Genomic DNA, 47,473 nt, shown 5'->3' with positions numbered 1-47,473 from the left:
CCGGACTCCTTGGCAAAGTACGCGGCGGCCTTTTTTAGGATGTCTCGCTCTTCGGTCACTCGCTTGAGCTCAGCACGCAGACGACGCAGTTCGGCCTGCTGATCGTCCTCTTGCTGCCGCTTTTCCTGCGGCTTGCTGTAGCGCTTGATCCAGGCATACAGGCTGTGCACCGACATACCTAACCGCGCTGCCACTTCGGCTACAGGAAGGCCACGCTCGGTCACTTGCTTGACCGCTTCGATTTTGAATTCTTCGGGGTAACGCTGGTTGCTCATGGCACCTCCTAGTGGGCCTCATTATGAGGCTTGGAGGTGTCTACGAAACTAGGGGCGATTCACTCAAAGTTTTTGACCACCCAATAGAGCTCATAAAATCTATTTCTAGCAGAGGCGCTTGCGAGATCCAGCATGGAAAATCTCTCGCCGGTATTATTATTCAACAACACCTTGCCCTCTAAATATTTCTGAAGAAACTCTGCTTTTTCACGAATACGCTCAACCGACACATCTGATGCATATATCTGCGCACTCTCGCCAATTCCGCCCACTACTCGATTACGAGCCTCAAAATCAAGTCTCGCAAGATCTGCGCGCTTTTCTAAGATTTTCCTCCAGTATTTTCGACATCCGGCCTTTGAAATTACTGAGCCAATGCTCTTTCCTAGAACCAAAATCCCATACACATTTGAATCTAGAAAAAACATAGACCCCTTGGCTTTAATCGAAGAAGGCCTTACATCTTGAAAGCAGCCAGAAATGCGCATGGAAAGCTCTAGCGTCTGCTTCACAGACAGCATGTGTAACGGGGGTAAGCGAGAGGGGTCGAACGAAAGGAAACCAAAGCTATAGTCCAGACTTTCGCCTGGGTGGGACTCTTGCGGAAAATCCATAAACAATCCTTATCGTATAAAGGCCCTCCCTGGATGGAACATAAGATTTACAGGCTGCACACGACACCATCATGGTGCAGACATGCCTGCTTAATTAATCACAATTAAAAGCTTTGCACTTATTTCTCACCACCTCCTTTATGGGAACACCATTAGAAATACAGACACATTTGACCAACCTATCTTTATGCCCAGAAATTCACGGGCAGCCATTCTCAGAAACCATGTAAACAATGTAAAGGGGAATATTTACGCTACAGCATCCAGAAAAGATACTCGTTAATGCGGAAAACCCAGCAAAAACTACCATTCAAAGGATTTAACCATTCGCAGAAATTTTCAATCAACGCAGCCCTCCCAGGCAAAAAAACAGAAATTAATGACCATTACTAGCCATAACAGACGCCCACAAAAAACAAAGAGCATCCTTTGAGAATACTCTTTATTGAAAATAATCTATTGACGGATTTGACGAAAAGCTTATAGGTTATATTTACACCCCAAAGCCACTGACGTGTACGGGATGTACAAAAAAGATGCTAACGCACAAAGGTCATGACGACCCGCGTCGGCTGAGCAAAATCAATGGAAAACGAAAGAAACGCGCTGGCAAAAACCCTGGGCCTTATGACCGAGAATGACCTAGCTCTTATTGCTGACGTATCTGTAGAAACTATTGATGACTGGCGAAGGCGCGGTAATGGGCCAACATACTCAACAATAGGCCGAGCGTACTACTATGACATAGCTGACGTTCGCGACTTTATCATTTCAAGAAAGAAAGAGAAAAGTCGCGAAGGAATGATTAGAGCTCTTTAAGCACCTTGGGTCTTTGTTGACTGTTTGCCTAACAGATCTTCAAAGGCCCTATGTACATCTTTTGCTTTGATATGTGTATACCGCTTTAACATCGCCCAATCTTTGTGGCCACTAATCAGTGCTACTTGCTCTATCTGCAAGCCAATGGCAAAGAAATTACCGATAGCGGTGTGTCGCAAGTCGTGAAAATGCAGGTCTACAATTTCAAGCTTCTTGCAAACACGCGTGAACGAAGAGCTGACCGACTTAGGATCGTAGTTAAACACCCTTCCCGACTTTCTGTTGCCAATATGTTTAATGGCAATATTCCATGCAGCCGGCATCAACGGTACAACCTGATCGTTGCTAATTTTTTCTTCCGGATGCTTTCGATTTCGGATGACAACAGTCTTGAGCTCAAAGTCTATGTCCTCAATCAAGATGCCACAGATTTCAGACTGCCGCATTGCCCCCGCAATGGCGAACTGGATCAAATCAACCATAGGTATTATTTGCCGGCCTGCCTTTCTGATGTACTCGGAATAAATGCTTTTCAGCTCTCTCTGAGTGGGTTCACGTTCCCTGCGCTTGCTCCGAGTGCTAACACCTCTTCGCCCTAGAGCCCCTCGAACCTCATTAGCCATACCAGCGTTAATGTTGTACATCTTTACATCTCTGGCCCAATGCAGAATGGTCGAGATGTAGGACAGATCTCCAGCAATCGTAACGCCCGAAAGAAATGTGCCTGCCTGGGTCTTAACCTTCAATCGCTTGGTAACGAACTCGTTCAATACCAGCACCGACATATCCGACATCAGAACATTAGCGAACTCGCGCTTCAGCCTCTGGAGTGACGCCCTCTTGTTCTTACCATGCGGTTTGATCGGGTCTGTTTCTTCGACGTACTTATCAACAAAGTCTGCAAAGGTAGACCCCTTGGGCGTGGAGGCACTGCCAGTTTTTCTGATGCTCTCGATTTTCAATTCAGTATCGGAAGCCCACCGTTTTGCATCAGCCAGCTTGGCGAAGGTCTCGCTTAGCTGCCTGTGCCCCTTCTTCCTGACAATCGCACGCCATCTGCCGCTATCCATTTTTACAAACGTGGCCATGGGAACACTTCCGGTACAATTGACGATACGCAGATCATACGCTGTTCATACGCTACCGGAACACTACCGGAACACTGAGATTCAAATCGTCCATTATTTGAGCGCCTAATGCATGACTAAAATTCATTTAAATCAACAACTTATATCTAGGCGTTTTAGCGTAGCACCCATGATGGATTGGACTGATCATCATTGCCGCTATTTCCTACGCCAGCTGTCACGGCACGCGCTCCTGTACACGGAGATGGTCACCACTGGCGCATTGCTGCATGGCGATACCCGGCGTTTTCTGCATTACGACGAGGCTGAGCACCCGCTTGCGCTGCAGCTGGGCGGCAGCAACCCGGCGGATCTGGCTGCCTGCGCGCGCCTTGCCGAGCAGGCCGGTTACGATGAGGTGAACCTGAATGTCGGCTGCCCGAGTGACCGGGTGCAGAACAATATGATCGGCGCCTGCCTGATGGCCCATCCGGCGCTGGTCGCCGAGTGCGTCAAGGCAATGCGTGATGCAGTGAGCATTCCCGTCACCGTCAAGCACCGCATCGGTATCGATGGGCGCGACAGCTACGAGCAACTCTGCGATTTCATCAGCCAGGTGCGCGACGCCGGCTGCCGCAGCTTCACGGTGCATGCGCGCATTGCCATCCTGTCCGGCCTGTCGCCTAAGGAAAACCGCGAAGTGCCGCCGCTGCGTTACGACATCGCCTCGCAATTGAAGCAGGACTTTCCCGATCTGGAACTGATCCTCAACGGCGGCATCAAGACACTCGAAGCGTGCAAACAACATCTGGAAACCTTCGATGGCGTAATGCTCGGCCGTGAGGCGTACCACAACCCGTACCTGCTGGCGGAGGTCGACGGGCAGCTGTTCGGCAGCGAACGTGCGCCAATGAGTCGGCACGAAGCCATGTTGGTCATGCGCCCGTATATCGAGCGGCACATGGCGGCTGGCGGCCTGATGCACCATGTCACGCGTCATATGCTCGGCCTCGCCCAGGGCTTCCCCGGAGCCCGCCGCTTTCGCCAGTTATTGTCTGCGGATATCCACAAGAGCGATCAGCTGCTGGCCATTTTCGATCAGGCAGCAGACCTGCTGCAGGGGCGTTAGCCGCTCACCACAAACCCGCTGTAGTGCCACCAGTTGAGCGGCAACCGAGGCTCAGGTAAGGTCGTGGCACCCGAATCGACAAGGCCGTGACATGACCTCCAAGCTGGATCAACTCAAGCAGTTCACCACTGTGGTTGCCGACACCGGCGACATCGACGCTATCGCCCGCCTCAAGCCGGTCGACGCCACCACCAACCCGTCTCTGCTGCTCAAGGCAGCCTCCCTGCCGCGTTATGCAGAGCTGCTCAAGCAGGCCGTCAGCCTCAGCAAAGGCGACGTCGACTTGGCCAGCGACCGTTTTGGCGTGACCGTCGGGCGGGAAATCTTGCAGGTGATCCCAGGGCGCATTTCCACCGAAGTGGATGCCCGCCTGTCCTTCGACACGCAGGCGACCCTGGGCCGCGCACGCCGCCTGGTCGAGCTGTATGAAGAAGCGGGCGTCAGCCGTGAGCGCATCCTGATCAAGATCGCCTCGACCTGGGAGGGCATCCGCGCCGCCGAGCAACTGGAAAAGGATGGCGTGCAAACTAACCTCACCCTGCTCTTCTCGTTCGCCCAGGCGCGCGCCTGTGCCGACGCCGGCGCCTTCCTGATCTCGCCGTTCGTGGGCCGCATCTACGACTGGTACAAGAAAGCCGAGGGCCGCGATTACGTTGGCGCCGAAGATCCAGGTGTGCAGTCGGTTGCGCGCATCTATGACTACTACAAGGCGCAAGGTCACAAGACCGTGGTCATGGGCGCAAGCTTCCGCAACATCAGCCAAATCGAGCAGTTGGCCGGCTGTGACCGCCTGACCATCAGCCCAGATCTGCTGCAGCAACTGGCCGATGACAACGGCACGCTGGAGCGCAAGCTCAACACCGAGGTTTCCGGACAGAGTGAAGCGCGCATCAGCGAAAGCCTGTTCCGCTGGGACATGAACGAAGATGCCATGGCCACCGAGAAACTGGCCGAGGGCATCCGTCAGTTCGCCCGCGACCAGGAGAAACTGGAAAAGCTGCTGGCTGCCAACAGCTAATCCGGCAGAAACGAAAAAGGGGCGCCGATTCTGTCGGCGCCCCTTTTTTATGACCGCAACAGGATCATGGATGCTGTTCGAGCGCGCTCACCAAGTCATGAAAAGCCGCACGATTCGACTCGTTCAGGCCCATCAGAATGCGATGCGCTTCCAGCACATGGGCGCGCACTACCTCTTCGGACTGATCCTGCGACGGCAGGTCGGCCAGGCAATTCGGGCACTCGTAGGGCTGGTCGATGATGTTGAACACCTGATCGAAGCCCATCGACTGCAATAGTCGCGTGATGTCGGCGTGCGTGGTCACCACAGTCGGCAACAGCCCCACCTTCTGCCGCGACAGAATCGACAGCTTGGCCAGCAGCCCCAGTGTGGTGCTGTCGATGCTGCGCGTTTCCGTCAGGTCGATGACGATGGCGGAAAAATTCAGCGCGGTGAAAATCTTCTCGATCGTGGAGTCCAGCGCCGAACACAAGGTCAGGCGCACTTCGCCGATGAACTTCAGGACAAAGGTGCCATCCTGTTCGGCAAACTGGATTCTACCGGGGCTTATCCCAGGATTCATGCAAGGTTCCTGCTTAACACCAGCAAGGCAATATCATCCGGCATCTCCGCCAGATCCGCCAGTCCAAACACGCTACGCAACCCATCCAGGGTTCCACCTGCCTCGCTCACCAACTTGGGCAGCAAGGCTTCTTTTTCCTGCAGGGTATCACCGGCCAGCAAATCAAGAATGCCATCAGACAACAAAGTCAGGCTGAACGACTCGGGTAGGTCGATTTCAAGGTTGTTGTACTCGGCCTCCTTGAACAGACCGACCGGCAAGCCGCGGCCTTCCAGATAATGCGCCTGGCCACCGGTATACATCACCGGCAACGGCAAATGACCGCCAATGCTGTAGGTCAGTCGATTGGTTTCTTCGTCGATCACGCCGCCGAGCATGGTCACATGCTTGCCTAGCTTGCAGTTGATCAGGCCACGGTTGATATGGCTGAGCACGTCGGAGGGCTTGAACTCAGGCAGCATGCCGTTGCGCCGCGACTCATAGAGCAGGCGCGTGGTCATGAACTTGAGCAGCACGGTGACGAAGGCCGACGAGGCACCATGGCCGGAAACGTCCGCTAGGTAGAAGGCCACGCGACGTTCATCAACACGGAAGTAGTCAACGAAGTCACCGGACAGGTAAAGCGATGGGATGATCTGGTGGGCGAACGACAGGCCCTCGTCTTCCCACGGGGTAACCGGCAGCATGTTCATCTGCACCTGGCGCCCGGCGTTCTGATCCTCCTGAAGCAGATGCAAGCTAGCCTGCAGCTCGCGGTTGGCGGTTTCCAGCTTCTCGCGATAGCGCTCGTTTTCCTGACGCAGCTGCACACGATCCAGTGCTCGATGCACCGAATGCTCGAGCACGGCAATATCTTCAAGTGGCTTGATCAGGTAATCGGCAGCACCGAGGCGCAAGGCTTCAACGACGTCAGTCATCACGCCGGCGCCGGAGACCACGATGATCGGCGCGGAAATTTCCAGCGCGTTGATACGGCGGATCAGCTCGAGACCATCGACTTGCGGCATGCGCAGGTCGCAAATGACCAGGTCTGGCCGTTCACGCTCGAACACTTCGAGACCTTGCAGGCCGTTGCTGGCGAGCAGGATGTTGAAGCCGCTGTCTTCCAAGTAGGCTGCAATGCTGGCGCGGACGACTTCGTCGTCATCGATCAGCAGCAACGTGGCACTGGTTTTGTGCATGGGGTGTCCAGGCAAACTGCGCCGGGGATGGTTAGCGTAAACGCAGCCAACAACCTGCGCGGGTACACGGTTCGCGTCAAGGCGCAGACGGTACTCCCATCCTCAACGCGATTCAACAGGCGCCGTTGCCGCCGAGCGGCTTTACACCTTAAATGGCCGAGGGTTATAAGAACTGCAACAAAGCCCCGACCTTCAATGAGGATAGCTTGATGAGCCAGAATGATCGTGATTACACGGAAAAGCGCGATTACATTCGCATGCGCCTGGAGACCCAGGTAACGCTTAATCACGGCGGCCAGTCGGTTCCAGCGCTGTGTCGGGACCTGTCGAGCACCGGTATGCAGATCGAAGCGCAATGCCAGGCGCAGGTCGGCGACAGAGTGAGCGTGCTGATCCCCTCGAGCCATGACTCGCTCAAGGGGCTGGAAACCGAAGCGGAAGTGGTCCGGGTAACTGACCTGGGTGATGGCCGGCAGGTTCTTGGCCTTGCCGTTACCTCGATGAGCTGAAACAAGCGGTAACGTGATGGAGCCAGGCTTCATCACGTGCGTGAACGGCTACTCGCTTGCGCTTGCAGGTAGCCGCCCTCCTCTGTGTTTAGAAATCGTCTTCGACGTTGCCATCGTTTACGCGGAACTCACGGTTCTGCAGGTAGGCGTTGCGGATGAAGATGTACTTATCACCGCTGATCATGCGCTCGGCGTCCAGCAGGCTGGCGCGGGTGTCGACGACGTTGATGCCGCGCACGACGTTGCGTGTCGGCACATGATCCATATAGGGATAAGGCGTCAGGTAGCTGTCCGGAATCTTGCTTGGCGCATCGCGCAGCGAGCTCGGCCCGAGCAATGGCAAGACCAGGTAAGGGCCAGCGCCAACGCCCCAGACGCCAAGGGTCTGCCCAAAATCTTCGTCACTGCGCTGCAGGCCCATGCGGGTGGCCACATCGAAGAAGCCCAGACCGCCCAGGGTGGTATTGAACAGGAACCGGCTGGTATCCACGCCCGCATCGTGCACCTTGCCCTGCAGCAGGTTGTTGGCCAGATTGCCGACCTCCCACATGTTGCGAAACACGTTATGCACGCCGGTTTCCACGAATTGCGGAGTCACCTTACGATATCCTTGAGCCAAGGGCTTGAGGGCGTAGGTGTCAACGGCATCGTTGAAACGAAAGATGGGACGGTTGAATGACTCCCACGGGTCTTCCGTTGCCGCCTGACCTGCAACCGGCAGGGCCATCAGGCCGGCACACGCCAGCACACGCCCAAGGCTTGCGATCCAACAGGGTCCAATCAAACGCATTGCAGTTCTCCTAAGCTCATCAGCGCGCTCTGTCCGGCGGCAGCGCCGTAGTATAGAGCCGTACGCGGCCAATAGGCAGCGCCTCGACGCCTGGCCGACGGTCAGTGTGAGCCAGCTCATGCAACCGGGCGTCTGAACGTCATGGAATCGTCACATTGGCTTGTCATGGTTGAAGCGATACTCGCCAAGGACTGACATAACATGCCTCAGCCAGCGTTTTACCCCGCCAGCGCCTCTTTCACCGCTGTGCTGTTCGGCCTTTCCGGATGCCTGGTGGACTTCGGTGCACGCAGCAGCTCGACAAGTGGCCCGCGCCACCTGGCACTGGTGCGCGAACACGGCAACGCTGCGCGCCAACCGGCCACGACTCAGGAGCTCGATAGTTTCGCTGAGCCCACGCCGGGTGCACTGAGCACGTTGCGCAGCCTGCACGACCAACGCGTGCCCTGCGCCTGGCTGGATGAACTGCCTGAAGCCGTATCGCACAAACTGGCCAGCCGCCTCCCCGACTGGCTGGCGGCCTCACCCGCCTGCACACAGCGCGCCTGGCCGGCACCGGATGCCTGCTGGCAAGCCCTGGCGGCACTGCAGATCGAACGACTGGAAGGCTGCGTGCTGGTCAGCGGTGAACCGCGCCTTATACAGGCGGGACTCAATGCAGGACTGTGGACCGTTGGCCTGGCTGCCTGCGGCTCACTGGCAGGCCATGCACTCGCTGACTGGCAGGTGCTCGACGAGGTGCAACGCGAGCGTTTGCGCGCCGATGCCACGCTCGCGCTCTATCGCATTGGCGCTCACTCGGTGATCGATCAGCTCACCGACCTACCCGCTTGCCTCGAGCACATGCACATCCGGCGCAGCAAAGGCGAGAAACCCTAACCCCTTTGCTGAGCTAGGCTAGATAAGACGTACTGACCTTTCGTCGCGCTGCACGGTCAATTGTCTTGCCTATTAAGAGAGAGGGAGAGCGCCATGCCTGCGAACCATCTGCAGCAGCAATTGGAAGAGCTGCGCAAGCAACTGGTCGAACATCCGCCGGAAAACGAAGAAGATCGCGAGTCGCTCGAGCTCATCGCACGCGACATTGAGCTACAACTGGCCGCGCAACCGGTAACAACGCCGGACGCCTCGCTGGTTGATGGGGTCAACCTGGCGGTGGAGCGCTTCGAGGTGAGCCATCCGACCCTTGCCGGAAGCTTGCGCAATATCATGCAGACGCTGGCCAATATGGGTATCTGACCCGGAAGCGACAAAAAAACCAGCCATTTCGGCTGGTTTTTTGTGTCTGCCCAATCTGTTGAGCTGCCGTAAGCCTACTGCCTGACCAAACGCAGATTCTGCGGCACCTCGGCCAAGGTGGTGCGATACGGATTGATGTCCAGGCCACCGCGGCGCACATAGCGCGCATACACCGTCAGGTACTCGGGCTGCAGCAGCTTCTGCAGATCCAGAAAGATGCGCTCCACGCACTGCTCATGGAAATCCGCGTGCTGGCGGAAGCTCACCAGGTAGGCCAGCAGGCTAGCTGGCTCAAGCGCGGCGCCCTTGTACTGAACGGCCACGCTACCCCAGTCCGGCTGACCGGTGACCGGGCAATTGGATTTGAGCAGATGGCTGTGCAGACTCCCCTCGACGATGATTGCCGGGTCACAACGCAACAACTCCGGCTGCGGCGCAGCGTAATTGCTGATGCTCACATCCAGCTCGTCGACACAAAGGCCAGGCAATGCGGCCATGCCCTCAACGGCCACTTCGTCCAGGCTGCGCACCCTGACGCCGACCGGTTTGCCGGCAGTGGCCGACAGGTCCTTCTCCAGCACGCTGATCAGCTCCTGCGCACTAGCAAACACCGACTGGTTCAGCGAGTTGAGGTACAGCTTGAACGACTTGGACTCGATGATGTGCGGCGAATCGGCAGGCACGGAGAACTCGCCAATCGCCACCACTGGCTTGCCGGACGGCAGCAACCAGGACAGCTCGAAGCAATTCCAGTAATCCACACCGCGGTACGGCAGCGTCTCAGCACTCAAACCCAATTCGGCCCATTTGGTGGCACGAGGGATGGGAAACAGCAATTCGGGCGAGTATGTGGCGATGTACTCGCTGCTCTTGCCCAGCGGCGAATGTTCCACGGAATTCATGAGGTTTTACCTGCAAAACAGCGAATGCAGCGGCTGAATTACCGCCGCATGAAAAACAATGGGCTAATCAGCCCAGCTCTGCGACCAGCTTTGCCAGCGCAGCAGCAGGATCGGCCGCTTGGCTGATCGGGCGGCCGATCACCAGATAATCGGAACCGGCGTCCAGCGCCTGGCGCGGGGTGAGAATCCGCCGCTGGTCGTCCTGCGCACTGCCTGCTGGACGAATGCCTGGGGTAACCAGCTGCAAACCCGGCTGCGCTGCTTTGAGCGCAGGTGCTTCGAGGGCCGAGCAGACCAGGCCGTCCATACCGGCCTTGTGAGCCAGCGCAGCCAGGCGCAGAACCTGCTCCTGCGGCTCGATATCCAGACCGATACCAGCCAGATCCTCGCGCTCCATACTAGTCAGAACGGTCACACCAATCAGCAGCGGCACCGGGCCATTGAAGCTATCGAGCACTTCACGGCACGCGCTCATCATGCGCAAGCCGCCGGAGCAATGCACGTTGACCATCCATACACCCATTTCCGCTGCAGCCTTGACGGCCATCGCGGTGGTGTTGGGAATGTCGTGGAATTTCAGATCGAGAAACACCTCGAAGCCGCGATCACGCAGGGTTGTAACGATGTCCGATGCGCAACTGGTGAACAGCTCTTTACCGACCTTGACCCGGCACAGTTTCGGGTCGAGCTGATCGGCCAGCGCAAGCGCGGCCTCTCGGGTCGGGAAATCCAGGGCGACGATAATCGGTGTCTGACAAACGGACATGAAGTAACTCTCGAGCGGGCCAAATTCGGCGCGCATTGTAGCGCAAGCCAGCCGCGGTTGGCGGCACTCCGGCTGCGGACATCAGGTCCGCAGGCCAAGCATCACTGCGCAGACCAGCAAGAAAACCGTGAACAACATCCGGAGCAGGCGCTCCGGCAACGCGTGAGCCAGGCGTACACCCCAGCTGATGCTGAGCAACCCGCCGATGGCCAGTGGAATCGCTAGCGCCCACTGCACGTGGCCATGCAATGCGTAGGTGACCAGGGTCACGCCGGTACTCGGCGCCGCGAGTGCCAATGAAAGCCCCTGTGCGATGACCTGAGAGGTGCCAAACACGCTGGTAAGAATAGGCGTGGCAATCACCGCCCCGCCCACGCCAAACAGGCCGCCCAAGAGCCCAGAGCCACTGCCAAGCACGGTCAGCCACGGCCAGGGATGGCGAAGCTGGCCCGAGGCCGCAGGCGGGCGCATGAACATACGCAACAGGTTATAGAACGCCAGCGCGACTAGAAAGCCGACGAAGGCGAGGCGCATGGCGTCGGGGTCAAGGTTGACCGCCCAACTTGCGCCAAACAGCGCGCACACAAAGCTGCTCAGGGCCAGTGCCAACGCGTGGCGTAGATCGATCCGGTTGCGCTGGTGATAGCGCCAAAGCGCCAGCAACACGTTCGGCACTACCATCACCAGCGCAGTACCTTGGGCAAGCTGCTGATCGAGGCCAAACAGCACACCAAGGGCCGGAATCGCGATCAGACCACCGCCGATGCCAAACAGCCCGCCAAGGGTGCCGAGCAGCAGGCCAAGCACGATATTCAAGGCAAACGCGAGCACATCCATGATTCATCTCATTCAACGGGATGCGCGCATGCTACCCAACAGTGCGATGGATGGGTAACGCACAGCCCGGCATAATGGCTGTGCGAACGACGCATAGCGAGATAGCCATGAATCCCGATGCCCTCACCGACCAGCTCAGCCTGTTTCTCGATGTACTGGAAAGCGGCAGCTTTTCCGCCGCGGCCCGTCTGCACCCGCTCACGCCCTCGGCGGTCTCACGGCGCATTGACGCGCTCGAGCGCTCGCTCGATTGCCACCTGTTCAGCCGCAGCACCCATGCGGTGCGCGCAACACCGGCTGGATTGGCATTTGCCGAGCGCGCCCGGCGGATTCTCGCCGAACTGCACCTGGCCCGCGCCGAAGCGGTGTCGCTGAGCAGCGCGCCGGAAGGTTTGATTCGCATCGATGCGCCGGCGCCGTTTGGCCGCCGCCATCTGGCACCAGCTATTGCCGATTTCCTCACCGCTTATCCGGGGCTGGACGTGCAGCTGCGCCTGATCGACAGCTTTATCGACCTGCATGGCGCCCACCTTGGCGAAGTTGACCTGGTACTGCGCATCGGTCCGCTGGCCGACACACGCCTGGTGGCGACGCCGCTGTCGCCGATGATTCGTGTGGTCTGCGCCAGCCCCGCCTACCTGGAGCGCCACGGTGTGCCGCGTACGCCGGCGGAGCTGCTGGAACACGACGGTTTGGACTGGGATGGCCTGGCACCGGCCTACGCATGGCGCTTCGAGAACGGGGGCAAGCTTGCGGTGTACCGCCCTCGCCGCCTGCGCATGACCGCCAATAACGCCGAAACCTTGGTATTCAGCGTACTGGCGGGCCTTGGCGTGGCTCACCTGCCGACCTGGCTGGTCAGCGAATACTTGGTGCGCGGCGAGCTGGTGGCGCTGTTCTGCGACAACGGCCTGCCGGAACCGGAGCCCAGCGGCATCTACGCACTGCGCCTGGAGCGCGATACCGATTCGCGCAGCCGCCTGCTTCTGGAGTTTCTGAAAAGCCGCTTCGGACCTGTGCCACCTTGGGATCTACCGCTGAAGAGCGCCCTGCAACGCGGCGCTAGAGGCTGAGCCACACAATAAAAAACGCGGCCGAAGCCGCGTTTTTTTATCGGATCGCACTACTCCTAGAAAAAGCCCAGCGGGTTGATGTCGTAGCTGATCAGCAGGTTTTTGGTCTGCTGATAGTGGTCGAGCATCATCTTGTGGGTTTCGCGCCCGACCCCGGACTTTTTGTAGCCGCCAAAGGCAGCGTGCGCCGGGTACAGGTGGTAGCAGTTGGTCCATACGCGCCCGGCCTTGATGCCGCGGCCCATGCGGTAGGCGCGGTTGATGTCGCGCGTCCACACGCCGGCGCCCAGGCCAAACTCGGTGTCGTTGGCGATCGCCAGGGCTTCGGCTTCGTCCTTGAAGGTGGTCACGCCGACCACCGGGCCAAAAATTTCCTCCTGGAACACGCGCATCTTGTTGGTGCCCTTGAGCAGGGTCGGCTGGATGTAATATCCGGTCGCCAGGTCGCCTTCGAGCTTCTCGGTGGCGCCGCCAGCGAGCACTTGAGCGCCTTCGTGCTGGGCAATCTCCAGGTAGCTGAGGATCTTGTCGTACTGCTGCTGGGAGGCCTGGGCGCCGACCATGGTCTCGGTGTCCAGCGGGTTGCCGCGCTTGATGGCCTTGATCTTCTTCATCACCTCGTTCATGAACGGCTCGAAGATCGACTCCTGCACCAGCGCCCGCGACGGGCAGGTGCACACCTCGCCCTGGTTGAAGAACGCCAGCACAAGGCCTTCTGCAGCCTTCTCGATGAAGGCCGGCTCGGCCTGCATGATGTCTTCGAAGAAGATGTTCGGCGATTTGCCGCCCAGCTCCACAGTACTGGGAATGATGTTGGCAGCCGCGCATTTCATGATGTGCGAGCCGACCGGCGTGGAGCCGGTAAAGGCGATCTTGGCGATGCGCGTGCTGGTGGCCAGCGCTTCGCCGGCTTCACGGCCGAAGCCCTGAACGATATTGAGCACGCCCGGCGGCAGCAGGTCGCCGATGATCTCGGCCAGCAGGGTGATCGACAGCGGCGTCTGCTCGGCAGGCTTCAATACCACGCAGTTGCCGGCAGCCAGGGCCGGGGCCAGCTTCCAGGCGGCCATCAGCAGCGGGAAATTCCAGGGAATGATCTGCCCGACCACGCCCAGCGGCTCGTGAAAGTGATAGGACGCGGTGTGCTCGTTGATCTCCGCCGAGGTGCCTTCCTGGGCGCGGATGCAGCCGGCGAAGTAACGGAAGTGATCGGCGGCCAGCGGCACGTCGGCGTTCAGGGTCTCGCGCACGGCCTTGCCGTTGTCCCAGGTTTCGGCGACGGCCAGCAGCTCGAGGTTGGCTTCGATGCGGTCAGCGATCTTCAGCAGGATTAGCGCGCGATCCTGCACTGAGGTCTTACCCCAGGCATCAGCCGCGGCATGGGCGGCGTCCAGGGCCCTGTCGATGTCCTTGGCGTCCGAGCGCGGGAACTCACCGATGGTCGAGGCATCGACCGGGCTAGTATTGGTGAAGTACTGACCACCCACCGGCGCGACGAACTCGCCACCGATGTAGTTGCCGTAGCGCGATTTCAGGGTGACGACGGCACCTGCGGTACCGGGTTTGGCATAAATCATGTCAACGACCTCTTTTATTGTTGGGCATGTCCTCTGAGGCGAGAGACAGGCCATGGTTCGATTCTGTCGCTTCGGCAGCACACTCACCGCTGAATTGCCGTCAACCGGCATGGCAGAGCCTGCGGCTGCCGAGCTGCTATCAGGGTAGACGCCTTCCTCGCTTTTCGCTGCTCGCCGCAGAACCGCTGCGATTGCCTGACTATGCGCCTCCTCCGGGAAGATTGCGTGAACATTGCCAGTACGCGGGCAGTCACCTGATCACACGGGATAATCAGGAGACCGACATGAACAAGATCACAGGATCCGCATTACTGCTTGCCGCCCTTTTCAGCGCTGGCGTCCAGGCGGATGACGATGGGATGTCTTTGCAGCAGCAACGCGACAAGATCGGCGACGAGATGGTTCGCGAGCGCACTGGCACTCCACCTGCTGACATGAATGGCACCGGCCAATCGACCACCGATCAACAGCAACAACCGCTGCAACAGACGCCGCGCAGTACACTCAACTCGCCTGCCCGGCAGAATGGCACCGGCAACGAGTCGGGCACAGACAACAGGCGCCAGCCGTCGAATAACGCGCCGGCAACCGGCAACCAGACCGCTCCGAGCACGCAAGGCAGCTCCACCGCACCCGCGACACCGGGAACCGGTGGCGGCAGTCAGGGTGTAGGCGGCGCCATAAGCCAGTAAGGCGAGAATCCGCCACTTAAACAGCCATTACAGCCTATGGGAGGCGAAAACTCGCCAATCGGCGAGTGAGATGGCGAGCCAGATATTGATCCAGAGCACTAGTTAGCTGACTAATAGTTACGTAGGCATGGATTTTGCCTTTTGAGGCAGCCTGCGACGAAAGCGCGCAGATGAAAGTAAATGCCGGTGCTTCAAAAAATCACCGGAACTGGCCGGTTTCGCAGAACGAAACCTGGCGACATGCAGCGTACGCGTTCGCTCCCTTATCGGCAGTGTTTTGCGCGTCGACCCTGTTGCCATGCAATCACATCACTGAAATGGTCTGTCTAAATGAAAAAACTCCTGCTGTCCTTACTGTGCTTGAGCGCGCTCGGCTGCGCCAAGCAGCCTGAACCGGAAAAATCCGTGGACGTCCTGCTGATCGGCGGGGGCATCATGAGTGCAAGCCTTGGCACCTACCTCAATGAACTGGAGCCAACCTGGAAGATCGATCTCTACGAGCGCCTGCCCGCGGTCGCCAGCGAGAGCTCGAATGCCTGGAACAACGCCGGTACCGGTCATTCGGCTCTCGCTGAGCTGAACTACACCCCGGAAAAAGACGACGGCACCATCGACATCAGCAAAGCTGTGACGATCAACGAGTCCTTCGAGATCTCCAAGCAGTTCTGGGCCTACCAGGTCGAGCAAGGCGTGCTGAAAAACCCGAAATCGTTCATCAACAACGTGCCGCACATGAGCTTCGTGTGGGGCGACAAGAACACCGAGTTCCTGAAGAAGCGCTATGAAGCGCTGCAGCACAGCTCGCTGTTCCGCGGCATGGAGTTCTCCGAAGACCCCGAGCAGATCAAGCAGTGGGTACCACTGGTGATGGAAGGCCGCGAGCCTGGCCAGAAGATCGCAGCCACACGTATGGAGATCGGTACCGACGTCAACTTCGGCGAGATCACCAACCAGTTGCTGAACAACCTGTCGCAGAAAAAGGACGTGTTCAACGTTCACGTGCAGCATGAAGTTCGCGATATCACCCGTGCTGACGATGGCACCTGGAATGTCGTCGTGGCCGACCTGGCAAACGACGAGAAGCTGAGCACCGTCAATGCCAAGTTCGTGTTCATCGGTGCCGGTGGTGGCGCGCTGAAGCTGCTGCAGAAGTCCGGCATTCCGGAAGCTGAAGGCTATGCAGGCTTCCCGGTTGGCGGCTCTTGGCTGGTCACTCGCAACCAGGACATCGTCCAGCAGCACCAGGCCAAGGTTTACGGTATGGCGTCGGTCGGCTCGCCGCCCATGTCGGTTCCGCACCTGGACACTCGCGTGATCGATGGCCAGAAAGCGCTGCTGTTCGGGCCATTCGCCACCTTCTCCACCAAATACCTGAAAAATGGTTCGCTGCTGGACATGTTCGGCACCATCACCACCCACAACATCTCGCCGATGGTCAATGCGGGTATCGACAACTTCTCGCTGAGCACCTACCTGATCGGCCAGCTGATGCTCAGCCAGGAAGACCGCATGCACTCGCTGCGTGAGTACTTCCCTGAAGCGCAGGACAAGGACTGGGAAATGCTGCAGGCCGGTCAGCGCGTGCAGATCATCAAGAAAGACGCTGAGAAAGGCGGCATCCTGCAGTTCGGTACCGAAGTGGTCAGTGCTGAAGATGGCTCCATCGCGGCTCTGCTGGGCGCCTCGCCTGGTGCCTCCACCGCTGCGCCGATCATGCTTCACCTTATGGAGCGCACCTTCAAGGACAAGATCAAGACGCCAGAGTGGCAGGCCAAGCTGAAGGAGATCATCCCCTCCTACGGCCAGAACCTGAACAACAACCTGGAACTGACCAACCAGACCCGCGCCTGGAGCAGCGAGCGTCTGCAGTTGAAGTTCGTCGAGGTCAAGCCGGAGCAGGCACAAGCCGAAGACGCCCCGCAGGCTGAAGCCGAAGCACTTTAAGACACTTCGCAGGCGCCTCCACGCAAGGCGCCCTGCCGAAACGAAAAACGGCCCTCACGGGCCGTTTTTTATGCGCAGTTTTTATAGGGCAATCAGGCGTGCTGAGCCGACTTGCCATTGGCCACGAAGCGCAGCATCCACTCACCCACCGTACGCCCGTGGTGATCTTCATGCAGGGTGCCGACCGCCGCACGGTATGTGGTTTCACCGATATGCTGCTGGCGGATGTCCAGCAACGCGCGGGAATACTCGGGCACGAACTCCGGGTGGCCCTGAAAGCACAGCACCTGATCACCGATGCGGTAGGCCGCATGGGCGCAGAACGGGCTGGTGGCCAGCAGCGTGGCATTTTCCGGCAACCGGGTAACCTGATCCTGATGGCTGATCAGCAGCGTCAGCTCATCCAATGCCGGCGTCATCCACTCTGGCTGCTCGGTCAACTGATAGCGATGGATGCCCACGCCCCAGCCGGCACTAGCGCGCTCGGCCTTGCCGCCAAGCAGCAGCGCGAGCAACTGATGACCAAAGCAGATGCCTAGCAACTTGTCACCAGCTCGATAACGCTCGAGCAGATAGGCCTTGAGCGTTTCGATCCAGGGGTCGTTGGCGAACGAATCAGCCTTGCTGCCCGTGACCAGGTAAGCATCGAAGCGTGAGTCGGCGGGCGGGTAATCGCCCTGCATCACGTTGTATACGTGGAAACTGGCAGGGATGGCCTGGCCGGCGAAGAGACGTTCGAACATCTTGCCGTAGCCCTGATACTGGTCGACCAGCTCGGGACGCAGGATGTCGGTTTCCAGAATGCAGATCTGCAGCGACATGGAGGTACCTAAGAAATAACGAAGCAGTCAAAGCCTGCCTGTGCTGGTGCATCAAGGCAAGAGGCATGCCGCGATCCGAGTCATCAGCAGATTCGATAGCCGCCATAACTGGCATTTACTTCCGCGTCTGAAGAGCTGGGCCGATGATTGCTCCATCGGCCAGCCGGCCTACTGACGAGCACAGCCCATGCACAGCCAAACCATTCGCTACGCACGCAACGGCGCACTGGGCGCCATCGCGCTTTACCTGACGATCGCCCTGCCCCTGCTGGCCGTGAGCATGAGGCACCCCACCCAACCTGTGCCAACGGTGAGCGCTACGGCAGCGGCTGCACCGAGCCAGGGCAGTTTTAGCTGAACCCGAAGCGAAACGCCGGACTCCAACAACTGGTGCCTGAAAACGGGCGCGATCTTCCTATTCAGTAAAGGAGTTCCACGATGCTCAAGAAGACCCTGACTGCCCTTACCGCCGCTGCCGCCATGAGTGCAGGCGTCGCCATGGCTGACCGCCCGGGCGCTGACTGGATCAGCATCGAGCAGGCGCTGAGTAGCGCCAAACAAGCTGGCTTTACCCAGATCCACAAGATCGAGGCAGACGATGCCGGTTACTGGGAAGGTGAAGGTACCAAGCAGGACAACCGTCTTTACGAATTCCGTGTCGACGGCAAGAGCGGCAAAGTCATCCGCGAGCAGCTTGACGACTGATTGAACCACTGTAGAAAGCCGGCCCAAGTGGCCGGTTTTTTGTGAGCGCCGTTAGCTCCGACGAACGGTCATCTACTGCTTTTCAGCCGCTACAGCTCCCGCAGCGTCTGGCTTCAGGGTTCTACAGAAATAGAGAAGGGTTCCATATCCTTGCCGCTGGCTTTGAACCCTTTTAGAAACAAACCGATCTATAAAATTTGATCACTCGCTCTACAGTCAATTTATAGCCGTCGGGATTTTGCCGAGGCACTGGGGACCAAGCGTTAATAACGGCCCACCACAACAATCAAAAAGGCAGACGGCCATGTTCAACAAACCGAAATTCCGCCAGGCGGGGCTGATTCTATTCGCTACCGCCGTATTGCTGATTCTCCCTAATCTGAACCGGATGATCGGTTGACCGCGGTCAGTTGACCCGCGGCATCCACCACGCCAGGATCAGCGGCAGCCAGCCAATCGCCAACAGCGTCGAGCACATCACCAGGCTCGCGACCTGCTCGGGCGAACGATTGGCACGTATCGCAAACAGATAATTGAATACTGCCACTGGCATAGCCGATTGCACCACCAGCACGGCGTGCGTCAACGGCTCCAATCCCATTGCCGCACCGATGCCCCAGCCGGCGGCAGCCCCCAGCATGATACGCAGCGCTCCCAACACCAGGCCTGAGCCCAAGTGATGCAGGCGAATGCTGGCCAGGGAAACGCCAAGGGTCAGCAGCATCAAGGGAATGGTCATGCCGCCCAGCAGGCCAACGGTATTGGCTACCCAGCGCGGCAACTGCAAATTCCAGAAGATCATCGGCAAAGCCACCACCAGGCTGATCATAATCGGGTTGCGCAGCAGGTTGCCTAGCAGCTCCCTGGTAGACGTGGCACGACCAGACAGCGCCACGCCAACGCTGAACTGCATGATCGATAGCGTCAGGAAGAACGCTACACCCAGCGCCAGGCCATGTTCGCCAAAGGCATACAGGCTGATGGGCAGGCCCATGTTGCCGGTGTTGGGAAACAGGAATGCCGGCACCAGTACCTTCCACTGCTGGCGGAACAGGCGACTGAACAGCACGCCGAACAACCCCATGCAGGCGGTAACCAGCACGCAGCCCAACGCCATGCTAGTGAAGGCTTCAGGATCGAGTTCGGTGCGGCTCAGGGTGGCCAGCACAAGGCTCGGCGTACCGATGGTCAAAACCAGACGAGCGATGAACTCGGTGGGATAAGCCTGGCCACTGCGGGCCCACGCATAGCCGATGCCCGAGACGATGATCACCGGCGCCAGAACCGCAAACAATTCGGCCAGCATGCCCTCTCCCTTCGAAAAAAGTGGCCATGCTAGAAGTGATCGTCACTGTACCGCAAGCGACGTTCGCACGAACGGGGGTCATGCTGCCCCGCACTTACTCTACGCGGCGAAACCTACCGGCACTGCCCTCTCCTGCTCACTGAGCCTGAACGCTGATCAGTGGCTCGACGTCTACCTGCGCCATCATCCGCTCGCAGCCACCGCCACGACGCATGCCGCGTACCGGGCAGGCATCCAGATAATCTAGGCCGATTGCCAGTTTCAGATGGCGCTCGGGTCTGGACAGGCAGTTGGTCACGTCAAAGCTGTACCAGGCGTCATCCAGCCAGGCCTCGGCCCAGGCATGGCTGGCCAGGTGATCCTGATTGTCGGTGACCAAGTACCCGGACACGTAACGCGCCGGTATACCCAAGCTACGCGTGCAGGCGATGAATGCGTGGGCGTGATCCTGACAAACGCCTTGGCGCCCGGCGAAGGCTTCAGCAGCACTGGTGTCCACCACAGTGATGCCGGGCTGGTAGCGAATGTGATCGTTGAGGCCATGCATCAGGTCGATCAGCGCAGTACGATCACGCCGCCTGGCGCATTGCTTCCAGGCGAAATCACGCAGCGCTGTGTCAGCCTCGGTCAGCCGGGTAAAGCGAAGGAATGGCAGCGCCGACAGACTGTCGTACTCGGCATCGCTGAATTCATCAATCTCGACCTGCCCCTGAGCGCCGATAATGATCGACTCATGGGGTTCGTCCAGCGTCAGCACATGCAGGATGTTGCCATAGGGATCGAGCTGCGCGCGCACCGGTCGAGGCAAGTCCAGCTGCCAGCTGAGGATCTGCTGGCGAGGGCTATCGTGCGGTGTGAGGCGCAAATACTGGATGCTGGCACGTACCTGATCATCATAGTGATAGGTGGTGTTGTGGCGGATGGACAGTCTCATGCGACCTCCAGATAGGACGTGTGGATGGCGCTGCCAAGTTGATGGATCTGTTCGATGAAATCGGTCAGCCAGGCGTGTAGCCCATCTTCCAGCACCTCATCGATACTGGTGTAGCGCAGCCGTGCATTGAGCTCGGCGGCCAGACGCTGGGCCGGGCGGCCACTGTCACCAGGCAGGCCGGCGAGCATCTGATAGAGCTCATCCATGCAGGCACTTAATGAACGTGGCACCTCGCGGCGCAGCAGCAGCAACTCGGAAACCTTACGGGCGCCAGGCGAGCCGCGGTAAACCTCGGCGAACGCCTCGAACGACGATAACGCGCGCAACAAGGCGCTCCACTGGTAATAGCTGTGGGCCGGTCGCCCATCGAGATCGTCGACGTCCTCGCCGAGCAACTCGTAACGTGAATCGAGCAGACGCAAGGTGTTGTCGGCACGCTCGATAAAGGTGCCCAGGCGAATGAAACGATAAGCCTCGCCACGCACGATGGTGCCGAAGGCCGCGCCACGAAACAGGTGCGAGCGCTCCTTAGCCCACTCACAGAACCGGCTGATGCCGTAGCGGCCAAGCCCCTGCTCGGCGATGCCGCGAATTTCCAGCCAAGTGGCGTTGATGTTTTCCCACATGTCCGCGGTGATGCGCCCACGCACCGCGTGCGCATTGCTGCGTGCAGCACTCAGGCAGCTGTAGATGCTCGCGGGGTTCTGCGCATCCAGCGCGAAAAAGTGCAGCATGCGTTCGGCGTGCAGCGCACCGTGGCGTTGCTGGTATTCCTCTAGCGTGCCGGTGATCAGCAGTGGCATAGCCAGTTCATCAAGGCCGTCGCGACGGCCGTCTTGGGGCATCAGTGACAGCGAGTAGCTGACGTCCAGCATACGCGCCAGATTTTCCGCACGCTCCAGATAGCGGGACATCCAGTAAAGGTCAGAGGCGGTTCTCGATAGCATGCTCAGTCCTCCACCACCCAGGTGTCCTTGGTACCGCCGCCCTGCGACGAATTGACCACCAGCGAGCCCTCACGCAATGCAACACGGGTCAACCCACCTGGCACGATGCGGGTCTCCTTGCCGGACAGCACGAAGGGTCGCAGGTCGATATGTCGTGGGGCGATGCCGTTCTCGACAAAGGTCGGGCAAGTCGACAGGCACAGCGTCGGCTGCGCGATGTAGGCATCGGGCTTGGCGATCAGCCGCAGCCGGAACGCCTCGATCTCGGCGTTGCTGGCAGCCGGCCCGACGAGCATGCCGTAGCCGCCCGAACCCTGGGTTTCCTTGACGACCAAATCCTTGAGGTTGGCCAGCACGTGGGACAGCTCGTTGGGCTTGCGGCATTGCCAGGTTGGCACGTTCTTGAGGATTGGCTCTTCATCGAGATAGAAGCGGATCATCTCGGTGACGTAAGGATAAATCGACTTGTCATCCGCCACGCCGGTGCCAATGGCGTTGGCCAGCACCACATTGCCGGAACGGTAAGTCGACAGCAGCCCGGGCACGCCAAGCATGGAGTCCGGATTGAACGCCAGCGGGTCGAGAAAGGCGTCGTCCAGACGGCGATACACGACATCGACCTGCTTGGCGCCTGCCGTGGTGCGCATAAACAGCTTGTCATCACGCACGAACAGATCGGCGCCCTCGACCAGCTCTACACCCATTTCCCGCGCCAGAAATGCATGTTCGAAATAGGCGCTGTTGAAGCGCCCGGGCGTCAGCACCACCACCGTCGGGTTATCCAGCGGGCTGGAGCCTTTCAGGGTGTCGAGCAACAGGCTCGGGTAATGATCGATGGGCGCGATGCGCTGGTTGGCGAACAACTCGGGGAACAAGCGCATCATCATCTTGCGGTCTTCGAGCATGTAGCTCACACCGCTGGGGGTGCGCAGGTTGTCCTCAAGTACGTAATAAGTGCCGTCGCCATCGCGCACAAGGTCGACGCCGGCGATGTGCGCATAGAGGTCGCGGTGCAGGTTCAATCCCTGCATCGCCATCTGGTAGCCCTCGTTGGTCAGCACCTGTTCGGCGGGAATCAACCCGGCCTTGATGATGCGCTGGTCGTGATACAGATCGGCGAGAAACATGTTTAGCGCCTGCACCCGCTGGATACAGCCCCGCTCGACGATGCGCCATTCACTGGCCGGAATGCTGCGCGGAATGATGTCGAAAGGAATCAGTCGCTCGGTACCCTGAGCATCGCCATACAGCGTAAAAGTGATGCCGGCACGATGAAATAGAAGATCCGCCTCGCGGCGACGCTGATCCAGCAGGTCTTTCGGGGTGTCCTGCAGCCAACGAGAAAAGGCCTGGTAATGCGGGCGACAGGCGCCATCCGGCAGGTGCATCTCATCATAAAAGGTGCGGGTCATGCTGTACTCCTTGCAACCCAGTTCAACCCGTACGCTGCAAGCGCCGAGCCATCGGTACTATTCCTTTGAATTCAATGACTTACTTTTATAACGACCCAGTAACGCACCATCATGAAGCACGATTACAGTGCACAGGCACGGCGTCTGCGCGATCTGCTGGCATTGCAATGCAACTTGCAGAGCGGCATGCCCGATAAAGCTCAGACAAACGAGGCGGCAAAGCATTGCACTTTTCTGTCAGCCTCCTTTCTCCAGAAATGTCGATACGGCAGCAACCTTGCCGGCGCGTTGCGTTCCCACTTGTAGGAGGTCAGGCATTGCCCTGGCCGACATGTATCCTCGAATAAGGAACGCACGATGAATAGCCTGATACCGCCCTACATTTTGGATCGCATCATCGGCCACGGCTCGGATCGTCAGCGCGACTGCGCGCGCAATACCCTGCAGCATGTCAGCTCGCTGCGGCGCAACCACGACAAGCCTCGCCTCAGCACTCTGCAAGCTCGTCAGGTTATGGACGCTGGGCAACCTGAGCGCAGCATTCATGACGCCGAGGAGCAGACCCAGCTGCCAGGGAAATTGGTACGCGCCGAGGGCCAGGCGGCTTCCGGTGATGAAGCTGTCGACGAAGCCTATGAGACACTCGGCGCGACCTACCGGTTTTTCTGGGAGGTGCTCGGCCGCCATTCCATCGACGGTAACGGCATCGCGCTGATCGGCACCGTGCATTACGGCCAGCGCTATGAGAACGCCTTCTGGAATGGCGAACAGATGGTCTTCGGCGACGGTGATGGCGAAATCTTCAATCGCTTCACCATCGCCCTGGACGTAGTCGCCCACGAGCTGACCCATGGTGTCATCGACAGTGAGGCTGCACTGGTTTATGCCAACCAGGCCGGCGCGCTGAACGAGTCGTTATCCGATGTTTTCGGCATTCTCACCAAGCAATACGCATTGCAGCAGTCTGCCGCCCAGGCGGACTGGATCATAGGTGCCGGTCTGTTGAGCGAGTACGTCAACGGCAAAGGCCTGCGCTCGATGTCCGAGCCCGGCAGCGCCTATGACGATCCGCTACTGGGCAAGGATCCGCAGCCAGGCCACATGCGCGACTTCGTTCAGACCCGCGAGGACAACGGCGGCGTGCACATCAATTCGGGCATTCCCAATCGTGCCTTCTATCTGGCCGCAGTGGCCTTGGGAGGCAACGCCTGGGAGAAAGCCGGGCTTATCTGGTATGACACCTTGTGCGATGAACGCCTGGCCAATGACGCCGAGTTCGTCGACTTTGCCCGCCTGTGTGTGGATCGCGCCGCACAGCGCTTCGGCCAGGGCTCGCCCGAGGTCGATGCGGTTACAAAGGCCTGGAGTGACGTGGGAATAGAGGATGTTCAGCCATGAACAAACTACCGCCGTTGAGTGATGAGGCACTGGTTCGCATATCCCGCCAGGGCGGCTTTGCAGCGATTGCGGCGCTCAGCCGGCCGCGCGAAATTGATTTCGCCCGCTGTGATCCGCAGCAGCGTGGCCAGGTCTGCTCGCTACTCGAAGCCTGCCTGCCGATAGCCAGTGATCAAGCCGGGCAAGGGGATCAGCGCTTCTACCGCATCGAGTTGCAGACATGCGCACTGCGTACGCAGGAGATGGTCTTGAACGTTCCCGAGGAGCAGGCTCCTCGGGATCTGGTGGTGCTTTGGGAGAAAGGACTGTAGCGAAGGTTGTGGCTAATCCTGGCGGCTGGCACGGCTCAGTTGCTGGGTAACACCCCAGCCGTCGAGTTCACCGCCAAGGGGAATCACCACCGACTCCATGTCCTGCGAGAAATCGCCAATGCCGGCTGGCGTGACGTGCATGACCTTGCTGACCTGCAGGTACCAGTCACCTTCATCACGCTCGGTAACCAGTGCGTGCAGGCTTTCACCGCGAAAGTTGTGCGTGGCCTTCAAGGCACACGCCTGATCGGGGAAAATCGCATAGAACTCGATGGGGTGAACGCTGGCGAAATCGAATCCGCCTTCCTTCATTCGACGCAAAATGCCGCTACCAACATCTTCGTGCAGAATCGTGCTCATAGTTGATCTCCATCGGACGAGGAAATTGATACGCCGCGCGAGCGGCTATCTGACTCAACATGCAACACACGGCGCACCGTGATGACTCTTGGGCCGGAGCCCTGGTACGAGCAACTGTGGCACCAGCATGAACTGGTATGAAGAAGCGTGCCCGACTCAAGCAGCACGCTCTCAGAGAATAGACCGCCGCACGCGCCAGGTCATCAAACTATCTTTACATTCGGCAACTCGTCGGCCTGCCACGCCACAGGTTGGTGGCGTGCTATACCCGAAGATGAAGCCACGCTCGGCTGGCGGCATGTTTCGACCAAGCATCATCGTGCTGCCTGCGCGGGCCATCCATACGAGGTATCAGCCATGAGCACCTTGCAATGCAACTACCGCGACCATCACATCAGCGCCGAAGTCATGGAGCATCCAGGCATTCCTACGCCCTGGGCAGGCGGCTGCCGCATTATCACGCCTGACGGCCGAACCACGCGGCGCCTGTCGCTGCCGTTCAACGGCGCCTTTCTCGCTGACCTGACCAAAGCCCAACAGGCCTCGATTGCCCACGGCAAATGGCTGGTCGATCAGTATCTGAATAAAAGCCGGGATCTTTTTCCCGAAAGTGTGGCCAAACGCCACGCAGCATGAGACTGCGACGAAAGGCCTGCATACGCAGCGGGCCTTTTTACTGATCCCCCGGCATGCAAATGCCCTGATTCAATCGGTCTCATGCCTCATAGATTCGGCCGCACTTTCGTGCGGCCGTTCCCATTCGAGACGAAGGTTGGATTTTCATGGCGAACCGCACGCTTTCAATTTCCGCTGTTGTGATGACCAATATTTTGGCGCTGAGCGCCTGCAGCGACGCCAGCAACACCCCCGCCAAAACCGCCTCCGCCGCCCAGAGCAGCCCGCCAAAGCTGCAGGAGAAGGAGGATCTCAGCCCGTTCACCGGGTTTGCCAGCGCCCGCTTCGGCAGCGACGAAGCAGCCGTGCGCGCGGCCTGGAAAGGCTCACTGCGTGATGGTGGAGGCTCGGAGGCTTGTCGCCAGCTGTTCCAGGACCCGCGCCCAGCGAACGGCTTCGGCACCTCGTTCATGCTCGAAAACGGCCAGTTCGTGCGTTACGACATCGACACGCGCGAGCGCAAGGCGCCCCGCGGCCTGCAGGTGGGCAGCAGCTCCCAGCAGATTCGCGCCACCTACCCTGGCCGTTTTGAGGAGCAGCCCAATAAGTATGTCGAAGGTGCGACTGACTTCATCGTCACGCCGTACATCGATAGCGACGCACGGCTGGTGTTCGAGACTGACCGCGACGGCGTGGTGACACGCTGGCGCATTGGCGTGCCTCCGGCGGTATTCTACGTCGAAGGCTGCAGCTAAATCGATCTCCCAATAAAAAACCGGCGCCAGGCGCCGGTTTTTTATTTGTGAATCAGGGCTGCGGTTTATCGGGCATGCCGTCCGCCACCCCTGCCGTGTTATCCAGCAGGCTCTTGGTAGCAGTTTGCAGGAAGCCTTCCAGACGCTTCTTCAACGTCTCGTCGACCGGACCTTCGATGCGCGTTGCCGTCGGTTTTGCACCCAGTTGATAGCGATACATCCGCGGCTCGAAATCCTTGGGCTGCACCAGTATCTGGTCGGCAGTGACGATGGCGACTGTCTGATCACCGCCCGAGGGTTTGATCACACCCACACCTGTATCGCCCTCGGGCAGATTGAGCAGATCGCGCCCCCAGCACTGATGGAGCACGTCACCACCCAGGCGGCCCATGATGGTCGGCACGATATCGATCTGGGTGCCAACCGTATGGCTGATCTTGCCAAACTTCTCCTGAATGCCGGGTGCGATAAGCAATAGCGGCACGTTGAAGCGCTGCAGGTCCATCTCCGTCACCTGATCGAAACCGCCAAACCCATGGTCGCCGACGACCACGAACAACGTCTGGTTGAAATACGGCTCCTTACGCGCCTTTTCGAAGAACTGCCCCAGCGCCCAGTCCGAATAGCGCATGGCGGTGCGATGCAAATCTTCCTTGCCGTTGATCATGACCGGCTGCACCGGCAAATCCTTCGGCAGCGCATACGGTGTGTGGTTGGAAAGGGTCTGCAGCAACGCATAGAACGGCTTCTGGCCGTAATTGGTTTTCAGCTCCAGGGCACCGCGGTCGAACATGTCCTGATCGGACACGCCCCAGGTCGGATCCATGAATACCGGGTCGACGAAATCTTCACGGCCAATGAAATTGGTCATGCCCTGGTTGCTGAAGAACCCGGACTGGTTGTCCCACTGGAAATTGCCGTTGTAGACGTACAGGTTGTCGTAGCCACGGGCGCCCAGCAGCTGCGGCAGCCCGGAGAACTTGTGCGCGCCTTCGGGCGTGCGCATTAGGTACTCGAAGCCCGGCAGGTTGGGAAAGCAAGCCATGGTGGCAAACATGCCCTGATGGGTGTGAGTGCCATTGGAGAAGAAGCGGTCGAACAGCAGGCCTTCCCTGCTCAGCTTGTCGAAGTTTGGAGTGATGTTGCCGGGCGCGCCGAGGGCTCCGACCGAATGGCCGGCGAAGCTCTCCATCAAGATCACCACCACGTTGCGGATCGGCAGGGTCTTGTCGCTCGGCGGCGTGTAGAGGCGGCGGATGGCGGCGCTGTCGGCATCGACCAGTTGGTCGTCCGGAGTCAGCAGCATGTCGCGGGTGATCTGCCGGGCCTGCTCGTCCGCCATGGTCGACTTCCAGGTGTTGTCACGGTGCGCGCCAAAGGTGGCCTGAGCTGCCGTAAACAGGGTCAGCGTGCTATTGAGGCCCAGCTGGTTGGCGAACATCGAGTCGGTGGTATAGGCATCACCCCAGCGCAGTGGCGGGCCTTGACGCAAATGACCACGGGCAGCAATGACGGCGATCAGCACGCATAGCAAGAACACCGAGACGCGCCAGTACCAGGCCACAACTGGCCTGGCGCTACGGGGATCGCCAGGCATCTTCGTGCGGCTGGCTCGATCGAAACGCGAGAATATCCACCACAGCAGGCCGGTAATGACGAACCAGGCGACCAGATAGCGCGCCACCGGGAAACCGTTCCAGAGCATGCTCATCACCGTGGCCTGATCTTCCTGCAGGTACTGGAACACCAGGCTGTTCAGGCGCTGGTGGAATTCCTTGTAGAAATCCAGCTCGGCCAGGCCGAGAAACAGCGTGATGCTGGCGAACATGGTCAACCAGATGCGCTGCCAGCTGCGCGCGAGCATGGCGCGAGTGCTGAGCAACGCGATCAGCAGCGGCGCGCAGGCATACACCACCACGCGCAGGTCGAAGCGCAAGCCGTTATAGAAGGCCTCGACGAAAGTGGCGCTCGGCGTATCGCCGATCAGCTCGCGGTTGTAGACCAGCAAGGCGACGCGCAGCAGCGTATACATCAACAACAGGGCCAGGGCGCTGTAGAGGGTGAAGAGCAACTGGCTACGTAAGGGGTTTGATGCTGTGTGAGGGGTGCCCTGAACTGCTGTAGGGGTCATTTTCGATCATCCGCAAAAACGTTTACTGCAGGCCCGCCCTGTCACGGCGAGCGGCGCCGCGGCAGTCTCTACTCTCTGATGTGAAAATTTTGTCGACAACCCTCGTGCCCAGGTTTGAAAGTCACTTTCCACGCTGACAAGGCTGGCCCCGGGGCGTTATCGTCAACGCCATGACCGATACAAACCTCCTCCAGCTGCTTTACCAGGCGCCCTGGGACTGGCAACAGTTCCACGCGCATTTCCGGCTGCGCGCCATCGCCGGGCAGGAATGCCTGGGCGAGCGTGATTACTGCCGCAACTTTCGCCTTGGCGATGTTACCGGCTGGTTTCGTGTCACCGCCCTGCCCGATCAGCATGCGCTGACGCTTGAGCACAGCACCTCGGCCATCGCCTGCCAGCCTGTGCTCGTACAGCGGGTACGGCGCATGTTCGATCTGGATGTCGACCCGGCGCTTATCGCGGCACATTTCGCGGCCGATCAGCATCTCGCGGCAATGCTTGCGCGCAATCCCGGTCTGCGTCTGCCGACTGCATTCGATGCCTTCGAGCAGGCCGTGCGCGCCATCGTTGGCCAGCAGGTCACGGTCAAGGCCGCGGTAACCATCACAGGACGTTTGGTCGACAGGCTCGGCGAACCGCTGGTCGACGCACCCGCAGGCATCGACCGTCTGTTCCCGACACCCGAGGCCATCGCGGCTGCCAATCTCGATGGCATCGGCATGCCCGGCAAGCGCGTGCAAACCCTGCAGCATTTCGCTGCGCAGATTGCCAGTGGCGCACTGCACCTGGATATCAGCGCGGGCGCGAGCGAACTGATCGAGCGCCTGTGCGCCCTGCCCGGCATCGGCCCGTGGACGGCCGAATACATCGCCCTGCGTGCCTTTGGTGACGCCGATGCCTTTCCCGCCAGTGACCTCGGTTTGCTCAAGGCGCCGATCTGGGGCCCCACCGGCATCACCGCCCGGCAACTGCAGCTGCACGCCGAAGCCTGGCGGCCCTGGCGCGCTTATGCTGCTGCACACCTGTGGCACAACTATTCAGGAGGCTGAGGATGTTCTATCGCTATCAGGAAAGTCCTATCGGCCGCCTATTCATGGTCGGCGACGAAAGCGGCCTGCAACAGCTGTTGATGGACGTGGAGCGTACGCCCTGGCTAATCGGGGATGGCTGGCAGGAGGCAGGCTCGCAGCTCGATGACGCCAGCCGGCAACTCGACGACTACTTCGCGGGCCGCCGCCAGCGCTTCGAGCTGCGCCTCAACCCGCAGGGCACACCGTTCCAGCAAGCGGTCTGGCGGGCGCTGCAGCAGATCCCGTTCGGCAAGATAGACAGCTACAGCGCCCTGGCCCAGCGTATCGAACGGCCCAAGGCCGTGCGCGCAGTGGGCGCTGCCAATGGCGCCAACCCGATCTGCATCATCATCCCCTGCCACCGGGTGATCGGCCGCGACGGCAGCCTGACCGGCTTTGCCGGCGGCCTGCCACGCAAGCAATTGCTGCTGGAACTCGAAGGTGCCGTGCCCAGACCACAGGCCAGCCTATTCGACTGAAGCGGCTCAGTCTTCCAGACGCGGGAAGGCAGCAGCGATGGCGTCGCCACTCGGCCGCGGCTGCGCCGTGTTCGCGGCAGACAGGCGAATCGCCGCGCAGTGCGGGAACTCGCCCAGATCGAACCAGTGCCGCGTGCCGGCTGGCACGCTGATCAGCGCATTACGCTCGCCGAACAGCGCGTACACGTAATCCTCGACATGCAGGCTCAACAGCCCCTGCCCGGCCAGAAACAGATACAACTGCGCGCCGTCGGCCACCTGCTCTTGGGGCACCGGGGCCGGTTTGTCGTCCTCTTGTGGCCAGCGCCGCTGATCGATACTGATCACCTCGACTTGGCTCAGGTGGTTATCACGCTGCAGGTGTGCCAGCGAATCGCCCAAAGCAGCAAGGATCTCTTCCTGGGTGGCTCCGGCCTGCACCCTGGCCTCCAGCGGCAAGATGCGGAAATCTATGCCGGCAGCAGCCAACGTACTGGTGATGTCTTCAGCATGGCCCAGCACCTTGTTGGGGATCTCGGGGCTGGATTGGTGATGAACGCTCAAGCGACTCATGGGCAATTCCTGTTCGGCTGTGGCTACCTGGCGGCAACCTGATGGGTCATGTCGGCTCGGCCGTGCGTCGAACCATGATAATGGCTGCCAGCAGCGCAGCCAGCCCTGCCAGGGCGAATGTCCACTGCGGGCCAAGGTCGTTCCAGCTGTAACCGGCATACAGAGCACCCAACGCGCCACCGATGCCGGCCAGCGAGGCATACAGCGCCTGGCCCTGCCCTTGCTGGCGGGCACCGAAACTGCGCTGCACGAAGGCGATGGACGCAGCGTGAAAACTGCCAAAGGTGGCGGCATGCAGCACCTGGGAGAACAACAGCACGCTCAGGTGATCAGCGAAAAAGCCCATCAGCACCCAACGTACCGCCGCGATGGCGAAACTGGCGACCAGCACCTGGCGCAGGCTGAAATGCCTGAGCAGCCGCGCCATGGCCATGAACACCAGCACTTCAGCCACTACGCCGAGCGCCCAGAGCATGCCGATCAGCCCACGGCTATAACCGAGCTGCTCGAGGTGAATGCTCAGAAAGGTGTAGTACGGCCCGTGAGACAGCTGCATCAGCGCCACACAGAGATAGAAAGCCAGCACGCCGGGCTGCTTGAGCTGCTTCAGGAAACCGCCCTGGTTGGATGACTGCGATAACGCCAGCGGCTGGGCATCCGGCACCCAGAAGCTGCTCAGGGCAATGCCGGTGATGATCAGCAGCAGCGCCCAAGGGTACACATCCAGGCTGAGCAGATCGAACGCTTTGCCGAGGCCGACCACGCTGAGAATGAAGCCGATCGAGCCCCACAGGCGGACCTGCGCATAGCGCGCAGACTGCTCGCGCAGGTGCGCCAGGGTAATGACCTCGAACTGCGGCAGCACCGCGTGCCAGAAGAACGCATGCAGGGCCATCACCAGAGCCAGCCAGACGTAGCTTTGACTGACGAAGATCAGGCTCAGGCTGAACAAGGTACAGAGCGCACCGAGGCGCACGATCAACAGCCGCCGGCCACTGTAGTCGCCCAGCCAACCCCACAGGTTGGGCGCGATGCAGCGCATCAGCATGGGAATGGCCACCAGCTCGCCGATGCGTGCTGGCGAGAAACCCAGGTGCGCGAAATACAGGCCCAGGAATGGCGCTGTGGCGCCTAGCAGCGCGAAGTAGAACAAGTAGAAACCGGACAGGCGCCAGTACGGGACTGCCGGCGTCAAACCTGAACATCCTTGCTGGCGAAGAACTGCCGAATCAGCGCATCCCGAACGTCCGAGAGGCGTTTGCCGGTAACGCTGCGTAGCACCTCGGGCAATTCGCTCATGCCACCGCCTGCATGTTGCCGGGACGCTCGGTCACAGCTGCGGCAGTATCGGCGTAGTCACTCGTACGTCTGCGTTCTGCCCACGATGACGCAGCAGGTGGTCCATCAGCACGATGGCCATCATCGCTTCGGCGATCGGCGTGGCGCGGATGCCGACGCACGGATCGTGACGGCCCTTGGTGATCACGTCCGCCGGGTTGCCATCGACATCGATGGAGCGCCCTGGCGTGGTGATGCTGGAGGTCGGCTTGAGCGCCAGGTGAGCGACGATTGGTTGGCCGCTGGAGATACCGCCGAGAATGCCGCCAGCGTGGTTGGACACGAAGCCTGCCGGGGTCAGCTCGTCACGATGTTCAGTGCCGCGCTGGGCCACCGAGGCGAAGCCATCGCCAATTTCCACGCCCTTGACCGCGTTGATGCTCATCAGCGCATGGGCCAGCTCGGCGTCCAGGCGGTCGAAGATCGGCTCACCCAGGCCCGGCATCACCCCTTCGGCAACCACGGTGATCTTTGCGCCGACCGAATCCTGGTCGCGACGCAGCTGATCCATGTACGCCTCCAGCTCCGGCACCTTGGCAGGATCAGGACTGAAGAAGGCGTTCTCTTCCACCGAATCCCAGGTCTTGAAGGGGATCTCGATGGGGCCGAGCTGGCTCATGTAGCCGCGAATGACGATGCCCTGGCCCGCCAGGTACTTCTTGGCGATGGCGCCGGCTGCCACGCGCATGGCGGTTTCCCGCGCCGAGCTGCGGCCGCCGCCACGGTAGTCGCGAACGCCGTATTTATGGTGGTAGGTGTAGTCGGCATGGGCCGGGCGGAACAGATCCTTGATCGCCGAGTAATCCTTGGACTTCTGGTCGGTGTTGCGGATCAGCAGGCCGATGGCGCAACCGGTGGTCTTGCCTTCGAACACCCCGGAGAGGATTTCCACCTCATCGGCTTCCTGGCGCTGGGTGGTGTGACGGCTGGTGCCGGGCTTGCGGCGATCCAGATCGCGCTGCAGGTCGTCCAGGGAAATCTCCAGGCCGGGCGGGCAGCCGTCGACGATGGCGACCAGCGCCGGGCCATGGCTCTCGCCTGCCGTGGTGACGGTGAACAGCTTGCCGAAGGTATTGCCGGACATTGCGCGAGACTCCAGAGACGTTCGATCTGCAGCCTGCGGCGAAAAGGCAGGCCCATGTAGAAAGCCGCTGAGTATACTCCCAGGCAACCGCCGAGATCACCCGCGCGCGAACCTTTGGCCAAATGCCAGCGTCCAACAGAGCCCATCACAGACCCGTCACCATCATGCTGCGAGCCTTGCTTTTGACCCTTTCTCTCTTCAGCGGCCTGGTTCAGGCTGCCCCCATCCTGCGTGAGCCGGTCAGCCTGGATACCGGCCAGGGTGTGCTGGAGGGCTCGCTGGTATTGCCACAGCGCAATGAGCCGGTTCCAGTGGTGCTGCTGGTGGCTGGCTCGGGGCCGACGGACCGTAACGGCAACAACCCGGGCGGCGGGCACAACGACGCCCACCGCAAACTGGCCCAGGCACTGGCCCAGCAAGGCATCGCCAGCGTGCGTTACGACAAGCGCGGCATCGCTGCCAGCTTTGCCGCCACGCCTCACGAACGTGACCTGAGCGTGGAGCGCTACGTGGCCGACGTGGTGGCCTGGGTGCAGCAACTGCGCGGCGACAAGCGCTTCAGCCAGGTCATTCTGGTCGGCCATAGCGAAGGCGCGCTGATCGCCACCCTGGCGGCCAACGAGTCGGGCGCCGACGCGCTGGTGTCCATAGCGGGCAGTGCACGGCCGATCGATCAACTGCTGCGCGAGCAACTGCGCAACCGCCTGCCGCCGCGCCTGCGTGGCGAGGCCGAGGCGCTGCTCGAAGCTCTGCATGAAGGCCGCCAAGTAGCGCAGGTGTCGGATGAGTTGACCGTGCTGTTTCGCACCAGCGTGCAGCCCTACCTGATTTCCCTGTTCCGCCAAGATCCTGCTGCGGCTTTTGCACGGGTGAAAATTCCGGCGCTTATCCTGCAGGGCGATCACGATATCCAGGTCAGCGTGCAGGACGCGGAGGCGCTGCATGCCGCTAACCCGCGGGCCGAGCTGCAGATCGTCACCGGCATGAACCACGTACTGCGCATCGTACCGATGGACATGGAGGCGCAGTTGGCCTCCTACAACAACCCGGACCTGCCCCTGGCCCGCGCCCTGACTACGCGCCTGGCGAGCTTCATCGACGGGCTGCCGGCTGCAGAGAAGTCAAAGACGGCCGATAACCCGTAGAACCATTCATGATCTGCTGCGCCGCTGCCACTGGCTGCCTCCGGGGATTATGAAGCTGTCCAGACCGCCCAGCCGCTGCAGGGCGGCTTCTTGAGGAATGCCAGATGACCGACAGCGAAACGACCGCCGTCGCCCCGCCGGAAAGCGAACAGCCCGCGCCGTCACACCCTTGGGCCAACCTGGGCGCGGAACATTTTCGTCTGCTGCGTCTGTCGCCACTGCCCGTCGACCGCCACACCGGCGCCCGGCCGCTGCGTTTCGTGCAGTTCGGCCGCGTCGAGCGGCACAGCAAGGAGCAGAGCGTGCTGCGCCTGAGCCTGCAGTTGCCCGGGCAAAAAGTGCGCAAGGAACAGAACGTGCTGGAACTATGGCTCGACCACCGTAACAAGGAAGCGCGGTTTGGCCCTGACAGCGGCCTCAGCGTGGAGCCGCAGAACCGCGGTCTGGGCCGATTTCTGCTGGCTCAGGCGGCGGCGTGGGCCAAACAGCACTGCGCACACTACACCCTGGAAAGCGGCCCGCTGCCGAGTCGCGACGCGCTCAACGACGAAGCCCGCGCGCGCCGCGATCACTGCCTCAAGGCGCAAGGATTCAGTGTCGACTACCAAGAAAATCAGGTAAAGGCGCAGTACAGCGCCACCCGGCTCAGCGTTCTGCATGGCGACTGGAATGGCGAAAAGGTGCAGTTCATCGAACAGCTCGATGCCGCGCAGATGTTGCAAATGGCCGATCAGAACCTGCAGGAGCAGGACTCGCAGCTGCGTAAGCAGCGTGAGCGCCTCGATCAGCTCAAGCGTGACGACGGCAGCCTGCGGTTCACCATCGCCTGCCTAGTGGCGTTCGCTTTGTTCCAGGCGGGCTTGCTGATCTGGATTGCTACGCACTAAGCGACTCTTCACGACCTTTCGGCTCGACTTCATTTTTTGACTGCAAAGTGGCGAGAGCGGCCTTTCGTAGGGTGGACGACGCCTCACCCGTCCACCGCTCTGCAATCGCAATGGTGGACAAAAAGAGCGTTGTCCACCCTACGCGGCGAACGGCCGCTTCTGCCTTTTAGCAGCCTGTTTATGCCCCTAAAAAGATCGTGACAGGTTCTAAGCCACCGCCACATCGCCGTTGCTGCCAATAACGAAAAAGGCCATAGCTCCCAGGAGCTACGGCCTTTTTATTTTCCAGTGAAGCCTACCGATCAGACGCGGAAGTGGCTGACCATCTGCTGCAGCTGGCTGCCGAGGCGGGCCAGCTCGACGCTGGAGGCGGCGGTTTCCTCGCTAGCGGAAGCGGTCTGCTCGGAGATGTCGCGCACGTTGATCACGCTGCGGCTGATCTCCTCGGCCACCGCGCTCTGCTGCTCGGCGGCGGCAGCGATCTGCTGGTTCATCGACTGAATGTTCGATACGGTGCGGGTGATACTTTCCAGCGAACCACCAGCCTTACGGGTCAGCTCAACGCTGCTGTCGGTCAGCACGCGGCTGCTGTGCATGATGTTGGCGACCTGCTGGGTGCCATGCTGCAGGCCGGCGACCAGCTCTTCGATTTCCTCGGTGGACTTCTGCGTGCGCTGGGCCAGGCCGCGAACCTCGTCGGCGACCACGGCGAAACCACGACCGGCTTCGCCGGCGCGAGCAGCTTCGATGGCAGCGTTGAGGGCCAGCAGATTAGTCTGCTCGGCTACTGCCTTGATCACGTCCATCACGCTGCCGATCTTGTTGCTTTCCTGCTGCAGGTGACTCATGGCTTCGGTGGAACGGGTCACTTCGGCAGCCAGGCGCTCGATCTGGGCGATAGCTTCGCCAACCACACGGTCACCTTCGTTGGCTTGCCGATCTGCATCGGAGGCAGCCTGGGACGCTTCGGCGGCGTTACGCGCCACCTCCTGAACGGTGGCAGACATTTCATGCATCGCCGTAGCGACTTGGTCGGTCTCCACCTTCTGGCTGTTGACCCCGGCGCTGGTCTGCTCGGTAACGGCCGATAGCTCTTCGGCGGCGCTGGCAATCTGGGTGACGCCGTCACGGATACCACCGATCAGCTCACGCAGGGTGGTGCCCATGCGCTGAATACCCAGCTGCAGCACACCCATCTCGTCGCGACGGGTGACCTGCAATGTCTGGCTAAGATCGCCACCGGCAATACGCTCAACCGCCACCAAGGTTTCCTGCAGCGGACGGGTGATCTGGCGGGTGATCAGCCAAGCCGCCAAGATACCGGCCAACAGGGCAATTAATGTAGTGCTCAGTTGCAGCGTACGAGCCGAGGCCGTTTCGCTGTCACGGCGCTCAACTTGGATAGCGGTAAGCTCCTTGCTGATGCGCACGATTTCGTAGCCTTCGTCGGTGAGTTCCTTACGCGCCACAGCGATGGTTTCGATAGCAGCTTTGAAGGCCATTACCGCATTGCGGTAGTTGTCCAGCGCGGCGGTGACCTGGGTGACCCGCTGCGGGTGCTCGGCACCGAATGCCTGGCGGAACGAGTCTAAATCCTTGATGGTGGCATCAATCTGTGTGATGGCCACGCGCTCGGCGTCGGCATTGGGAGCGCCGGTGTAGCCACGCACCTGATAACGCACCAGCTGCCAATCTTCTTTGGTCTTGGTGATGGCCTGGAACTGGGAGGCGCGGGTTTCGTCGTAAGGCGGCAGGCTCATCACTGCGGTGTTGATCTGCTCGATCGCCTCGCCGGCGGTCACCGCATTGCGGGTCATTTCATTGCGCGCATCGTTACTCGCGCGAAAGCCGCTGCGCATCTTGTTCAGCGACAGCTGATACGCATCGATCTGTGCACCTTGTGCCTGCAGCAGGCGTACGTTATCAGGGCTCTTGAACGACGACAGCACACGGGCGTGCTGGGCCTTGAAGCCATCGAGGGACTTCTGCACGGTTTCGGCAAGGGCTTCGTCGCCATTAGCCAACATGTATTGCAGTCGGGTAACACGCAGATCGGTCAGCGTATCGTTCAGGCGAGCGATATCGGCGGTCCAGTTACTGCGCTGGATAAGGCTGCCCAGGCTGTTCCAGCCGGTCAGCGCAAGGATGCAGGTAAGTGCGAGCACGAGGCCGAAGCCCAAGGCAAGTTTCAAGGTGACGCTGATGTTCGAAAACCAGCTGTTCATTCAATAATTCTCCGTTGTTTAACCGTGTTCTAGCAGCTGGAGAATTATTGTTAGACCAGTCTGAATTTTTGAGCGGCACGCATTCTATCGGCAGACCGATAAATAACTAGAGGCAGGTGAATCGTTTCATCTGACAAGATGACGAGGCGAGAGAGAACTTGACGCTGGCACTGTGAAACGAATTACGATTGTTCAACGATTTACAGGAGATAAAAAACTGATCGTCAGTTTTCCGCCTTGCGGACCGTGGCGATTTGCCACACGTTTTTTCAGACGAGCTGCCATACCGCACCGTCGAGTGCGCCATAAATAGCCCGCCCAGGTACCGACTCGATCGCCAATCCCCCAGTGAACTCGCCAAACGCCGGCAGTAACGTCCCAGCCGGCTCGACGCTGAAGCACGGCATGCGCAACCGGTCCCGCCCTCGCCCGCGCAACACGAACACCGGATGAAGATGGCCAGCCAGCACGTGCAGGCCTGGGCAACTCATCAGTTCGTGACATAGGGCGAATGGCCCCATCGTCCAGGGCTCGCCCACCACCTCGATCCCCAGCTCTGCCGGCGGATCACCGGCGCTGCGATCATGGTTGCCACGTATCAGCAGGATCTGCAGGTCGGCCTGGCGAGCTCGCCAGGCCTGCAAGGCGGCCAGGGTGCTGCCGCTGCGGGCCGGCCTGGCATGCAGGAAGTCGCCGAGAAAGATCAGCTGGCGGGTAGGATAATCGTGCAACAGCTGGTCGAGGCGCTGCAGGTTGCGCGCCGTGGTGCCCTGGGGAACCGGCTGGCCGAGCACCCGATAGGTGGCGGCCTTGCCAAAGTGCGCATCGGCGATCAGCAGCGCCTGCCTGGCCGGCCAGTACAGGGCCTTGTCGGCCAGCAGCCACAGGGTTTCTCCGGCTATGTCCACCGCCAGGTGCGGCGCGCCATTCATGTAGCGCTGCTCTTGGCCTTGCTCCGTGGGCGCCCATCCTTGCGGTTACGCTCGCGGCGCCGTGCAGCTGGCTCGACCTCGACCAGCGGCGTGGCAGACACCTTGGGGCCTGGCCCGGCAGCGCGTTCCAGTTCACCAAGCATGCGGGTGATGCGGTCAGCGAGTTTTTCCGAGCTAAGGCGCTCGCGAAAACGCTCGACCATCAAGGGGAAAGCCAGCGGCGTAGCCCGGCGCAGCGCGTGCAAGTTCAAGCGTGCGGCGCGCATATCGGCCAGGGTTTTCTGCAGGAGCTGGACATCCAGCTCCTGGCTAAGCACTTCATCATGAGCTTGCGTGAGCAGGAGATTCTTCGGGTCATATTGGCGGAACACATCGAAGAACAGGCCGCTGGACGCCTGCACCTGACGCAGGCTTTTGCCCGCGCCGGGATAGCCGCCAAATACCAGGCCGGCGATCCGTGCGATCTCGCGGAACCGCCGTTGCGCCAGTTCGCCAGCGTTCAGGCTCGCGAGTACATCGTGCAGCAGGTCGCGATCATCGAACAGGTCGCCGCCAAGCAGGCCGGCCCAATCCACCTCGCTGGCACACAGCAGCTCAAGCCCGTAATCGTTGACCGCGATGGAAAAGCTCAGCGGTTGCCGTTGCCCCAACCGCCAGGCGAGCAGGCTGGCCAGGCCCAGGTGCACATTGCGCCCGGTAAAGGGATATAGAAACAGATGCCAGCCTTCGCGCGAATGCAGAGTTTCCGCCAACAAGGTGCCAGGCTCCGGCAACGCCGACCAACCAGCCTGCACCTCCAGCAGCGGTTGCAGCATGCGCATTTCAGGGCCCTCGAAGCGGCCCTGCGAGGCCTCGCCAAAACGCACCACCACTGCCTCGGCCAACGCACTGGAAAGCGGCATGCGCCCGCCGTTCCAACGCGGCACACTGGATTTGCTGGCGTTGCTGCGCTTGACGTAAGCGGTCATGTTTTCGACGCGCACCAGCTCCAGAGGCCGCCCACCAAACAGGAACACGTCGCCAGGGTGCAAGCGCGCGATAAAGCCTTCCTCGACACTGCCCAATGAACCGCCACCGCCGCCCTTGCCCCACCATTTCACGGTCACGCTGGCATCGCTGACGATGGTGCCCACACTCATCCGGTGGCGACGCGCCAGGCGCGGACTGGGTACCCGCCAGATGCCCTCTTCGTCTGGCTCCACGCGCTGATAATCGGGATAGGCGCTAAGCGACTCGCCGCCCTGGCGCACGAATGCCAGGGCCCAGCGCCACTGCGCATCGTCGAGATTGCGGTACGCCCAGGTGCTGCGTACTTCATGCAGCAGCTCGTCAGGGCGGAAGCCGCCGCCCAACGCCACGCTGACCAGATGCTGAACCAGTACGTCCAGCGGCTGATGCGGCGATTCCCGAGCCTCGATGCGCCCTGCCGCCACCGCGTCTTGCACGGCAACGGCCTCGATCACTTCCAGCGCATGGGTCGGCACCAGGGTGATACGCGACGTGCGGCCAGGCGCGTGGCCGGAGCGGCCGGCGCGTTGCAACAGCCGGGCAACGCCCTTGGCCGAGCCAATCTGCAGCACGCGCTCGACCGGCAGAAAATCGACGCCCAGGTCCAAGCTCGAAGTGCAAACCACTGCCTTGAGCTTGCCCTGCTTGAGGCCGCCCTCGACCCAGTCGCGCACTTCGCGGGCCAGCGAACCATGGTGCAAGGCGATCAGCCCAGCCCAATCCGGGCGCGCGTCGAGCAGCGCCTGGTACCAGAGCTCTGACTGCGAGCGAGTGTTGGTGAATACCAGGGTGACGCTGCTGCTTTCCAGCTCCTCAACGACCTGCGGCAACAGTCGCAAGCCCAGGTGCCCAGCCCAGGGAAAGCGCTCCATGGCAGCCGGCAGCAGCGTATCGATCTGCGGTTTGCCGCCCTGCTCACCGCGCACCAGGCAACCGTCGCCGCCGGGAAGCAGCACCTGCATGGCGTGAGGCTGATTGCCAAGGGTTGCCGACAGGCCCCAGACGATCAGCCGTGGATTCCACTGACGCAACCGCGCCAGCGCCAACTGCAGCTGCACACCGCGCTTGTTGCCAAGCAGCTCGTGCCACTCGTCCACCACCAGCATGCCGACGTGGGCGAACTGTGCCTTCGCGTCGGCGCCAGTCAGCAGCAGGGTCAGGCTTTCCGGGGTAGTGACCAGGGCGGTGGGCAGACGCCGCGCCTGGCGCTGACGCTCCGTGCTGCCGGTATCGCCGGTGCGCATACCGATGGTCCAGGGTATTTCCAGGCCTTCGACTGGCGCCTGCAGAGCCCGCAACGTATCAGCAGCCAGGGCGCGCATCGGCGTGATCCACAGCACCGTGAGGGGCGCCGCTGGCGGTGTACGCTTGGCGCTGACCGTTTTTTTCGCCTCTGTCTTGCTGGCGAATCGATTGAGTGCCGCCAGCCACACCGCGTAAGTCTTGCCGGCGCCGGTCGAGGCATGCAGCAAGCCGCTCTGCCCATCCATGACCGCCTGCCAGACCTGCTTTTGAAAGTCGAACGCCTTCCAGCCGTTGCGGCGCAGCCAACTGCTGGCCAGACTCACTGCAGCAACTCCTGCAGCAAGGCCAGGGTATCGGCCTCCTCTACGCCTTTGTCGTGGCGCCAGCGCAGCATGCGCGGAAAGCGCACGGCAATGCCGCTCTTGTGCCGGGGCGAGCGGGCGATGCCTTCGAAGCCGAGCTCGAACACCAGGCTTGGCGTCACGCTACGTACCGGACCGAACTTCTCCACCGTGGTCTTGCGCACGATGGCATCCACCTTGCGCATTTCCTCGTCGGTCAGCCCGGAGTACGCCTTGGCGAATGGCACCAGGCGCCGCTCGGGATCCCCCGGCGCACCATCCCAGACGGCAAAGGTGTAATCGCTGTACAGACTGGCGCGGCGGCCATGGCCGCGCTGGGCATAGATCAGCACGGCATCGACGCTCAGCGGATCGATCTTCCACTTCCACCAGACGCCGACGTCCTTGCTGCGCCCGACGCCATAGGCCGCCTCGCGCCCCTTGAGCATCATGCCCTCGACACCCAGCGAGCGTGAGGCCTCGCGCTGTTGCGCCAGGGCCTGCCAGGTAGCGCCGTGCAGCAACGGCGACGGCATCAGCCGCGGGCTGGCGCAGCTGGCCACCACCTGCTCCATCTGCGCGCGGCGTTGGTGTTGCGGGCGGCTGCGCCAGTCCTCGCCCTGCCACTCCAGCAGGTCGTAGGCGAGAACGGCCACCGGCACTTCTTCGAGCAGCTTGCGGCTCAGGGTCTTGCGGCCGATGCGTTGCTGCAACAGGGCGAACGGCTGGATACCGAATTGCTCGAGCTGCTCTTCGACCTGATCGTTGAGGCGCTCGGCAGGCTCATCGGCAGCATGGGCCATCAACTCGCCCTGCTGAGCGGTAGCCTGCGGAGCGTGCCGCCAGACCACCAGCTCACCGTCGATCACCGTGCCGTCCGGCAACAGCGGCGCCAATTCCTGCAACTCGGGAAAGCGCTCGCTGATCAGCTCCTCGCCGCGCGACCAGACCCACAACTGGCCGTCGCGCTTGACCAGCTGCGCACGAATACCGTCCCACTTCCATTCGATCAGCCAGTCGGCCGGCGAGCCCAGGCTGGCGTCGAACTCCTCCAGCGGGCGCTGCAGCGGATGAGCGAGAAAGAATGGGTATGGCTGGCCACCACGTTGAGCATGTTCGTCATCCGACTCGGCGGCGATCAGCCGCTCATAGGCGGCTGCCGTGGGCCGGTTCGACAGGTCGGTGTAGCCGACCAGACGCTGGGCGACGCGCTTGGCATCGACCTCGGCCACCGCAGCCAACGCGCGAGTCACCAGCAGTTTGGAAACACCCACGCGAAAGGCCCCGGTGATCAGCTTGATGCTGACCATCAACGATTGCCGGTCGAGCTGCGCCCACAGCGCATCGAGGCGCATCGCCAACTCGTCGGGCGGTAGCCCACGCAGCGGCAGCAGCTTGTCCTCGACCCATACGGCCAGCCCATCCCCGGAGGTCGAGGTGGCCTCGGGCAATAACAGGGCGATGGTTTCCGCCAAGTCACCCACCGCCGAATAGCTTTCCTCGAACAGCCACTCGGACAGGCCGGCGCGTTGCATCGCCAGCTCGCGCAACTGCCGCGACGGCACCAGCTGGCGCGGCCGGCCGCCGGCGAGAAAGTACACCGCCCAGGCCGCATCGGCCGGTTCGGCATCGCGCAGGTAATCCTGCAGGGCAGCCAGCTTGGCATTGCTCGAGGTAGTGGCGTCGAGGCGCGCATACAGCTGCGCGAAGGCGATCATGAACTCGGCTCCATAACCGCGTCGTCTTCTTCACCGTATTCGGTGGCGAACGCCTGGGCATCCAGGCCCTGTTCGCGCAGGTGGCGAACCAGGATGTTCACCGAGCCATGGGTGACCATCACCCGCTCGGCACCGGTCTGCTCGATGGCCCACAGCAGCCCTGGCCAGTCGGCGTGATCGGACAGCACGAAGCCGCGATCCACGCCGCGGCGCCGACGGGTACCGCGCAGCAGCATCCAGCCACTGGCGAAGGCATCGCTGTAATCGCCAAAACGCTTTATCCAGCTGCTGCCTCCGGCCGACGGCGGCGCCAGCACCAACGCCTGGCGCAGCAGCGGATCGCCCTTGGGCACATCGCCGGCGTAGCGTGTCGACGGCAGGTAGACACCGGCATCACGGTAGACCTGGTGCAGCGGTTCCATGGAGCCATGGCCGAGAATCGGCCCGATACTTTCATCGATGCCATGCAGGATGCGCTGCGCCTTGCCGAAGGCGTAGCAGAACAGCACGCTGGCCCGCCCGGCCTGCTGGTTCTGCCGCCACCAGTCGTTGATGCCGGCAAAGATCTCCGCCTGGGGCTGCCAGCGGTAGATCGGCAAGCCGAAGGTCGACTCGGTGATGAAGGTATGGCAACGCACCGGCTCGAAGGGATCGCAGGTGCCGTCCGGCTCGACCTTGTAATCGCCCGAGGCTACCCAGACTTCGCCGCGGTATTCGAGTCGCACCTGGGCCGAACCCAGCACATGGCCGGCGGGATGAAAGCTCAGTGTGACGCCGTGGTGATCGATGGTCTCGCCGTAGGCCAGGGTCTGCAGGTTGATGTCGCGCCCCAGCCGGGTACGCAGAATGCCCTCGCCCGGCGCCGCGGCCAGGTAATGGGCGCTACCGGTACGTGCATGGTCACCATGGCCGTGGGTGATGACGGCGCGCTCGACGGGGCGCCAGGGGTCGATATAGAAATCTCCAGGAGGACAATACAGGCCTTCGGGCCGTGCAATCACCAGATCCAAGCAGGCGACCTCCGGAAGTAGAAATGAGGGGGTGTGGCGGGTCCTTCAGGAACTGAGCCACCGTCAGCGGCTTGAGCCGCCGACGGCGACGCCTGCATCAGCGATGCAGGCGCTGGCTCATATGTAGCCCAGTAGCAGCAGCACCAGCACGATGACCAGCACCAGTCCCAGGCCGCCGGTAGGCCCGTAGCCCCAGCTGCGGCTGTGCGGCCATGCCGGGATGGCACCAATCAGCATCAGGATCAGAATGATCAGCAGTATGGTTCCCAAGCCCATGGCTATCTCCTTGCTTGTCTGTCGGCGGCCAACGGATAGCGGCGCGCCTGGCATCGGAAGCCTGGGTAAGGCGTTCCGTTCGGATGCAGGGCATGGCGCTGCGGCGAAGCCAGCGTCTGGCAAAGCGCTCGTCGCAGCGCCATGCCCTACCTCTTTTACGACTTGGCAGGGAAACGGAAAGTGCAAACTTTAAATGGCCGGGCTCAGGGGCCCGGTCAGAACGCGGCAGGAGGCAGGTGCTATTAGTCAGCAAGCGCGAAGCGCGCAGCCCGCTCGATCAGCTCGTCATCCGGGCGCACGCCGGTGTACAGCACGAATTGCTCGACGGCCTGCAGCACGATCACTTCGCCGCCGGTGATAACCGGCTTGCCCAATGAGCGGGCCAGGCGAATCAACGGGGTTTCCACCGGTACGGCGACCACATCGAATACCCAGCGTGCGGCAACCACCGCCGGCTCGTCGAAGGCCAGTTGGTCGGCCTCGGCACCGCGCATGCCCAGGGGCGTGACGTTGACCAGCAACTCCGCCGGCTCGTCGCCCAGCACCTCGCGCCATTGCACGCCGCACTGCTCGGCCAGCGCCCTGCCCGCTGCCTGGTTTCGGGCGACGATGCAGCCACTGGCAAAGCCACTGTCACGCAACGCGCAGCCCACCGCCTTGGCCATGCCGCCACTACCGCGCAAGGCATAGCGTGTGTCGCGCGGTACGCCGTGTTTGCCGAGCAGGCTCACGACTGCGCTGTAATCGGTGTTGTAGCCGGTCAGGCGGCCATCATCGGCGACGATGGTATTGACCGACTGCAGCGTCGCTGCCGAGTCGTGCAAGCCATCGAGGTACTCGATACAGGCTTCCTTGAACGGCATCGACACCGCACAGCCGCGAATGCCAAGGGCGCGGATGCCGCCAATGGCCGCTGGCAGGTCAGTGGTGGTGAAGGCCTTGTACAGGTAATCCAGCTCCAGCTCGCGGTACAGGTAGTTCTGAAAGCGCGTGCCGAAATTACCCGGCCGCCCGGACAGCGACATGCACAGGCGGGTGTCTTTGCTGATGCGCAGGGTCATTGGCGAACCTCGGAAATGACGACGCCGGTTCGACAGAGGCATCGAGCCGGCGACAGGCGTGTTCAGGGTGGGCCCGCACCGGGGGTGCGGGCCACAACTCAGTCCAGCAGGGCGAGCGCCTCGGCGCTGGCCTGACGTACCGCGTCCCAGCCGTTGCTGCTGTCGAGCATCCAGCTGCCACCCACGCACATCACGTTGGGCAATGCCATGTAACGCTGCAGGTTGGCAGTGCTGACGCCACCAGTCGGGCAGAAACGGATATCACCGAATGGCCCACCCAGCGCCTTGAGCGCCGCGGTGCCGCCACAGACTTCCGCCGGGAACAGCTTGAAGCGGCGATAGCCCAGGGCGTAGCCAACCATGATCTCCGAGGCGCTGGCCACGCCCGGCAGCATCGGCACCGGGCTTTGCAGCGCGGCACGCAATAGATCGTCGGTGGAGCCGGGGCTGACGATGAACTGGGCGCCGGCCTCTTCCACCGCTGCCAACATATGGCGATCGAGCACCGTGCCGGCGCCTACGCACAGGTGCGGGCGTTCTTCGCGCAGACGGCGAATGGCGGTCAGACCATGGGGCGAGCGCAAGGTGATTTCCAATACCTGCAGGCCGCCGGCATCCAGGGCGTCGGCCAGCGGCAGAATGTCTTCCTCACGGGCGATGGTAATCACCGGCATGATCCGCGCACGGGCGCAAAGCGCGTCAATGCTGTCGATCTTTTCCGCCATGCTCGGAGCTGGGCGGCTGATGGCTTGTGTCATGTTGTTATTCCTATGGCCTACGGGCACCAATAAATTTCCAGCGGCGCGTCGATAAACGCGCTGATCGGCATATTTCGTTGATCTGGCTGCTGCATCGCCTGCGCCAGCACCTCGAGCTTGCCCTGCCCTTCGATCGACAGAATCTGCAGGCGCGCAGCTTTGAGCACTGGCAGGGTCAGGGTCAAACGCTGATGGGGCACGCTCGGCGCCAGCATCGGCAAACAGCGCCGGGAACCGTCGCGGTCCATGGCTTCATCCAGATTGGGACTATTGGGAAACAACGAGGCGGTATGACCGTCGGTTCCCATGCCGAGGATCAGCACGTCGATGCTCGGTAAATCAGTCAGTGCCTGCTCGGTCAGCCTGGCGGCCTCCTCGAGGCTACCGGCGCTGTGGTACAGCCCCAGCAATCGGGCTTCGGCAGCCGGGCCCTGCAGCAGGTGGCGGCGCACCAGCGCCTCGTTGCTGTCTTCGTGGCTGACCGGCACCCAGCGTTCGTCGGCCAGACTCACCAGCACCTTGCTCCAGGGCAAGGCCTGCTGCGAAAGCGCCTTGAAAAAGGCGATAGGGCTACGCCCGCCGGAGACCACCAGGGTCGCCTGGCCGTGGCTGTCGATGGCGTCACGCAGCGCACCGGCGACGTTCTCGGCCAACGCCTGAGCCAGCTGCGCGGAATCGCTGTGACTGCGGGCGACCACGCCCACGGGAAAATCGAGGTCAGAGATCGCCATACCAGGCCCTCCCGTCACGAGTGATCAGGGCGATGGAGCTCATCGGCCCCCAGGTGCCGGCGACATAGGGTTTGGGTGGGTCGCCGAGTTTTTTCCAGCCGTCGATCAACTGATCGCACCACTGCCAGGCGTGCTCGATTTCGTCCTTGCGCACGAACAGGTTCTGGTTGCCGCGCATCACTTCCAGCAGCAACCGCTCGTAGGCATCGGGAATCCGCGCGCTCTTGTAGGTGGTGGAGAAGTTCAGCTGTAGCGGGCCGCTGCGCAGCTGCATGCCCTTGTCCAGGCCTTGATCCTTGGTCATCACCTGCAGGGAAATGCTCTCGTCCGGCTGCAAGCGGATGATCAGCTTGTTGCCGATCAACTGGCGCTGTTCTGGCGCGAAGATGTAGTGCGGCGGTTCCTTGAAGTGGATGACGATCTGCGACAGCTTCTGCGCCATGCGCTTGCCGGTGCGCAGGTAGAACGGCACGCCGGCCCAGCGCCAGTTGCGGATGTCGGCGCGCAGGGCGACGAAGGTTTCGGTGTCGCTCTGGGCGTTGGAATTCTCTTCTTCCAGATAACCGGGCACCGGCTTGCCATCGCTGGTGCCGGCCACGTACTGGCCGCGCACCACATGGCGCGACAGCTGCTCGGCGGTCATCGGTTCCAGGGCCTTGAGCACCTTGACCTTCTCGTCACGGATGGCGTCGGCCGACAGGTCGCCGGGCGGGTCCATGGCGATCAGGCAAAGCAGTTGCAAGAGGTGGTTCTGGATCATGTCGCGCAGCTGGCCAGCCTTGTCGAAATACCCCCAGCGACCTTCGATGCCGACCTTCTCCGCCACGGTGATTTCCACGTGGGTGATGTGGTTCTGGTTCCACTGGGTTTCGAACAGGCTGTTGGCAAAACGCAGGGCGATGAGGTTCTGCACCGTTTCCTTGC

Annotated in this window: 48 protein-coding genes and 1 pseudogene (1 of these 49 running past the window's edge); 19 read left to right on the top strand and 30 right to left on the bottom strand. The window is 61.0% G+C overall.

Going from position 1 to position 47,473, the window contains the following annotated elements; translation table 11 throughout:
• Both BUC40_RS23180 and BUC40_RS19115 read right to left on the bottom strand, forming a co-directional pair.
• Positions 1 to 275: pseudogene (locus BUC40_RS23180) on the bottom strand (transposase); the annotation flags it as partial.
• Positions 276 to 334: 59 nt separating this feature from the next.
• On the bottom strand, positions 335 to 889 hold the full coding sequence (locus BUC40_RS19115) for a hypothetical protein (RefSeq protein WP_073267820.1): 555 nt from the start codon (positions 887 to 889) through the stop codon (positions 335 to 337).
• A 585-nt stretch (positions 890 to 1,474) separates the two neighbouring features.
• On the opposite strand from BUC40_RS19115, the gene BUC40_RS23315 reads away from it, so the two are divergent.
• Complete coding sequence (locus BUC40_RS23315; protein ID WP_073267818.1) at positions 1,475 to 1,708, top strand: helix-turn-helix domain-containing protein; 234 nt, start codon at positions 1,475 to 1,477, stop codon at positions 1,706 to 1,708.
• Here BUC40_RS23315 and BUC40_RS19105 read toward each other — a convergent pair.
• Complete coding sequence (locus BUC40_RS19105; RefSeq protein ID WP_073267816.1) at positions 1,705 to 2,796, bottom strand: site-specific integrase; 1,092 nt, start codon at positions 2,794 to 2,796, stop codon at positions 1,705 to 1,707. The two genes, BUC40_RS23315 and BUC40_RS19105, sit on opposite strands and share 4 nt — an antisense overlap.
• A gap of 112 nt (positions 2,797 to 2,908) precedes the next feature.
• Between BUC40_RS19105 and dusA the strand changes: the two genes are divergently transcribed.
• Together dusA and tal are read left to right on the top strand one after the other, a co-directional pair.
• Positions 2,909 to 3,904 (top strand): tRNA dihydrouridine(20/20a) synthase DusA, encoded by a 996-nt coding sequence (dusA, locus tag BUC40_RS19100; protein ID WP_073267814.1) that lies wholly within the window; start codon positions 2,909 to 2,911, stop codon positions 3,902 to 3,904.
• A gap of 91 nt (positions 3,905 to 3,995) precedes the next feature.
• The gene (gene tal / locus BUC40_RS19095; RefSeq protein ID WP_073267812.1) at positions 3,996 to 4,922 is read left to right on the top strand and encodes a transaldolase; all 927 of its coding nucleotides are present in this window, start codon (positions 3,996 to 3,998) and stop codon (positions 4,920 to 4,922) included.
• A gap of 64 nt (positions 4,923 to 4,986) precedes the next feature.
• On the opposite strand, the gene rssC is transcribed toward tal, so the two are convergent.
• Both rssC and rssB read right to left on the bottom strand, forming a co-directional pair.
• Entirely contained in the window at positions 4,987 to 5,472 is a 486-nt protein-coding gene (rssC, locus tag BUC40_RS19090; RefSeq protein ID WP_073267832.1) for an anti-sigma factor antagonist RssC, read from the bottom strand.
• Positions 5,473 to 5,480: 8 nt separating this feature from the next.
• The gene (rssB, locus tag BUC40_RS19085) at positions 5,481 to 6,665 is read right to left on the bottom strand and encodes a two-component system response regulator RssB (RefSeq protein WP_073267810.1); all 1,185 of its coding nucleotides are present in this window, start codon (positions 6,663 to 6,665) and stop codon (positions 5,481 to 5,483) included.
• Positions 6,666 to 6,874: 209 nt separating this feature from the next.
• Between rssB and BUC40_RS19080 the strand changes: the two genes are divergently transcribed.
• Positions 6,875 to 7,174, top strand: a complete 300-nt coding sequence (locus BUC40_RS19080) for a PilZ domain-containing protein (RefSeq protein ID WP_073267830.1) — start codon at positions 6,875 to 6,877, stop codon at positions 7,172 to 7,174.
• An 88-nt stretch (positions 7,175 to 7,262) separates the two neighbouring features.
• Here BUC40_RS19080 and BUC40_RS19075 read toward each other — a convergent pair whose 3' ends face one another.
• Complete coding sequence (locus tag BUC40_RS19075; protein WP_073267808.1) at positions 7,263 to 7,964, bottom strand: MlaA family lipoprotein; 702 nt, start codon at positions 7,962 to 7,964, stop codon at positions 7,263 to 7,265.
• Positions 7,965 to 8,165: 201 nt separating this feature from the next.
• Between BUC40_RS19075 and pcrP the strand changes: the two genes are divergently transcribed.
• Positions 8,166 to 8,843: an HAD superfamily inactivated hydrolase PcrP gene (pcrP, locus tag BUC40_RS19070; RefSeq protein WP_073267806.1), complete on the top strand. Its 678-nt coding sequence runs from the start codon at positions 8,166 to 8,168 to the stop codon at positions 8,841 to 8,843.
• A gap of 93 nt (positions 8,844 to 8,936) precedes the next feature.
• Positions 8,937 to 9,203 (top strand): DUF4404 family protein, encoded by a 267-nt coding sequence (locus BUC40_RS19065; RefSeq protein WP_073267804.1) that lies wholly within the window; start codon positions 8,937 to 8,939, stop codon positions 9,201 to 9,203.
• 74 nt (positions 9,204 to 9,277) lie between these two features.
• Here BUC40_RS19065 and queF read toward each other — a convergent pair whose 3' ends face one another.
• From queF to BUC40_RS19050, 3 genes are all read right to left on the bottom strand, one after another.
• Positions 9,278 to 10,105 carry an NADPH-dependent 7-cyano-7-deazaguanine reductase QueF gene (queF, locus tag BUC40_RS19060; RefSeq protein WP_073267802.1) on the bottom strand — a complete coding sequence of 276 codons (828 nt, stop codon included), beginning with the start codon at positions 10,103 to 10,105 and terminating at the stop codon, positions 9,278 to 9,280.
• A 67-nt stretch (positions 10,106 to 10,172) separates the two neighbouring features.
• Positions 10,173 to 10,871, bottom strand: coding sequence for an orotidine-5'-phosphate decarboxylase (gene pyrF / locus BUC40_RS19055; RefSeq protein ID WP_139272210.1), 699 nt, complete (start codon positions 10,869 to 10,871; stop codon positions 10,173 to 10,175).
• An 81-nt stretch (positions 10,872 to 10,952) separates the two neighbouring features.
• The gene (locus BUC40_RS19050) at positions 10,953 to 11,708 is read right to left on the bottom strand and encodes a sulfite exporter TauE/SafE family protein (RefSeq protein WP_073267798.1); all 756 of its coding nucleotides are present in this window, start codon (positions 11,706 to 11,708) and stop codon (positions 10,953 to 10,955) included.
• A gap of 107 nt (positions 11,709 to 11,815) precedes the next feature.
• Between BUC40_RS19050 and BUC40_RS19045 the strand changes: the two genes are divergently transcribed.
• A complete protein-coding gene (locus BUC40_RS19045) occupies positions 11,816 to 12,781 on the top strand; it encodes a LysR family transcriptional regulator (RefSeq protein WP_073267796.1) in 966 nt (321 codons plus the stop codon).
• Positions 12,782 to 12,837: 56 nt separating this feature from the next.
• Here BUC40_RS19045 and exaC read toward each other — a convergent pair whose 3' ends face one another.
• Positions 12,838 to 14,358: an acetaldehyde dehydrogenase ExaC gene (gene exaC, locus BUC40_RS19040; protein WP_073267794.1), complete on the bottom strand. Its 1,521-nt coding sequence runs from the start codon at positions 14,356 to 14,358 to the stop codon at positions 12,838 to 12,840.
• Between the two features lie 284 nt (positions 14,359 to 14,642).
• On the opposite strand from exaC, the gene BUC40_RS19035 reads away from it, so the two are divergent.
• Both BUC40_RS19035 and mqo read left to right on the top strand, forming a co-directional pair.
• Positions 14,643 to 15,050 (top strand): hypothetical protein, encoded by a 408-nt coding sequence (locus BUC40_RS19035; RefSeq protein ID WP_073267792.1) that lies wholly within the window; start codon positions 14,643 to 14,645, stop codon positions 15,048 to 15,050.
• Positions 15,051 to 15,380: 330 nt separating this feature from the next.
• Complete coding sequence (gene mqo, locus BUC40_RS19030; protein WP_073267790.1) at positions 15,381 to 16,994, top strand: malate dehydrogenase (quinone); 1,614 nt, start codon at positions 15,381 to 15,383, stop codon at positions 16,992 to 16,994.
• Between the two features lie 92 nt (positions 16,995 to 17,086).
• Here mqo and BUC40_RS19025 read toward each other — a convergent pair whose 3' ends face one another.
• On the bottom strand, positions 17,087 to 17,815 hold the full coding sequence (locus tag BUC40_RS19025; RefSeq protein WP_073267788.1) for an amidotransferase: 729 nt from the start codon (positions 17,813 to 17,815) through the stop codon (positions 17,087 to 17,089).
• A 187-nt stretch (positions 17,816 to 18,002) separates the two neighbouring features.
• On the opposite strand from BUC40_RS19025, the gene BUC40_RS22955 reads away from it, so the two are divergent.
• Together BUC40_RS22955 and BUC40_RS19020 are read left to right on the top strand one after the other, a co-directional pair.
• Positions 18,003 to 18,173, top strand: coding sequence for a hypothetical protein (locus BUC40_RS22955; RefSeq protein ID WP_167369182.1), 171 nt, complete (start codon positions 18,003 to 18,005; stop codon positions 18,171 to 18,173).
• Between the two features lie 80 nt (positions 18,174 to 18,253).
• On the top strand, positions 18,254 to 18,520 hold the full coding sequence (locus BUC40_RS19020; RefSeq protein WP_073267786.1) for a PepSY domain-containing protein: 267 nt from the start codon (positions 18,254 to 18,256) through the stop codon (positions 18,518 to 18,520).
• A gap of 406 nt (positions 18,521 to 18,926) precedes the next feature.
• Here the strand turns inward: BUC40_RS19020 and BUC40_RS19015 are convergent, their stop codons facing one another.
• From BUC40_RS19015 to BUC40_RS19000, 4 genes are all read right to left on the bottom strand, one after another.
• Positions 18,927 to 19,826 carry an AEC family transporter gene (locus BUC40_RS19015; RefSeq protein ID WP_073267784.1) on the bottom strand — a complete coding sequence of 300 codons (900 nt, stop codon included), beginning with the start codon at positions 19,824 to 19,826 and terminating at the stop codon, positions 18,927 to 18,929.
• 136 nt (positions 19,827 to 19,962) lie between these two features.
• A complete protein-coding gene (locus BUC40_RS19010; protein WP_073267782.1) occupies positions 19,963 to 20,760 on the bottom strand; it encodes a transglutaminase family protein in 798 nt (265 codons plus the stop codon).
• Entirely contained in the window at positions 20,757 to 21,707 is a 951-nt protein-coding gene (locus BUC40_RS19005; protein ID WP_073267780.1) for an alpha-E domain-containing protein, read from the bottom strand. The genes BUC40_RS19010 and BUC40_RS19005 overlap by 4 nt, the downstream gene beginning before the upstream one ends.
• 2 nt (positions 21,708 to 21,709) lie before the next feature.
• A complete protein-coding gene (locus BUC40_RS19000; protein ID WP_073267778.1) occupies positions 21,710 to 23,119 on the bottom strand; it encodes a circularly permuted type 2 ATP-grasp protein in 1,410 nt (469 codons plus the stop codon).
• A 357-nt stretch (positions 23,120 to 23,476) separates the two neighbouring features.
• Here BUC40_RS19000 and BUC40_RS18995 point away from each other — a divergent pair, with 357 nt between their 5' ends.
• A complete protein-coding gene (locus BUC40_RS18995; protein WP_073267776.1) occupies positions 23,477 to 24,517 on the top strand; it encodes a M4 family metallopeptidase in 1,041 nt (346 codons plus the stop codon).
• On the top strand, positions 24,514 to 24,828 hold the full coding sequence (locus tag BUC40_RS18990; protein ID WP_073267774.1) for a protealysin inhibitor emfourin: 315 nt from the start codon (positions 24,514 to 24,516) through the stop codon (positions 24,826 to 24,828). Before BUC40_RS18995 ends, BUC40_RS18990 begins: the two co-directional genes overlap by 4 nt.
• A 12-nt stretch (positions 24,829 to 24,840) precedes the next feature.
• Here the strand turns inward: BUC40_RS18990 and BUC40_RS18985 are convergent, their stop codons facing one another.
• Complete coding sequence (locus BUC40_RS18985; RefSeq protein ID WP_073267772.1) at positions 24,841 to 25,188, bottom strand: ribonuclease E inhibitor RraB; 348 nt, start codon at positions 25,186 to 25,188, stop codon at positions 24,841 to 24,843.
• 357 nt (positions 25,189 to 25,545) lie between these two features.
• Here BUC40_RS18985 and BUC40_RS18980 point away from each other — a divergent pair, with 357 nt between their 5' ends.
• Both BUC40_RS18980 and BUC40_RS18975 read left to right on the top strand, forming a co-directional pair.
• On the top strand, positions 25,546 to 25,824 hold the full coding sequence (locus tag BUC40_RS18980; RefSeq protein WP_073267770.1) for a hypothetical protein: 279 nt from the start codon (positions 25,546 to 25,548) through the stop codon (positions 25,822 to 25,824).
• Positions 25,825 to 26,006: 182 nt separating this feature from the next.
• The gene (locus BUC40_RS18975) at positions 26,007 to 26,558 is read left to right on the top strand and encodes a hypothetical protein (protein WP_083593628.1); all 552 of its coding nucleotides are present in this window, start codon (positions 26,007 to 26,009) and stop codon (positions 26,556 to 26,558) included.
• Positions 26,559 to 26,610: 52 nt separating this feature from the next.
• Here the strand turns inward: BUC40_RS18975 and BUC40_RS18970 are convergent, their stop codons facing one another.
• Positions 26,611 to 28,689, bottom strand: coding sequence for an LTA synthase family protein (locus BUC40_RS18970; RefSeq protein ID WP_073267767.1), 2,079 nt, complete (start codon positions 28,687 to 28,689; stop codon positions 26,611 to 26,613).
• Between the two features lie 170 nt (positions 28,690 to 28,859).
• On the opposite strand from BUC40_RS18970, the gene BUC40_RS18965 reads away from it, so the two are divergent.
• Positions 28,860 to 29,738 (top strand): DNA-3-methyladenine glycosylase family protein, encoded by an 879-nt coding sequence (locus BUC40_RS18965; protein WP_073267765.1) that lies wholly within the window; start codon positions 28,860 to 28,862, stop codon positions 29,736 to 29,738.
• A 2-nt stretch (positions 29,739 to 29,740) separates the two neighbouring features.
• Positions 29,741 to 30,238, top strand: coding sequence for a methylated-DNA--[protein]-cysteine S-methyltransferase (locus tag BUC40_RS18960; RefSeq protein WP_073267764.1), 498 nt, complete (start codon positions 29,741 to 29,743; stop codon positions 30,236 to 30,238).
• 6 nt (positions 30,239 to 30,244) lie between these two features.
• Here the strand turns inward: BUC40_RS18960 and BUC40_RS18955 are convergent, their stop codons facing one another.
• The 3 genes from BUC40_RS18955 to aroC form a co-directional block, all read right to left on the bottom strand.
• Positions 30,245 to 30,790, bottom strand: a complete 546-nt coding sequence (locus BUC40_RS18955) for a hypothetical protein (RefSeq protein ID WP_073267762.1) — start codon at positions 30,788 to 30,790, stop codon at positions 30,245 to 30,247.
• 46 nt (positions 30,791 to 30,836) lie between these two features.
• Positions 30,837 to 31,985: an MFS transporter gene (locus BUC40_RS18950; protein WP_073267760.1), complete on the bottom strand. Its 1,149-nt coding sequence runs from the start codon at positions 31,983 to 31,985 to the stop codon at positions 30,837 to 30,839.
• 135 nt (positions 31,986 to 32,120) lie between these two features.
• Positions 32,121 to 33,212 (bottom strand): chorismate synthase, encoded by a 1,092-nt coding sequence (gene aroC / locus BUC40_RS18945; RefSeq protein WP_073267758.1) that lies wholly within the window; start codon positions 33,210 to 33,212, stop codon positions 32,121 to 32,123.
• 164 nt (positions 33,213 to 33,376) lie between these two features.
• On the opposite strand from aroC, the gene BUC40_RS18940 reads away from it, so the two are divergent.
• Both BUC40_RS18940 and BUC40_RS18935 read left to right on the top strand, forming a co-directional pair.
• Positions 33,377 to 34,357, top strand: a complete 981-nt coding sequence (locus BUC40_RS18940; RefSeq protein ID WP_208605787.1) for an alpha/beta hydrolase family protein — start codon at positions 33,377 to 33,379, stop codon at positions 34,355 to 34,357.
• Positions 34,358 to 34,461: 104 nt separating this feature from the next.
• The gene (locus BUC40_RS18935; protein WP_073267756.1) at positions 34,462 to 35,244 is read left to right on the top strand and encodes a hypothetical protein; all 783 of its coding nucleotides are present in this window, start codon (positions 34,462 to 34,464) and stop codon (positions 35,242 to 35,244) included.
• A 302-nt stretch (positions 35,245 to 35,546) separates the two neighbouring features.
• Here the strand turns inward: BUC40_RS18935 and BUC40_RS18930 are convergent, their stop codons facing one another.
• From BUC40_RS18930 to zwf, 10 genes are all read right to left on the bottom strand, one after another.
• Positions 35,547 to 37,469, bottom strand: a complete 1,923-nt coding sequence (locus BUC40_RS18930) for a HAMP domain-containing methyl-accepting chemotaxis protein (RefSeq protein WP_073267754.1) — start codon at positions 37,467 to 37,469, stop codon at positions 35,547 to 35,549.
• A 269-nt stretch (positions 37,470 to 37,738) separates the two neighbouring features.
• Positions 37,739 to 38,401, bottom strand: a complete 663-nt coding sequence (gene pdeM / locus BUC40_RS18925; RefSeq protein ID WP_073267752.1) for a ligase-associated DNA damage response endonuclease PdeM — start codon at positions 38,399 to 38,401, stop codon at positions 37,739 to 37,741.
• A complete protein-coding gene (locus BUC40_RS18920; RefSeq protein ID WP_073267750.1) occupies positions 38,398 to 40,977 on the bottom strand; it encodes a ligase-associated DNA damage response DEXH box helicase in 2,580 nt (859 codons plus the stop codon). Before BUC40_RS18920 ends, pdeM begins: the two co-directional genes overlap by 4 nt.
• Positions 40,974 to 42,713: an ATP-dependent DNA ligase gene (locus BUC40_RS18915; protein WP_073267748.1), complete on the bottom strand. Its 1,740-nt coding sequence runs from the start codon at positions 42,711 to 42,713 to the stop codon at positions 40,974 to 40,976. Before BUC40_RS18915 ends, BUC40_RS18920 begins: the two co-directional genes overlap by 4 nt.
• A complete protein-coding gene (locus tag BUC40_RS18910) occupies positions 42,710 to 43,723 on the bottom strand; it encodes a ligase-associated DNA damage response exonuclease (RefSeq protein WP_073267746.1) in 1,014 nt (337 codons plus the stop codon). The genes BUC40_RS18915 and BUC40_RS18910 overlap by 4 nt, the downstream gene beginning before the upstream one ends.
• Before the next feature lie 117 nt (positions 43,724 to 43,840).
• On the bottom strand, positions 43,841 to 43,999 hold the full coding sequence (locus BUC40_RS18905; RefSeq protein ID WP_004373322.1) for a DUF3309 family protein: 159 nt from the start codon (positions 43,997 to 43,999) through the stop codon (positions 43,841 to 43,843).
• Between the two features lie 242 nt (positions 44,000 to 44,241).
• Positions 44,242 to 45,060, bottom strand: coding sequence for a shikimate 5-dehydrogenase (locus BUC40_RS18900; RefSeq protein ID WP_073267744.1), 819 nt, complete (start codon positions 45,058 to 45,060; stop codon positions 44,242 to 44,244).
• 98 nt (positions 45,061 to 45,158) lie between these two features.
• On the bottom strand, positions 45,159 to 45,818 hold the full coding sequence (locus BUC40_RS18895) for a bifunctional 4-hydroxy-2-oxoglutarate aldolase/2-dehydro-3-deoxy-phosphogluconate aldolase (RefSeq protein WP_073267742.1): 660 nt from the start codon (positions 45,816 to 45,818) through the stop codon (positions 45,159 to 45,161).
• A 17-nt stretch (positions 45,819 to 45,835) separates the two neighbouring features.
• Positions 45,836 to 46,549: a 6-phosphogluconolactonase gene (gene pgl, locus BUC40_RS18890; RefSeq protein WP_073267740.1), complete on the bottom strand. Its 714-nt coding sequence runs from the start codon at positions 46,547 to 46,549 to the stop codon at positions 45,836 to 45,838.
• Positions 46,536 to 47,473, bottom strand: the 3' portion of a protein-coding gene (gene zwf, locus BUC40_RS18885; RefSeq protein ID WP_073267738.1) for a glucose-6-phosphate dehydrogenase. The gene runs 532 nt beyond the window's last position; only the last 938 of its 1,470 coding nucleotides appear in the window; its start codon lies beyond the right edge, outside the window — the gene reads right to left on this strand; the stop codon is at positions 46,536 to 46,538. The genes pgl and zwf overlap by 14 nt, the downstream gene beginning before the upstream one ends.

The sequence above is a fragment of the Phytopseudomonas punonensis genome (assembly GCF_900142655.1).
Classification (GTDB): Bacteria; Pseudomonadota; Gammaproteobacteria; order Pseudomonadales; family Pseudomonadaceae; genus Aquipseudomonas; species Aquipseudomonas punonensis.
The sequence above is the reverse complement of the archived record's forward strand: the minus strand, read 5'-3'. Positions and strand labels throughout refer to the sequence as shown.

What these genes read in the sequence shown, in the direction of transcription:
- BUC40_RS19115 (WP_073267820.1), bottom strand. Translation starts at nt 889, where the DNA reads ATGGATTTTCCGCAAGAGTCCCACCCAGGCGAAAGTCTGGACTATAGC.
- BUC40_RS23315 (WP_073267818.1), top strand. Translation starts at nt 1,475, where the DNA reads ATGGAAAACGAAAGAAACGCGCTGGCAAAAACCCTGGGCCTTATGACC.
- BUC40_RS19105 (WP_073267816.1), bottom strand. Translation starts at nt 2,796, where the DNA reads ATGGCCACGTTTGTAAAAATGGATAGCGGCAGATGGCGTGCGATTGTC.
- dusA (WP_073267814.1), top strand. Translation starts at nt 2,909, where the DNA reads ATGACTAAAATTCATTTAAATCAACAACTTATATCTAGGCGTTTTAGC.
- tal (WP_073267812.1), top strand. Translation starts at nt 3,996, where the DNA reads ATGACCTCCAAGCTGGATCAACTCAAGCAGTTCACCACTGTGGTTGCC.
- rssB (WP_073267810.1), bottom strand. Translation starts at nt 6,665, where the DNA reads ATGCACAAAACCAGTGCCACGTTGCTGCTGATCGATGACGACGAAGTC.
- BUC40_RS19080 (WP_073267830.1), top strand. Translation starts at nt 6,875, where the DNA reads ATGAGCCAGAATGATCGTGATTACACGGAAAAGCGCGATTACATTCGC.
- BUC40_RS19075 (WP_073267808.1), bottom strand. Translation starts at nt 7,964, where the DNA reads ATGCGTTTGATTGGACCCTGTTGGATCGCAAGCCTTGGGCGTGTGCTG.
- pcrP (WP_073267806.1), top strand. Translation starts at nt 8,166, where the DNA reads ATGCCTCAGCCAGCGTTTTACCCCGCCAGCGCCTCTTTCACCGCTGTG.
- BUC40_RS19065 (WP_073267804.1), top strand. Translation starts at nt 8,937, where the DNA reads ATGCCTGCGAACCATCTGCAGCAGCAATTGGAAGAGCTGCGCAAGCAA.
- queF (WP_073267802.1), bottom strand. Translation starts at nt 10,105, where the DNA reads ATGAATTCCGTGGAACATTCGCCGCTGGGCAAGAGCAGCGAGTACATC.
- pyrF (WP_139272210.1), bottom strand. Translation starts at nt 10,871, where the DNA reads ATGTCCGTTTGTCAGACACCGATTATCGTCGCCCTGGATTTCCCGACC.
- BUC40_RS19050 (WP_073267798.1), bottom strand. Translation starts at nt 11,708, where the DNA reads ATGGATGTGCTCGCGTTTGCCTTGAATATCGTGCTTGGCCTGCTGCTC.
- BUC40_RS19045 (WP_073267796.1), top strand. Translation starts at nt 11,816, where the DNA reads ATGAATCCCGATGCCCTCACCGACCAGCTCAGCCTGTTTCTCGATGTA.
- exaC (WP_073267794.1), bottom strand. Translation starts at nt 14,358, where the DNA reads ATGATTTATGCCAAACCCGGTACCGCAGGTGCCGTCGTCACCCTGAAA.
- BUC40_RS19035 (WP_073267792.1), top strand. Translation starts at nt 14,643, where the DNA reads ATGAACAAGATCACAGGATCCGCATTACTGCTTGCCGCCCTTTTCAGC.
- mqo (WP_073267790.1), top strand. Translation starts at nt 15,381, where the DNA reads ATGAAAAAACTCCTGCTGTCCTTACTGTGCTTGAGCGCGCTCGGCTGC.
- BUC40_RS19025 (WP_073267788.1), bottom strand. Translation starts at nt 17,815, where the DNA reads ATGTCGCTGCAGATCTGCATTCTGGAAACCGACATCCTGCGTCCCGAG.
- BUC40_RS22955 (WP_167369182.1), top strand. Translation starts at nt 18,003, where the DNA reads ATGCACAGCCAAACCATTCGCTACGCACGCAACGGCGCACTGGGCGCC.
- BUC40_RS19020 (WP_073267786.1), top strand. Translation starts at nt 18,254, where the DNA reads ATGCTCAAGAAGACCCTGACTGCCCTTACCGCCGCTGCCGCCATGAGT.
- BUC40_RS19015 (WP_073267784.1), bottom strand. Translation starts at nt 19,826, where the DNA reads ATGCTGGCCGAATTGTTTGCGGTTCTGGCGCCGGTGATCATCGTCTCG.
- BUC40_RS19010 (WP_073267782.1), bottom strand. Translation starts at nt 20,760, where the DNA reads ATGAGACTGTCCATCCGCCACAACACCACCTATCACTATGATGATCAG.
- BUC40_RS19005 (WP_073267780.1), bottom strand. Translation starts at nt 21,707, where the DNA reads ATGCTATCGAGAACCGCCTCTGACCTTTACTGGATGTCCCGCTATCTG.
- BUC40_RS19000 (WP_073267778.1), bottom strand. Translation starts at nt 23,119, where the DNA reads ATGACCCGCACCTTTTATGATGAGATGCACCTGCCGGATGGCGCCTGT.
- BUC40_RS18995 (WP_073267776.1), top strand. Translation starts at nt 23,477, where the DNA reads ATGAATAGCCTGATACCGCCCTACATTTTGGATCGCATCATCGGCCAC.
- BUC40_RS18990 (WP_073267774.1), top strand. Translation starts at nt 24,514, where the DNA reads ATGAACAAACTACCGCCGTTGAGTGATGAGGCACTGGTTCGCATATCC.
- BUC40_RS18985 (WP_073267772.1), bottom strand. Translation starts at nt 25,188, where the DNA reads ATGAGCACGATTCTGCACGAAGATGTTGGTAGCGGCATTTTGCGTCGA.
- BUC40_RS18980 (WP_073267770.1), top strand. Translation starts at nt 25,546, where the DNA reads ATGAGCACCTTGCAATGCAACTACCGCGACCATCACATCAGCGCCGAA.
- BUC40_RS18975 (WP_083593628.1), top strand. Translation starts at nt 26,007, where the DNA reads ATGACCAATATTTTGGCGCTGAGCGCCTGCAGCGACGCCAGCAACACC.
- BUC40_RS18970 (WP_073267767.1), bottom strand. Translation starts at nt 28,689, where the DNA reads ATGACCCCTACAGCAGTTCAGGGCACCCCTCACACAGCATCAAACCCC.
- BUC40_RS18965 (WP_073267765.1), top strand. Translation starts at nt 28,860, where the DNA reads ATGACCGATACAAACCTCCTCCAGCTGCTTTACCAGGCGCCCTGGGAC.
- BUC40_RS18960 (WP_073267764.1), top strand. Translation starts at nt 29,741, where the DNA reads ATGTTCTATCGCTATCAGGAAAGTCCTATCGGCCGCCTATTCATGGTC.
- BUC40_RS18955 (WP_073267762.1), bottom strand. Translation starts at nt 30,790, where the DNA reads ATGAGTCGCTTGAGCGTTCATCACCAATCCAGCCCCGAGATCCCCAAC.
- aroC (WP_073267758.1), bottom strand. Translation starts at nt 33,212, where the DNA reads ATGTCCGGCAATACCTTCGGCAAGCTGTTCACCGTCACCACGGCAGGC.
- BUC40_RS18940 (WP_208605787.1), top strand. Translation starts at nt 33,377, where the DNA reads ATGCTGCGAGCCTTGCTTTTGACCCTTTCTCTCTTCAGCGGCCTGGTT.
- BUC40_RS18935 (WP_073267756.1), top strand. Translation starts at nt 34,462, where the DNA reads ATGACCGACAGCGAAACGACCGCCGTCGCCCCGCCGGAAAGCGAACAG.
- BUC40_RS18930 (WP_073267754.1), bottom strand. Translation starts at nt 37,469, where the DNA reads ATGAACAGCTGGTTTTCGAACATCAGCGTCACCTTGAAACTTGCCTTG.
- pdeM (WP_073267752.1), bottom strand. Translation starts at nt 38,401, where the DNA reads ATGAATGGCGCGCCGCACCTGGCGGTGGACATAGCCGGAGAAACCCTG.
- BUC40_RS18915 (WP_073267748.1), bottom strand. Translation starts at nt 42,713, where the DNA reads ATGATCGCCTTCGCGCAGCTGTATGCGCGCCTCGACGCCACTACCTCG.
- BUC40_RS18905 (WP_004373322.1), bottom strand. Translation starts at nt 43,999, where the DNA reads ATGGGCTTGGGAACCATACTGCTGATCATTCTGATCCTGATGCTGATT.
- BUC40_RS18900 (WP_073267744.1), bottom strand. Translation starts at nt 45,060, where the DNA reads ATGACCCTGCGCATCAGCAAAGACACCCGCCTGTGCATGTCGCTGTCC.
- BUC40_RS18895 (WP_073267742.1), bottom strand. Translation starts at nt 45,818, where the DNA reads ATGACACAAGCCATCAGCCGCCCAGCTCCGAGCATGGCGGAAAAGATC.
- pgl (WP_073267740.1), bottom strand. Translation starts at nt 46,549, where the DNA reads ATGGCGATCTCTGACCTCGATTTTCCCGTGGGCGTGGTCGCCCGCAGT.